Origin of the sequence: Mesorhizobium sp. M0968 (assembly GCF_040319065.1) — a bacterium.
GTDB lineage: Bacteria > Pseudomonadota > Alphaproteobacteria > Rhizobiales > Rhizobiaceae > Mesorhizobium.
Genome location: NZ_JAMYNL010000022.1, coordinates 1 through 55,537 on the forward strand (window position 1 = coordinate 1; position 55,537 = coordinate 55,537).

The following is a 55,537-nucleotide window of genomic DNA, read 5'->3' on the forward strand; positions in this document are numbered from 1 at the left end:
GACGCTCCCTCTCTTACGGTGGCTGTCAAACACCACCATTCTGGCACATCGATGCCGTCGAGGGGGCGTCCACCCCATCACTATCACGTCCCTTCTTCACCGGTTGGAGTAGGACCAACACCCTTGGCACGTGAGGAAGCGTCTTTGACCGAAATAGAGAAGCGCAGCGGCGCAAGCGACAATGGCCGTGACTGATCTTAGCCACTGTGGCGTTCCTTCCGCGTATTCTTTCCAAGCCACGCCCACAGCGTCCTCGAATGGATTGGGTCTGACCGAAGACCGCCTTCGCTGCACTCAGTCTCGATCGTCTTTCCGCAACGACGGCGCTGCGTTTTCTTCCCCTGGCCGCTGCGCGTCCATTCCTCGCGGTTCAAGAAAGCCTCGCGTCGCCGTCTTCCACTTCGTTTCAGCCCTTCGGGGTGCGGACCGATCGTCCCCGGTCTCACGACCACCATGTGAGGCCGCGATGGGCGCGGCCCGAGAAAAACAGAAGGAACACCACAATGGCTACGATCGGCACATTCTCGCGCACCGCGAACGGCTTCTCCGGTTCGGTCAAGACCCTCAACCTCAACGTCAAGACGGTGACGTTCTCTCCGGCCGACGGCGAAAACGAGAAGGGTCCTGACTTCCGCATCTTCGCCGGCGCCACCGAGTTCGGGGCGGCATGGAAGAAGACCTCGCGAGAGGGACGCGACTACCACTCCGTCAAGCTCGACGATCCAACCTTCCGCGCTCCGATCTATGCGAGCCTGGTCGAGACCGACACCGAGGGCGAATTCTCGCTCATCTGGTCCCGCCGCACCGCAGAGTAATCCGACTAAATACGCAGCCCCGCCGCAAGGCGGGGCATTGTCATGTTCAGGTCCTACAGCGTGGCACGTCCGCCAGCTGCAGCGCACTACGCTTTGGCTGGTGCCTTGCGCGCCTTCTTCACTGATGACTTGATGGCTGCCGCGGTCGTCGTCGTGGCTGCGGCCGCACGAGCAGCCCGTTTTATTTTTTCCGCCGTGGCAGGAGTGGGCGCAGCCGCCTTGCGCCCGAGCCCTATTGATTTCGCCAGGGCCGAGCGGGTGGCCGCATAGTTCGGCGCCACCATCGGATAGTCGGAAGGCAGGTTCCATTTCTGCCGGTATTCGTCAGGGCTCAGATTGTAATGCGTTCCGATATGCCGCTTCAAGGATTTGAACTTTTTCCCGTCTTCCAGACATATGATGAAATCAGGTGACACTGACTTCTTGATCGACACTGCCGGCTCCAGTTTGGCTGCGGTCGGAGCCACAGGTGTACCGATCCCCTGCAAAGCGACATAGACATCCCCGATCAGCTTCGACAACTCGCCGACTGGCAGCGGATTGTTCGAAACGTAGGCGGAAACGATGTCGGCGGTGATTGATACGAGATCAGCCTGGTCGCTTGGGTCTGGAGAAACGGTCATCGAACATTCCTCTTGTGCAAAGGGCGTTTTGAAAACGGATGGTCTGTCTATTCGCCAACCAGGCAAATAATTCGTTATCCCGCCAACAAACCTCATTCCGTGCAAATATCAAGCAGGCAATTTTCGTGAGATCGTTCAGTCCGGCGGCAGACAAAGTTGCCGATCGCGTCGGGGAAGCAGGAAGGCTTTCCCGCTCGCTTCTCCGAGCGCCAAGCGTGCAGCCCAACGCGAGCCACCGCCATGAACCATGGCTCCTGCGTCGCAGGGTTGAGCCGTGAACATGCGGCCAACAGTGATCGTCGCGGCATGCTGTGGCGCGGTCCTGGTCGTCGCGCCGGCATGAATTGGCCTCGAGCGCAGTTCATCTGGGACGCATCAGCGAGCGTCTGGCTGCCGTACAGCGTCGAGTCGGTCGGCAGGATGGATGTTGCTGATATGGCCGCCATCATGCGCCCGAACGGCTGTCAGCCTACTGGCTCAACGAATATCTGACGAACTGCGTGCTGCTTGTGAAGCGGTTGCCAGCTCGCAGCGGACTACCCGTTGCCATCGCGGTACCGCCGTCGTCCGGGGTGTGACCTTTGGACTGCGCGCGAATGGGATCGCGCGGCCGAGCACTGCCTGTCTGGCAGGCGTGCGGGGCGGCCGCCAGTGACGAAGTCTTTCTCATGAACCGGGGACACTTTGACGGCCGCTATTTCGGCCCCTCCCGCGGACTTCGATCATCGGCGGCGCGGTGCCGGTCTGAACCAGCAACCGCATCCCGCCAGCGCGAGAGACTTGAAGATCGCGTGCAAGGCGACCTGTGACGGCGCGCGATAGTCATCGTCAAAGCTTATGAAAGGTGCAACGCACTGGAACCATCAACCCTAGTGATAACGGCTTGTGGGGCGGCATCTCAATGCTGACGCTGGACGCGAAGCTCTCGCTGTTCCTGGGGAAAATCGGACGCGAAAAAGCGCCACACCATTGCGTCTTTTTGCGAAAGCATCGAGATCGGCGCGGCGTGGGATCGCATTGGCAAGGCCGACGCCCATCTCGCCGTCTGTATCGACGATCCGTCCTTAAAACGACCGATCCGCGCCAGGGCCGGTCAAACCCTTCGGCCGATGTCCCGTCGGGCGGTCGCCGTGCGTGGCGAAGGATCAAGAGGCGGCAGACACTGCCCATCGTTCCGAAGGCTCATCGCGCCGAATTGCAGGTGAACAAGACGGCCTGCGAAGCCTTGCCCTTGACGGAGACGAGCAGGCTGCTGGTGCGTCGGGGCGATGGTCGTGCGCTACAATCTACAAAGGCACCGCAATGCTATCCGCACGCGTAATGCCCATCCTTTGCAGTGTCGGCAAGCTAGGCCGATTTGCAATCGCGTGGGTGAGCGCACGGGTCCTCTGACACTAGCATCTCCTCCGCCGGTCCATGGCCAGCCTATATCTCGGGAGATTGTTTGCACCGTCAAAGATGTCGAGTGCGTTGACGATGTTCAGTTCATGCCGTGTCGCGAAAGGGCGCGATGGGACTGATGCAGATCATGCCAGCGAGATGGGAAGAACTGCGCATTAAGTAGATCTCGGCATCGATTCTTATCAATCGCGTGACAATATTCTTGCGTACAGCATGTCTTCGCGAGATGCTTGACCGCTTTGGCCCAACGGCTTCCTGCCTGCCTACATTGCCGGTCATGGACGATATCAACAGCACCTCTCCGCTGCCGAGCGAGACAATCGACTACGTCAGAAAACCCGCGCCATTGATTATCGGGACCGTTCTCATCCGACGGGCTTACGGCAGGGAGCTGGCAGAACGAGCGCAATCCCTTCGTCGGTTTTCGCGCACGCCGCGGACATTCAGGATGTCTTCCGATCGCGTGGCGACCGTGACGCCAATGTTGCTGCTGAGATAGTGTTAGCGGCGATTCATCGCTCCAACGTTTAGTCGCCGATGAATGTTGCCGTAACTGACTTAACTGCGGTCGAGCCGCTGCCGGATAGCTTTTGCCACCAACATCACGGTGGCATTCCTGGAGACGTTTTTTCGGTCGGCTACCCTGTGGGAAATGGCTTGGGAGGGTGGTTTAGGGAGACGGAGGACGAGGGACGGGAGGGACGGAGGGACAGCAAGATAAAGCGAGCTGGCGCTCGCCCTCGCTTCGCTCGTAAGTTGTTGTCTGCACATTGTTTTTCCGGGCGCATGCGGACGCCAAGGGGCACGACGTGAGGTGCGGTGGCTCACGGCTATCGGCTATGCTATTGATCTGAAACGCAAGCCTGTGGTGCCGCAGCGATGTGCGATCCGCCGTTTTAGGCCGCAGCAAGTCTTTGCGCGCCCTAGCACGCGTCGCGCTCCGGCCATCTTGAAGCACCAAATGCGACTGCCGATGCTGTCGTCATGGCAGATCGTGACAGCGACAGATTCCAGGTTCGCACCGGCCGGACGCGGGATGGCGGCGCGCCGGTCAATGCGCGCACGCTGCCCTTCGTGCGCCAGGTCGAGATCGCTGTCCGCAAGCAAGGCGGCAATCCCTATCGCATCAGCGGAAGCAGCGGTGCCGGGAAGGGGAGTGGCCGCTTCAACGCCCGCGGCCGAGGCGGCAAGATGGCGGCAGGGTTGCCAAAGAATGGTGGCGGATGGAGGCAGGGCGGCAATGGCGTCCGCTTTCGCTCGCGCCGCGTCGTGGTAAAGGCACGCGTCGTCAAGCTGCCGGCGCGAGGGAAGGCGACCACCGGGCGCGCCCAAAAGTTCGTGACGACCAGCAAGGCCGTCGATGCGCATCTGCGCTATCTCCAGCGCGACGGCGTGACCAGGGACGGCGAGAAGGGCAGGGTGTACTCGGCCTTCGAGGACGAGGCCGACGGCAAGGCCTTCGTCGAGCGCGGACGCGGTGACCGACATCAGTTCCGCTTCATCGTCGCGCCGGAGGGTGCCGCCGAGATGGAAGACCTGCGCTCCTTCACCCGCGATCTCATGCGGCAGATGGAGACCGACCTCAACACGCGACTCGACTGGGTCGCTGTCAACCACCACAACACCGGTCATCCGCATACCCACATCCTGGTGCGCGGCATCACCGGCGACGGCAAGATCCTGAACATCGCCGGCGACTACATCGCCCATGGCATCCGCCATCGGGCAACCGAGCTGGTGGAACGGGAACTCGGGCTGCAAAGCGAGATCGAAGTCGCCCGCAAGCTGGCCAGCGAGGTGGAAGCCGAACGGCTGACAAGACTCGACCGCATGCTGATCGCCGAACAGCAGGAGCACGATCTTGTCGACCTCCGTCCCAATGCCAGCGACAGCTACACCATTTCCAGCAATCGCTATCTGCTGATCGACCGGGCGAAGACACTGGAGCACTTCGGCCTGGCGAGCGAGATCGAGCCCGGCCGGTGGGTGATCTCCGACAGAGCCGAAAGCACGTTGCGAGGACTTGGCGAGCGCAACGACATCATCAAGACCATGCATCGGGCACTCGAGGAGCACGGTCTCGCCGATGAGCGGGGTGCGGCCCAATATGTCATGCACCGGCAGACCATCACCGAACCGGTCGTCGGCCGTGTGCTCGCCAAGGGCCTTGCCGGCGACGAGATGAGCGATCGGCTGTCGCTCGTCATCGATGGCGTCGACGGTCGCACCCATTATGTCGAGACCGCGGATGCGGCAAAGCTCGACGACATCCAGCGCGGCCATATCGTGGCGCTTGATCCGATCCTGCCGAAGGAGGAGCCACGTGCGGCCGACCGCAACATCGGTGTCGTGGCGGGCGACGATGGCATCTATCGGCCGAGCACACACCTGGAGGCGATCCGCGAGACATTTTTGCAGCAGGGCAAGGACCCGGACGCCTTTGTCCGCTTCCATGTCCGCCGTCTCGAAGCGCTGCGCCGGGCCGGCCATGTCGAGCGTATCGACGAAGACCACTGGCGCATTCCAGAAAACTTGCCCGAGCGCGGCATCGCCTACGATGCGCGCAGCCGCGGAAAGGACTTCTCCCTCCGCCTGCTCTCGACGCTCGATCTTGACGCGCAGATCGGCAGCGACGGTGCCACCTGGCTCGATCGGGAACTTACGGCCAGGAACCCTGTGCCGCTGGTCCGGTCAGGCTTTGGTCTCGACGTTGACAACGCTCTCGACAGACGGGCTGCCCAGCTCGTCAGGATGGGCCATGCCGAACGCGATGCGACTACCGGGACTATCACCTTCTCGCGCGATCTTGTTGCCACGCTGGAGCGTCAGGAGGTCACGCGCGTCGGCAAGGAAATGGCCGCCGCGCGCGGCCTCACCTTCGCGCCAGTCCAGCGCGGCAACCGTGTCGGCGGCACGCTCCTCGGCTCGGTCCGCCTTGCCAGCGGGCGCTTCGCCATGCTGGACGATGGCCTCGGGTTTCAGTTGGTGCCATGGCAGCCGATGCTTGAGAAGCGCATTGGTCAACACATCACCGGACTCGTGCAAGACAGCGGCGGTATCGACTGGAGCTTCGGCAGAAAGCGCGGCGTTGGGATCGGGATGTGAGATGGGTCTGGACAACGCAGCAAATGAACTGTGACTTCCTCAACGAGTGAGAGCGCTAGTTCAGGCCTCGCGCGATGAGCGCGTGTCTGACTGCATGTGGACGATAGGAGCGAACGCGGGTCACTCAGGGCTTTGGCGAGCTTTGATAAGTCTCACTCCAGGTCCGTTACCGTTCTCGAGCATGAATTCTGTTCCGGCATCGGTCAATGCCTTGAGAATTTTCGCTGCGGTTCCAGGGCGCCCCCCGAGTGGGCCGTCTTCGGCCTCCAGACGAGCTATGGTTGGCTCAGACACCGAAGAGTGGCGTGCCAGGTCCGCCTGGGACCACCCAAGCAAGGCGCGCGCCGCTTTGATTTGGCGCGTACTAACCGTCTGCCGCAGTTTTGATAGATTTTCTATTGACATTCGGCGTGCCCAATTGATATTTTTTCTATCAATGCCTGATCTCGTAGCGTGCGTATCAACCAGCGCCGCGGGACGGAATTGGCCGCGGCGGCGTTGGTGCACTTTAGCCCCAACACTGCTCTAGCGTGCAAAAAATAGCTGGACAGGATGTCCGCACATCCCACCCAGCTGACCACAACCGAAGCTTCTGAGGAGCTCGGATCATGGGTGATTCCGAGAATACCACGACTCTGCCTTTCGTCACTCGCCGACAAGTGCTTGCCGGAACCATCGCGGCTACCACAGCGTGGCAACTCGAAGGTAACGCGTCCGCAGGCGACGCCGGAAGGACGAATGCGCCTTCTGACCCAGCGCTGGCGCTTTGGCGGGAATGGGAGAAAACCCAGAAGCTGACCGAGCGGCTTTGCCGCAAGCAGCAGCGCCTGGAGACGAGGCTTGTCTCGAACGTCGGCTTTCCTTGCGCAACCGTGTGCCTGCCTGAGGGTGAGGATGTGACGGTCCACTCGATCGAGGCGCTCAATGAAGTGCTCGGCAAGCGCCCGGACACAGCGGATCTCCGGGAAAAGGCCGAAGCTGACCTCGCAGCGCATAAGGCACGCTGGGACACGGCTGCGGAGGAGGGCGGCTATGCTGCGGCCCTTCGAGCTGAGCGCGAGGCTGCCAACCGGGCGCAGGATCTGATGCAAGCGCTCTCAACGACGCCTGCCACGACTGTCGCCGGCGTGGCGGGTAAGCTCGATGCCGTGTTGCGCGAGGGTGAGGCCTGGGTGGAATGCTCCGTGTTTCCCTGGCCGCAAATCCGTTCGGCGCTCAGCGATCTGGTACGGATCGCCCAGCAGACGACGGACGATAAACTGCCCGCACCTGGCGGGCTGGCACCCGTCTCCGCGAGAAACGGCTTAAGAGCCGGTTGGCCTCGTAACGGCGGCTTGCTTGACTGAGATACGCGGCTGATCTCTTCCGGTCGAGTGGCTGCGCGGAAATAAGCCACCCATTTCATGACTTACGTCGTGGCAGGCCATTTTGTTTTGGGACGCAATTCTCGGGGAGCGGCTGTCTTTTGCAGAAGTGGGGATCGGTGAAATCCAACTCTTCGACTGAGCCGGTGATCAAGCCCCAACTCCGCTGCCGATCGATCGGGACTTCATAAAAGTCGTCGCCGCCATGCTTGAAAGCCTCATCCTCCAGCGCGACGGCTACGCCCATTTCCCGGAGATATTGCTTCTTCTCCAGGTGAGCATTGGCTAGAACCTTGGCAACCCTCTTGGCGGATTTTATTTGAGTGAAGGTCCTGTCGCCATTTGAGTACAGGACGGCTTGTCCCTTGTGGACCGCGATAAAGTTGCGGTCGCTGTTGAGCCTTTTGACGCCACCAGCAAGGAACAAGGGGCAGGCAGACAGGCAGTTGGCTTCTTCGAATCGACCTTGGCCGTCAATCTCTGGCATCGTGCGACAGACCGAGGCTTTGTCTTTGCAAACTACGGGTGAAGTCCCAATAGCGATTGTCAGCTTGTTCTTTCTGGCGATCCTGCCGAGTTCCTGGGCGGACTGACGGTCACCACCATTCGATGCCAAGACGATGGGCAGGTGAACTGCGCCGAGGCTCTTCAGCAGCTTGCGCAAAGCCGATGGGGACGAGGTTTCAATCGAACCTGCAGCGTAGATCCACGCAGGGCAGGTTGGTTCACATGCGGGGTCCGAGTTCCGGATCACCTGGAAGGTCATGACAGTATCCGGGGCCCATGCCAGTGCCGGCATCGTCGGCAGTGCTGCAAAAAAGGCCACAATCAAGAGCACAGCACGGCAGAGAGATCGAAAGAAAAGCAAAGCTGCCCCCCGGAAGCATTGTTAGAGAGCAATGAGGTGAACGCTGCACGATGGTTTTGTCAACTCGGTCGATTCATCCGTCGCTCGCGCGCCGTCTTTCCGAGCCAAAGGAAGCTGTGATTGCGACGGCATATGTGCCGGTGCTGACATTCGTGTCGCCCCGCCTCGACCCGTTGCAGGGTCGAGCGCGAGGTAAAGGCGCGCTCGCCACCAGCGCCATTGGGAGCCGCCGCCGGGCATCGTGGATATTCGCTCCCAGCCTGCGCAGGGCGCGTCTGACCGCGGCCGGAGGATTGTAGGGAGTGGGCATTTGCCACCTTTGCACTACTGATTACGCCTTAGGACCCTTGCGATGGAAATTCTCGCAAACGGCTACCGATCCGCGCGTTGTCGATCCTCCGCAGAGCGCAGGCTGCGGCCAGGAGCCACCATTCCGGATACTTCGGCCGCCTCCCTCACCTTGCGCTCCCGCTCCTGCGGCGGCACCCCAGCGATCTTCAGTGCGAAGCCCCCTATCCTCGGCCACGCTCATATGCGGATAGTCCGCATAGGACTGGAACACCATGGCCAGCCCACGCGCGGACGAGTCGATGTCGTTGGCGCGCACGCCGTCGATCATGAGGTCGCCTGCGCTGATTCTTTCCAGCCCGGCGATCATGCGCGGCAGCGTGGACTTCCCTCAACCGGACGGGTCGACGAAGACGATGAATTCGCGGTCCTCGACGTCGAGGTCGATACCCTTGATGATCTCGGCGGCTCCATAGGATTTGCGCGCGCCGCGCAGCTTGAGCTCAGCCTTGGCTTGCCTCCCTGGCGCCGGTTGTCGTCTCCTCGTTCTGCACCATCGCCAGCGCCGTGCCGGGCTCGCCCTCCCATAGGATCAGGCTCGCCGCGCCGACCAGGCCCGCCCGGTCGCCAAGTTCGGCCGGAACGATTGGCACGTCGCGATAGGCTTGCATGGCGCGGTGCTCGACGGTCGCCCTGATGGTCGGTGCCAGGAGGTCGAAGCCGTTGGAAAGGCCGCCGCCCATGACGATCAGGTCGGGCGAGTAGAGATGCAGGAGGTTGGTGAAGCCGATGCCCAGCCACCGCGCCTCGGCCTCGACCAGTGGGCGAGCCGCCACATCACCCGCCCGCGCGGCCTCGACGACATGTCGCGCCGAGACGTCGCCATTGTTGGACAGCCGCCGGAGCAGCGAGCCGTCGCCCGGTGCGGTCAGCCGTGTCGCCCGGCGTCCGAGCGCCGTACCGGAGGCGACCGCCTCGAAGCAGCCGACGGCGCCGCAGAAGCAGCGGTCGCCTTCGCCGGTGATGGTCATGTGGCCGATCTCGGCCGCCAGCCCTCGCCTGCCGTGATAGATGTGGCCGTCGGCGATGACGCCGCCGCCAATGCCGGTCGACACGGTCACGAATACCAGCGATCCGGTGCCGCGGCCGGCGCCGAAGCGCCATTCGCCGAGGGCCGCCGCATTGGCGTCGTTCTCCAGCCGCACCGGCAGGCCGAACTGCCGGCTGAGGATGTCGATCAGCGGCACATTGTGCCAGCCGGCCAGTGTCGGCGGCCCGATGACGATGCCCGCCTTGGGGTCGAGCGGGCCGGGCGCACACATGCCGATACCGGTGACTTTCGCTTGTGGGTGCTCCTTGAGCAACATGTCCGCCAGCGTGATGATTTGCCCGATCACCGCCTCCGATCCTGCGACGGCAAGCGTCGGCGCCGAGACGCGGGCGACGACGCCGCCACCGCGCTCGACCAGCGCGCCGCGCAGCTCCGTGCCGCCGAGATCGAAGGCAAGCGCAAGCGTGCTCATCAGGCGGCTGCTTTCAGCCCGTGCAGCCAGGCGATGCGTTGCGCAAGGTCAGGGTCACCGAAGGCGAGCGAGCCCAGCACCACGGTGTCGGCGCCGGCGGCGCGCAGCAGCGGCACCGTCTCATGGCGGATGCCGCCATCGGCGGCGAGCACGATGTCGGCCTCACGGCCGGCTTTCCTGATCAGCGCGCGCGCCTCGATGAGACGCGGGCAGGCCTGCTCGGACAGGCTCTGGCCCTTGACGCCGATCAAGGTGCCGAGAAGCGTGACGAACGCGACCTCGCGCAGGAAAGGCACGATTGCCGCGACCGGCGTCTCCAGCCTGAGCACGACGCCGGCCTCGGCGCCGAGCTCATGCGCCAGCTTGACGGCGCGCAAGCCCGCCTCGCCATTCTCGGCATGGATGGTGATGAGGTCGGCGCCGGCCTCGATGAACTGCCGCGTCTGCGCCTCGACGATTTCGGCCTCGACCATCAGATGCACATGGATCGGCTTCGCCGTCAGCTTGGCGATGCGCGCCACCAGATCCGGGAAGAACAGCAAGCCGGGGGTGAAGCGGGCGTCGGCGACGTCGACGTGATGCAGATCGGCATGGGCCTCGATGCGCTTCAGGTCGCGCTCCATATTGGCGAGATCGGCCGACCACAGCGAGAATTCGCCGAGCAGCCGGTTGCGCGGCAGAGCGGCTATCGCGGCGGGGCCTGAGAGAGATTTGCTGGTCATGACGGAATGAGGCTCCGGACGTTCGAGTGGGCGTGAAGGAAGGCCGAGATCTCGGCGTGTAATTCGGTGAAATGCCCGGCGCTGTCGAGCGCCTTGGGGGTGATCTCGGCGAAGATCGCATTGGGGATGACTGCGGCCAGCGTATAGGCGGCCGACAGCGGGTGGACCGCGTCGCTGGCGTTGCCAATGGCCAGCGTCGGGATGCGCAGGGCGGCGGCGTCGCGCTCGGAAATCCCGGGGCCGTCGGCGGCGATGTTGGCGAGCACCTGCGCAAAGGCGTGGGCGTCCGGCCGGTCGAAATAGCCGAACAGCGAGGACAGGTTGTCGGGCGCCTCGCGGCAAAGCCGCGTCGCCGTCTCGGATTGCGCGAAGATACTCCGCGCGCTCTCGGCGCCACGGTCGAGGATGAGTTCGGCGACCTCGGTTATAGGCTGCATGTTCACCGGTGCTGCCGTGAACGTCCACGCCGGCCGCACCAGCACCAGCGCGGCGATGCGGTCGGGATGGCGGCAGGCGAGGCGGAGCGCGATCGCGGCACCCATCGAGACGCCGCCGGCAACGAAGCGGTCGAGGCCGGCCTGGTCGGCGGCCGCGAGCACATCGTCGGCGAACATCTCGAACGAAAATGGCCGGCGCTCGCCAAGGCCGGAGCCGCCATGGCCGCGGCATTCGAGCGTGATGCGACGAAAGCCTGTGGGGAAGGTCTGCGCAACCTGCGCCTCGCCGCCACCCAGCCCGTGCTGAAAGACGACCGCCAGCCCGTCGCCCGTATCGGAAACCCGAAGCGCGGCGCCTTCGCGGAGCAGGATCGTCGGGCGCGCCATCACAGCAGCCCCTTGAGGAAACGGGCGACGCCGGGCGCTTCCTCGGCCGAAAGCCCATGCGTCACCAACGGCCCGTCGAAACCTGTCGCCTTCAGCCGGGCGATGAAGTCGGCGAAGTCGACGACGCCTTGCCCGGCGGTGGCAAAGCGGCCGTCGGCGAAACGGTCCTTGGCATGGGCCATGACGACATGGCTTGCCGTGCGCTCGACTGCAGCCGCAACCATGGCGCGCGCCTGCGCGGCATCCGCCTGTTCGAACAGGTTTGCCGGATCGAGCACGATGCGCAGCCGCTTCGAACCCATCTCGGCGATGAGCCGCATCGCGTCAGGGGCGGAGGTGACGATGTTGGCCTGTTCGGGCTCGATCCCAAGATCGACACCGTGACGCTCGGCGAGTTCGAGCGCCTTTTCCATCTCGACCGCCATGTCGGTCCATGCCGAGGGATCGGCATTGTCAGGATGGTGCGCCCATTGGTCGTCACGATTGCGCGTTCCGGTGCAGAGCGTGACGAGCGGCGTGGAAAGCCTTGCGGCGGCTTCGATCACCACAGCCAGCCGACGCAAGCCATCGTCGCGTACCTGCTTGTCCGGATGCGCCATGTTGTAGGTGCCGGAAAGCGCCACGAGACCGACGCCGGAGCTGTCGACTGCGGCATCGATTGCCTGGATCGCCGCTGCGGGAACATCATCCGGCATCGACGGCAGGCCGGCGCATGCAAGATTGAATTGGGTGACCGCAAAACCCGCGTCATGGACCGACGCCAGCACGCCGGCCGGCTCGCTGCCCGGGAAGGTCTTGGCGAACACCCCGATCTGCATCAGACCGCTCCCGTCACGCTGGCGATCTCGACGCGTTCGCCGCTCTCGACCGAGCGCGCGATCGCCACCATGGCGCGGATCGAGGCGAGCCCGTCGTCGACATTGGCGCCGCGCATCGGCTTGCCGTCGAGCACCGTCTCAGCGAGGCTTTCGAGCTGGCGGCGGAAGAAATGGCCGTCAGCGCCGAGCGGCTTTCGCGAGGTGGCGTCCTTCTCGTGAAAAATGTCGACTTCACTCGCCCGGAAGTACCAGGGATTGAAGGTCTTCGCGATCACCGAGCCGTTCTCGCCATAGAGCTGAAAACCCTCGTGCCAGTCCATGCGCACGGCGACGGTGAGGTCGAGATGGCCGAGCGCGCCATTGGCGAACTCGGTCTCGACGAACCAGCAATAGGCGCCGAATTTCTCGTTGAGGCGGGCTCGCACGGCGGTGATCTCGCCGCACAGGAAGCGCGCCGTGTCGACGAGATGCGAGCCATGCGCCAGCATGAAATACTGTCTGGGATCCGCCTTCGGGTTGCCGGCCGGCTTGCGCGCCAGCTTGCTGGTGACGGGCAGCGGCTGCACCGCGTCGGTGTTGGTGTAGCGATGGGTTGAGTCACAGTACCAGGCCTTCAGCGCCAGGATCTCGCCCATCTCGTCGCGCACGAAATCGCGTGCTGCCTCGAGCGCCGGATCGAAGCGCTTCATATGCCCGACCTGCAGCACCTTGCCGGAACGCCTGACCGCATCGGCAAGCTTCTGGCCTTCCTCGACCGAGACGCCGATCGGCTTTTCGCAGAGAACGTGCTTGCCGGCTTCCAGCGCCTTGATCGACATCGGCACGTGATAGGCGTCCGAGGTGGCGACGATCACCGCTTCCAGCGCAGGGTCGGCGAGCATCGCGTCATAGTCGCCATACATCTTCTGCGGTTCGTAGGTCGCGCCCATACGCGCGAGCAGATCGGGTGCTGCGTCGCAGATCGCGTAGAGATCGGCATTGCTCGCCTTCACGCAGGACGCCAGATGCGCGAACTGCGCGATCGGCCCGCAGCCGAGCACACCGACACGAAGACGACGGTCTTTCTTGCGGATCATTGTCTCAGGCTCCGTAGCCGCGCATGGTCTGGCGGTTGGTCTTGACCGCTTCGGCCGGATCGGCGGCGGCGGTTTCGGATTCCTCCTCCAGCACCAGCCAGCCGTTGAAGTTGGGCGCCGCGCAAGTGATCTCTATCACTTTCGCCGTGTCGCAGACGCCCTTGCCGAGCATCGCCCAGGTGCCGCTCGCATCGACATCCTTCAGGTGCACGTAGCGGATGCGATCGCGATAGGTGGTGAGCGTGTCGGCCATGTCCTTGTGGCCGCGCAAAATGTGGCCTGTGTCCGGCACCCAGCCGACCAGCGAGGCATCGAGCAGCCCGAAGATGCGGTCGTAATCGGCGCGGTCGTAGAGCAGCGTGTTGTGGTGCGAGCTCGGATGCACCGCGACCTGGACGCCGGCCTTGCGGCCGAGTTCACCAGCCTTGTTGTAGACCTCGGCCGCAATGGCGAACTTGTCGTCGCGCGTACCGTCCGACACGACGGTGGCCGAGCCCATGGACACCAGCGCGCCCGGAAAGGCGGCGGCGAAATCGATCCAGCGCTTGGCGGTCTCGAGGTCGGCGCCGATCTTCTCCTTGAGTGTGAAGCCGCTGTCCGAACCGAAGGCGAAGGAGACGAGCGTGAGGCCGGATGTCTTCAGCGCTGCAGCGAACTCCGCCGGCTTGCCGGCATAGCGGCCGATCATCGTGTCAGTGATCTCGATGCCGGCATAGCCGCCATCGGCGATCGCTCTGAGCAGGTCGTCGGGGCCGCCGGCAAAACGGTCTCCGAGCATTTCCCAGGTGAAGGTCTGGCAGCCGACTTTGAGGTCTTTCACGTTCATCCTTTCATTCCTTTGATTCCACCTGCGTAGGCCCTTCGATGATGTCGCGCTGGAAGAACAGCATCAGCACGATCAGCGGCGCTGTGACGACGCCCGTGGCCGCGGCGATATCGGCTGCCAGCAGAGAAGGTCCAATCCATCGATTTCGATGCGCGGCCTGCTCCATCAGTTCTCCGTGGGAGGGACATCCTACTTGACCGAGCCCGCGGTCATGCCGGCGAGGAAGAACCTCTGGGCAACGAGGTAGATGAGCAAGAGCGGTAGCGAGCCGAGCACGCTCATCGCCATCATCTGGTTCCATTCGAAGGCGTGCTGCCCCATCAACAGCTGGATGCCGATCGGGACGGTGCGCATGGACGTTGACTTCGTCAGCGTCAGCGCAAAGAGAAATTCGTTCCAGCACAACAGGAAGGTGTAGACCGACGTCGCCACGATACCAGGCAGTGAAATCGGGACGATCACCCGCCAGAGTGCGGTCCAGCTGCTGCCGCCGTCGACAGCCACCGCTTCATCGAGATCGCGGGGCAAGGTGTTCAGATATCCCGTCATCAGCAGGATCGCGTAGGGCAGCGTAAACACCAGGTAAGTCAGGATCAGTGCGACGTAGGTGTCGAAGATGCCATACGAGACGACAAGCCCGAAGAAGGGGATCAAAAGCGTGATCGGCGGGATCGTCTGCGTGCTGATGATGAGTGTGTTGAGGCTGCCCTTGCCGCGGAAATTGAAACGGCTGAAGCCATAGGCCGCCAGCAAGGCGATCAGCACCGTCAGCACGGTCACCGCTGCGGCCACGAAGTAGCTGTTGAAGAAGAAGCGCAGCTTTACCGGGTCGCCAAGGATGGCCGCATACGCTTCCAGCGTGAAGGCCTTCGGCAGGACGGTTGGTGGCAGGGCAAAGATTTCGGTATTCGACTTGAACGAGCTGCTCAGCATCCAGTAGATCGGGAAGGCCGCGAAAAAGAGCCCTGCAGCAAGCGCGACATGCAGCGCGACGGTGATCAGCCTGTCTTTCGGCGTGTGCCTTTTCCTCATGGTGACTACCGAGCCTTTTGATAGCGGATGTAGAACAGCGTCAGGCCGAGGGAGATCAGCAGGATGACCACGGCGCTCGCCGACGCCTGCGACAGGTTGTAGCTCGAAAACGCCAGCTTGTACGTGTAGGTGCTGAGGACCTCGGTCGAGTAAATCGGACCGCCGCCCGTCGTTATCCAGATCAATGGAAAGACCTGCATGGTCCAGATGAAATCCAGCAGCGAGATGCTGATGATGATCGGCATCAGCTGCGGGATAGTGATGAAGATCAGTTTCTGGTAGGCCTTCGCCCCGTCGATATCGGCGGCCTCATAGAAATCCTTGGGAATGCCCTGCAGGCCTGCGAGGAGGCTGACCATGAAAAGCGGATAGCCCGCCCAGATGTTGGCGAAGGTGACGGCGTGCAGCGCGGTCTCGGGCGAGGAAAACCATTCGACCTTGGAACCGATGATGCCGATTTGCATGAGAATGCTATTCACGACACCGTTCGGCTCAAGCAGGAGGCGCCAGATCACGGCGATAATCACTGCGGTGAACAGCCAGGGCAGTATGTAGAGCACGCGTAGAATATTGCGCAGCGTCGGATTGATGCGCTCGCTGTTCAGCATGAGCGCGAAGGCCATGCCGATGGTCATGTGGAAAATGACACTCATGCATGTGAAGTAGAGCGTGTGCCACAGCGAAGCCCAGAACACGGGGTCGTCGAAGATCGCCTGGTAGTGTTTCAGTCCGGCAAAGGACGGGTCACGACGCAGCACCGCGCTGTTCTGGAACGAGTAGGCAATCACCGTCACCATCGGCAGCAGCATCAGAAGCCCGATTATCAGCAGCGAGGGCGACAGATAGAGGTAGGGTGCGACCGCTCGTTTCAGCTTGTGGTGGGAGCGCTTTTGCCGGGTCATGTGCCAACCTTGGGATACGCCTTCAGCGAGAAGGTAAGCTTCGGAAACAGGTCCATCTCAAATTGCCGATCCGTTGTTGCCGGGTGGCCTGCCCGAAGTCAGGCCACCCGGTCGAACATAGCAAACGGGAACAGGCCGATCAGAATTTCGCCATCCAGCCCTTCTGAGCGGTGGCTGCAGCTTGTTCCGGAGACTGCTCGCCGGCGAGCATCTTCTGGGCTTGAACGTCGAACTGGGTCATCAGGTCTTCAGCCACCGGCAGGCCCGTGAACTCATTGGCGAGATAACCGGTCTTGAAGATTTCGAAAGCCTTGCCGAAAGCTTTGTCCGAGGTCACGAAATCGGGTTTGGCGTTGACGTTGCCCGGGAAGGCGTTTGCAAGCGACACGAGCTTGGCGTTCACCTTTTCACTCATCAGATATTGGACGAGTTTCCAGGCTTCCTCCTGATGTTTCGAGGCAGCAGAGATGCCGATGCCCCAGGAGGCATAGGGAAGGCCGCGCTTGCCGGTATAGTTTTCTACGACCGGGACCGGGATGAGGTCGAAGTTCAGCTTGGGGTTGCGTTTGCGGATGAGGTTCACATGCGCGAGCGAGTCGATCATCATCCCGACGCGGTCGTTGACGAATTCCTCGACCTTTTCCTGCTCGGTCTTGGTGGCGATGCCGGGCGAGATGGTGCCGGCGTCGTTGAGTGATTTGACGAAGGTGAGCATATCCACCACCGGCTGGCCCTCGAGAGCGGGCTTGCCGTTCGCCATCATCGACTGACCCGAAGCCCAAACCCAAGACATCATATCGTTCTGGACGCCGGATGGCGTTTGCGGCGACAGGGGCAACACCCAGCCATACTGGTTCTTGTCGGCGTGCGTCATCTTCTTGGCGGCTTCGAGAAACTCCGCGCGGGTCGACGGCAGCTCGGTCACGCCTGCCTGAGCGGCGAGGTCCAAATTCACGAAGACCGGATAAACGAAGGAAGCCACGGGAAACATCACCGCCTTGCCGTCCACCTTGATGATGTCCGCGACCTGGCTCTTGTCGAAACCACTCGCATCCATCATCGGATTCATGTCGGCGAGTGCGTTCTGCGCATTCAGATTGTTCACCCAGGCGCCGTCGAGACCGACGACGTCGCTGAGCGTTCCGGTTGCGGCACCCACCGAGATCTGGTCTCGCGTGGTCGCGTAGGGGCCGCTGACCAATGTCACCTTGATTCCGGGGTTTGCGGCCTCGAAGTCATCCATGATTGCCCTGAGCGAGCCAGCCGGCAATTCAGGCTCCCACCATTGGGTGAATTCCAGCGTCGTGTCCGCCATGGCGCTGGTTGCGCCAAGCAACCATGCGGCCGCGGCTATTTTCAGCATCGCGGGTTGCATCCGAAACATCATTTTCTCCTCCTTCTACAAGATCGACCGCACAATGCGGACGATCGTCTGGTTTATTCAGAAGCCTTCTTGCGAGTATCTTTCGCAGGCGCCTCCCTCTCGCCTGCCGGTCTGCTGCAGATCTTCAGATCGCTAGATGCGTCTCAGGATCGAAGAAGTGGAACTTGGCCTCATCCACGGCCAACCGGATTTCCGAGTCGGAGTGGATGGCGCTGGCCGGTTCGAATCTCGCCACCGCGTTCGATGCCAGGCCAAAATCCTCCGCTGCGTCCGGATCGCCGGAGTCCACCCGGACCGCGTCGATGTTCAGGTGGACGATATGTTCAGAGCCGAGCTCTTCGATCGAAGTCACCTTTGCCGGTATCGTCTGATAATTGCGGCCGGATTCGAGGCTGCTGTCATAAAGATCCTCGGGCCGTATGCCGAACACGATCTTGCGCCCCTCATAGGACCTCAGAGCGGGCCTGCCGATGAAAGCTGCATCCTGCAATCGGATGGCGACGTCGCGAAAACCGAGCTCGCCGCCCTTTAGGGTCGCTTCGAAAAGGTTCATCGACGGAGAACCGATGAAGCCGGCGACGAAGGCATTCACCGGCGACTCATACAGTCTCTTGGGTGTGTCGACCTGCTGCAGCACGCCGCCCTTCAACACCGCGACCCTGTCGCCCATCGTCATCGCTTCGATTTGGTCGTGGGTCACGTATATGGTCGTTACGCCGAGCTGCTTTTGCAGGCTGGTGATTTCGGCGCGCATTTGAACACGCAGTTTCGCATCGAGGTTGGAAAGGGGTTCGTCCATGAGAAAGGCGGCCGGCTCGCGTACCATGGCGCGGCCCATGGCAACCCGTTGGCGCTGTCCGCCTGACAGGTTCGCGGGTTTGCTGTCCAGCAAAGACGTCAGCTGAAGGGTTTTGGCGATCTCGTCCACGCGCTTCTTGCGCTCGGCCTTCGGCTTGCCTGCCAGCCGCATCGAAAAGGCGATGTTTTCGAACACCGTCATATGCGGGTAGAGCGCGTAGCTCTGGAAGACCATCGCGATGTCGCGGTCCTTGGGCGGCATGTCGACGACGTCGACTCCGCCGATCCGAAGGCTGCCGCTGGTGATGTCCTCCAATCCCGCGATCATTCGCAACGCGGTGGATTTGCCGCAGCCGGACGGCCCGACGAGAATCAAGAACTCGCCGTCCTCGACCGATAGGTTCAATTGGTCGACTGCGCGAAAATTGTTCCCGTAAGTTTTGCAGATATTCTCTAGAATGACTTCTGCCATCTTCCTCCCTCCACAAGTATAAGCCAATGATTCTTATAATTTTCCTCGGCTTATGTTCACCTGCGAAATGTCTCCTCGGATAGTTTTCAGGCTATGTTCCAGTATCGACGTACGCATTTTTCAGTTCGACTGCTGACGGCGCGTTCGTCGATGCCAGGAGTTCCGTGACCTGGTCGTCGGTCGGAAGCGCCTCGCGCCCGCCACGCCCCGTTATCGAGAGGGCCGCCGCCGCGGCCGCGAATGCCACCCGGCCTGCGGTGTCGGCTCCGCGCATCAACGCATGCGCGTAGGCGCCATGAAAGCAGTCACCCGCGCCGGTCGAGTCGACGACCACAACCCGGTGCGGGGGCAGATGCCAGAGACCTGTCTCTTCACGCCCGCGATAGTACACGCCCCTGCCGCCATCGGTCAGAACCACGGCGGACCGCGACGGCGACCACAATGCATCGAGCATCTCGGCGGGCGATCGGCGCCCTGTGGCAGTCCGTGCAAAGCCGAGGGGAAGAATGAGATGGTCGCAGAGCGCGATCAGCCGCTCCGTGGCTGGGCCGCAGCTCCATTCGATATCGCCGAGGATGGCAAGGCCGAGATCGCGAGCGCGAGCCACGACATCCAGCGACCGGATCGCGTAGCTATCGACGATCAGGACAGTCGCGCGGCTGAGGACCTCGTCCGGGAAGTCCGACGCGGTGCCCAGCATCGCGTCGTCGTCATACGCGATGAACCGTTCCCCGTCCGAGCCGACGGTAATGTGCGAGCGCACCGGGCGCGCGTCCGGGTGGCGCGGCGCGAATTCGGTTTCAACACCGCTCGCAACGAGATCGCGCAGCACGGCGTCGTCAGCGGCGCTGCCCAGCCATCCGACGAACCCGGCGCTTCCGCCGAGCCGTGCGACGGCGACTAGCGCCGTCGCGACATTTCCCCCGAAAGACCGGGCACTATGCAGAACCTTCCCCTTGCCCGCCGACAACGGCTGATCGACATAGACGATGTCGTCGATCGCAATAGCGCCGAAGCCGAGGATTGAAGGGAAGGTGGGCATCGTTCAGGCACCCGCCTTCGCCAGGGCGTCTTGCGCCGAAAGGCCGTCATGGATGACGCCCCGAAAGGCAAGCGCAGCCTTCTCCGGATCGCCATGCCCCCAAAGATTGCGGCCTACCACGGCACCGCGTGCGCCGGCACGGATGGCGTCCGCCGTCTGCTTAAGCGCGCCGAGCAGCGTATCGGTTTTCGGACCACCCGCGATCACAACCGGCACCGGGCAGGTCCGGACGGTCTCTCGGAACGACTCGAAATCGCCCGTGTAGCCGATCTTGATCACGTCGACGCCGGACTCGTAGCCGATGCGCGCCGCATAGGCGATCTCGTCGGGGGTGAAGACGATTCTTGCTCCGTCGGTGAAATCGCGTGGGTAGATATGCGCCACCACAGGCATGCCGTAGCGCGCCGCCGCATTCACCGAATCGGTGAGCCAGCGTATGTATTTGCCCTCGGTCGCGCCGCGCACCGGAATGGCCACGGCCAACGCATCGGCCCCGGCGCGCACCGCATCCTCGGGCGTTGCGATCAACTCGCTGATGCGATCGTCCGGAGTGAAGCAGCCCGCCTGAATCACCAGGGAAGCCTTGCCCGCATATTGCGGCCACAGATGGCGCGCGGTGCCAGGCTGGATGCTGACGTAATCGGGTCTGCCCGCCATGACGCGTGCAAGCGCACCCGGCAGGTCGGCAAGGCCGCCTTTGCGCACGTCACCATAGCCGACGAAGTGGTCGACGGCGCCGCCAAAAAGGTTCCCCGATGGATGCGAGAAGAGGCGCGCAAGACGCACCTTGGTTCCTAGGCTCATGAGTGCAAAATTCCCCAATCGTTTGATTTCAAAATCCTGGACCCAGTGTTTCCGAAAGAAATAAGAAAAACAATCTTTCGAAAGCTTTCGAATTTGCGTATTTTTGCTAAGGTGAGCCGAGGCCAGAGCGGTTGCTTGGCGCAGGGAGGCAAGGGCAGGGCAATGTTGTCGGAGCAGAGACGCCAATCGATCCTGGGTGAGGTGCAACGCAGCGGACAGGTTCGCACGAAGGACCTGTCAGACGGGTTTGGCGTGTCGGAAGTCACGGTGCGCTCCGACCTCGAGATACTGGACCGAAAGGGACTACTGACCAAGACCCGTGGAGGAGCGGTGACCCGTACCACCGATTCGACTACGGCCGCGTTCGCCCGGCGGATGCAAGCGAACCTCGACGCAAAGAAGCGCATCGCCCGGGCGGCAGTAGACCTCTTCGAGGACAACCAATCGGTCATCTTCGACGGCGGCTCGACATTGATGCAGCTTGCCATGCAGTTACCGCCGCTCAGCAATGTCGTGGTCGCGGCCACGGCCATGAATATCGTGCAGCACCTTATGCATCGTCCCGGGCTCGACGTTCATATGATCGGCGGCCGGGTCTATCCCGACACGGTGAGCACACTGATCACCGATGCCGATACGGCTCTCGGCGGCTTGGTGGCGCATCAGGTCTTTGTTGGAGCGCATGCGATAGACTCGTCACTGGATGTGGTCGACGTGAACGAAGACATGGCGCGAACGAAGCGAAACCTCGTTCGCATGGCCCGGCGCGTTGTCCTCCTCGCCGATTCGAGCAAATGGGGCGTCAGCGGGACCTCCAAGGCATTTTCGCTGTCGGCCGTCGATGTGGTGATCACCGACGATGGCCTGCCCGGTCCAATACGCAGCCAGCTTGATAGGATCAGGGCCAAGGTGATCTATGCCTGAACCCGTCTCGGTTCCTACCGCGACGGAAAGATCCAGTGCGCGCATGACCCACGGGATTCGCATCGGCCGTTGGCCGTTTTTCATGTCAGTCATGTTCTCCTCCTCAAGGCTGGCGGCCTCCAATGCTGCGCCAGCGTTTTCACATGCTCTATAAAAATTTTACGCGCGTCAAGATTTAAAATGTTATATAGCGGCTTTCGACTATGAACCTTGCCGTAGCCAGGCCATGACCGCGTTAGAGGTACGATCTGAAATGCACCGAAAATCAAAGACAAAGCTCGGCGTCGGCGTCATCGGATGCGGCAACATCTCGATGACCTATTTGCGCAATGCGGCTCTGTTCGGCGGGGTAGAGCTCAGCGCCTGCGCCGACATTTCGGCCGATATGGCTGCGCTGCGCGCCAGGGAGCATGGCATCCGCGCACTCGGCGTCGACGCGCTGCTGGCCGACCCGGACATCGATCTTGTTCTCAATTTGACGATACCGGCGGCGCATTTCGACATTTCGCTTTCGGCGCTTTCGGCGGGAAAGCACGTCTTTACCGAAAAGCCTTTGGCGACATCGGCCGCCGACGGCCGCCGCCTGGTCGAGGAGGCGAGGGCGCGCGGGTTGCAGCTCGGCTCGGCTCCCGACACCTTCCTCGGCGCTGCCGGACGGCGGGCGCGCCGGCTGATGGATGAGGGTGCGATCGGCCGCGCTGTGACCGGCACCGCCTTCATGATGGGGCGCGGCATGGAGCACTGGCATCCCAATCCGCAATTCTACTATCAGCCAGGCGGCGGCCCGGTCTTCGACATGGGCCCTTACTACCTGACGATGCTGGTCAACCTGCTCGGCCCGGTCGAGCGCGTCATGGCGATGGCGACGCGCGGTCAGGAGGAACGTCTGATATCAGCCGAAGGTCCTTACAAGAACACCAGCTTCAAGGTCGGCACGCCGACCACCATCCTGTCCCTGCTGGAGTTCCGCTCTGGCGCCACCGTCACATTCGGCGCGTCCTGGGACGTGTTCAAGCACTCCAACCATCCGATCGAACTGCACGGCACCGAAGGCTCGCTGCGATTGCCCGATCCCGACACATTCGGCGGCACAGTTTCGCTCTCGGCGCGCGGCGACGACTGGGCCGATTTCGCCAGCGAGGCCGAACTCTACGGTGCGCGCAACTGGCCCTATGTCGCACCCGACCGCGCCAACTACCGCATGCTAGGCGTCGCCGATCTTGCGCGGGCGCTGGCCGATGGGCGCAAGCCCCGCGCCTCCGGCGATCTGGCGCTGCATGTTCTGGAGATCATGGAGGCGATCCTGGCTTCGGGCGAAAGCCGCGGCTCAATTGCCGTCAATGGGACTGTCGACCAGCCGCCGCTGCTCGGCGAGGACGAGGCGGCAGGTCTGCTTGCCTGACCGGGAGGGAGATCCATGATAACATCGCCTTCAGCGCCGTCCCTGTCCCCACTCGACCCGGAAGCCCGGCATGTGCTCGAGCTCGGCCGGCAGGCCGACGCCTTGCCATTCGAGACCGGTACACCGCAACAGGCACGCCGTGCCTACGAAGAAGGCCTTCCGGACCAGCAGGGTGAGCGCGAGCCGGTGGCTTCGGTCACTGAGCGCGCCATCCTTGGACCCGGCGGTTCGCTGACGCTCAGGATCTATCGCGGGCAGGACGCGCATGATGCAACTGCCCCGGCGCTGCTTTACCTGCATGGCGGCGGCTGGGTGATCGGCAATCTCGATTCCCATGACGAGATCTGCCGCTGGTTCGCCAATATGGCGGCTTGCGTCGTCGTTTCGCCCGCCTACCGGCTGGCGCCGGAGCACAAATTCCCGGCCGCGGTCGAGGATTGCCGCGCCGTGCTCTCCTTCATACAAGAGGCACCTGGCGATCTCGGCATCGACGCTCGGCGCATTGCCGTTGCCGGCGACAGCGCCGGCGGCAATCTCGCCACGGTGCTTAGTCTTCTCGCGCGGGGCGATCCTATTCCGTTGACCGCGCAGCTGCTGTTCTATCCCAACACTGATGCCGCGCAGACGGCGGACAGCTATAGCCGCTTCGCCGAAGGTTTTGGCCTGACCGCCTCGACCATGGCCTGGTTTCGCGATCACTATGTCCGCTATGCCGCCGACATCGACGACTGGCGCGCCTCGCCACTCAGGGCGGAGAGCCTCGCCGGCGCGGCGCCAGCCTTCGTCGCCATCGCCGGTCACGACATCCTCGCTGATGAAGGCGAGGCCTACGCCGGGCGTCTGCAAGATGACGGTGTGCCGGTCGTGCTGCGGCGTTGGCCAGGCCAGATCCATGGTTTTGTTTCCATGGGCCGCCATGGCACGGCAGCGCGACAGGCCGTTGGCGCTGCGGTCGCCGCATGGCGCGGCTTCGATTCGGCTTTTGGGAAAGATCAGGCCGACTGACGCATCACCAGCGTCGCATCGAGACTGACTTTGGGTGCGACCGCCGTGTCGTCCTCCTCAAGCACCGCCAGCAGCATCTCGACGCTGCGCCCGGCCATCGAGGCGAAGTCCTGCGCCATGGTGGTGAGACCGGGGCAGGTGTAGCGGCTGAGTGGATGATCGTCATGGGCGGCTACCCGCAGGTCGCAATCGCCCTTGCGGCCGATCTTGAGTCCGCGCGCATAGGCGGCGGCCATCACGCCAAAGGCCAAGCGGTCGTTGTTGCACAGGATGGTCTTTCCCGCCAGGCCGCCATTGTCGAGCATCGTTTCCGTCTGCTCGTAGCCGATCCGTTCGAAATCCCAAGTGTAGTCCTCGGTGTTGCCGATGACGACCGGCTCATGCCCGAGCCGCTTCATCGAGGCGACATAGCTCTCCAGCCGTTCCGGCGAGTTGTGGTTGACATGCGGGATGTCGAAATAGACCGGGGCGCTGCCGGACCGGCAAAGATAATCGACGATCGTCGAGACGCTCTGTGCGTTGTTGTTGCCGACGAACGGCGTCCCGCCTTCGAGATAGGTGTCGAAATAGACGACCGGGATCGCCTGCGTCAGCTTTTCCAGCGTGCGGTGGTCCGAGCGCACGCCGAGCGGTGCGATCAGCGCGCCGGAGACTTTCAGCGACAGGATCGTTCGCGTTGCCTCCACTTCGAGCTCGCGCGAGCCGTGCGAGGAGATCACGATCGGCCAGTAGCCCTCGTCGCGCAGCCTGAGTTCTATGCGGCTGACCATCTCCGAATAGAAGGGATCGGCCACCGTCGGCACCATGATGCCGATGCTGCGGGTACGCTTGCGATTGAGGTTGCGCGCGAACAAATTGGGCTGGTAGTCGGACGAGCGCAGCGCTTCCTCGATGCGCCTTCGCGTCGCCGGCTTGACGCTGGTCGGATCGTCGAAATATTTCGACAAGGTCGGCCTGGAGACGCCACACGAGCGGGCGAAGTCCTCCATCGTCTTGTGCTTCATCGCCAGCGATTCCCCGCCTTCCGGAAACCTCGTTTCTTGTGCTGTCCGGCAACTACTTACGGTGCGCCGGCGTGCAACCGCAAGGCAAAATTTTACAGAAAACTGTAGCTGTTTTAACGCGTATAATAAAATTATTCCACGCGTAAATTTATTAATTGGCGCAAAAAGTGCAAGCCGTATTGACTCTGGATGTCGGTTGCCGCCAGGCACAATTGTGCGCGACTGAAGTCCAGTCGGACTGGAGCGAAACGCCGGGAGGAATTCCGCGATGAAGAAGCTGGTCTCAGCCGGCGAGATCCTCGTCGAGATCATGGCCGAGCGTATCGGCCAGAGCTTTCTCGAACCGGGCCCGCTGCTGGGGCCTTATCCGTCCGGCGCGCCCGCCATCTTCATCGGCCAGGCCGCAGCGCTCGGCCAACCCGCCGGCCTGATCGGCGCGGTCGGCGAGGACGATTTCGGCCAGTTGAACATCGAGCGGCTGCGGACCTTGGGAGCTGACGTGTCGGCGATCGCGGTTCACAAGGGCCACGCGACGGGCACCGCCTTCGTCACCTACCGGGCGGATGGCAGCCGGCACTTTGTCTTCAACATCCGCAACAGCGCCGCCGGCCTAGTCGGGATCGATGCCGCTGCGACAAGCATGCTGGCCGGCGCCGACCATGTCCATATCATGGGCTCGTCACTGTTCTCCGACCGCGCCACCGATGTCGCGTTGTCGGCGATCCAAACGGTGAAGGCCAAGGGCGGGACGGTGTCCTTCGACCCCAACATTCGCCGCGAGATCATGCAGGCCTCCGGCATGCGCGAAGCTCTCGACCAAGTGCTCAAGCAAACCGATGTCTTCCTGCCGAGCGGCAACGAACTGTTCCTGTTTTCGTCGGCCGGCGACGAAAAGGGCGCGGTCGACGACCTCCTGCAGCGCGGCGTTTCCTGCGTCGTCCTCAAGAAGGGCGCCGACGGCGCCGCCTTCCACGACCGTCACGGCACGGTGGCCTTGCCGGGCTTTGCCATCAACGAGGTCGATCCGACCGGCGCCGGTGACTGTTTCGGCGCTGCCTTCGTCTCATTCTGGCTTCGTGGTGCGGCACCCGCCCAGGCGCTCAGGATCGCCAATGCGTGTGGCGCGCTAGCCGTTACTCGCAAGGGGCCGATGGAAGGTATCTTTCCGCTGGCCGAGGTTGAGGCTTTCGCAACCACCGCCGGGAAGGGCCAGCCGTGAGGGCCGCGATGCAGAGATTTGCCAGCATCGCGGTGAAGCGCGCCGCGGGTGAGAAAGGCGGCATCGCCTCGATCTGTTCGGCGCATCCGCTGGTGATCGAGGCCGCGCTCCGCCACGGCGCGTCGCGCGGTTCCGATGTGCTGATCGAGGCGACCTGCAACCAGGTCAATCACGAAGGCGGCTACACCGGCATGACGCCCGCCGGCTTCCGCAGCTTCGTCGAGGGCCATGCGCAAAGGGCCGGCTTTCCGCTCGATCGCCTGATCCTCGGCGGCGACCATCTCGGTCCCAATCCGTGGAAGCATCTTCCTTCCGCCGAGGCGATGACGAAGGCGAAGGCGATGATCGACGCCTATGCCGGCGCCGGCTTCACCAAGCTGCATCTCGACACCAGCATGGCTTGCGCCGACGATCCAGCCGCGCTTGCCGACGAGACCATCGCTGCACGCGCCGCCGCGCTTGCGGCCGTCGCCGAGGCGGCGGTCGAACGCATTGGCGGCGAGAAACCGGTCTACATCATCGGCACCGAAGTTCCGGTGCCGGGCGGCGCGCTCGAAGCGCTCGACCATATGCATGTCACCGAACCCGATGACGCCCTGCGCACCGTCGAGATCCACCGACTGGCATTTTCGCGCGCCGGCCTCGATGCTGCCTTTGCGCGTGCAGTCGGCGTCGTCGTCCAGCCGGGCGTCGAATTCGGTAATGCCGAGATCATCGCCTACGCGCCGCGGAAGGCGACGCAGCTGGTCGCTGTGCTCGGGCGCATGCCGCAATTCGTCTTCGAGGCGCATTCGACCGACTACCAGCCAAACGAGGCGCTTGGGGCGCTGGTGCGCGACGGCTTCGCCATCCTCAAGGTTGGACCGTGGCTCACCTTCGCGCTGCGCGAGGCGTTGTACGGGCTGAGCCACATCGCCGACGTGCTTGCGCCAGACCCGTCCCGTGAAAGCCTACCGGCGGCGATGGAGCGCGTCATGCTGGCCTCGCCGGACAATTGGCAGAAATACTATCCGGGTACGCCGGACGAGCAGCGCGTGCAGCGGCACTTCTCCTTCAGCGACCGCATCCGTTACTACTGGCCGACGCCCGACGCACAGCACGCGACACAGACGCTGCTGGATTTTCTGGGGGACAGGGACATTCCCCGCTCTTTGATCAGCCAGTATCTGGGGCAACTCGATGCCGAGGTTGCGGCGGGTCGGATCGAGCCCGTCGCGCATGACCTGCTGATTGGCAGCATCACCCGTGTCCTCGATTCCTATGGGCGTGCGACGTTACAGCAGCGCGGATCGTCCTAGATTCGCCGTTGCAGGGCCGAGCCGAGCTCGGAGGCCGCGCGTGATCTAAGATGTGCGCTCAGCCGACACACGCGGAGGCTATGCCGGACCTTCGAAGTTGGGCTGCTGCTGGACTAATATAAGCAGGGCACAGCCAATTCGATGGTGAGAGCATCGCGGAACCTTACGGAACGATACGGGAATACTTCTGATTTTGGCCCACGAAAAACCCAATCAAATCGACGTTTCTAGCACATCCTCCGGGCCCACCATTGTTATTATTTATCAATGACTTAGCGGTATGCTTTGGCTCGCGGCCAAGTAATAACTGGCGAACCGCCGTCCATAGCGTTTGATTTTATTGACTTATGGTGGGCCTGTGGAGGCCGCAGATGTGTTGCCAACCGCCGGTGGAGTGTCAGGATCGTTTATCAAGTGCTTGAACGACGCCGGCACGGTGTTCGGAATAGAAAGCCGCGCATAGTCCCCTACGCAATCGACCTCGAATTACTGTCTGGATGCTACATCGGCCATCGCCGCACCCCACCCTGCGGCGATCTCGTAGCCCATGCGTGAGAAGCCGAATTCGCGATCGAATGTGTTCGGCGCTTTGACACGCCAGTTCTTCATGACCTCGCCCGGGAGGCCGCCAGCAGCGGCGACGACCAAGTCACGCTCGCCGGCACGGAGTTCACGACGGCGATCATTTGGCGTAGCTGGGAACAGGCCGGCTACGTCAGGCAAGACGGTCCGGCTGCAGCTAGGAAGTTAGTCGCGACCCACGGCGGACCGCTCCGTACGCGCGCGCGGCTTACGGCAAGCTGCTAGCCTCAATCTCCGGATGAGATCAGGGTCGCTCAGACCGGGTCTTCAGGATCTGGTACAGCACGTTTCGAATGCGCTGCCAAACGGTTAGCCGGTTGATCACGCCTTCGCCTCCTGTTCATCGCAGATGAATGGGCTGCGGTTCAGATGATCTGTGCCGCCAGCGCCACGCCGACCAACGACGTGCCGACGCCTGCCGTGCGGATGGCTCGCGGCCAGCGCCGAAGTGTCAGGGCGGCTAACGCGCCGGTCGCGTGAAGAGCCGAAGTAGCGACCACGAAGCCGATTGCATAAGCGATGCCGCTGGCCGTCTCGGGAATTTCGAGGCCATGGGCATTGCCGTGGAAGAGGGCGAAGAGAGCAGTCAGCGAGGCGGCCACAGCGAGCGGAAGCGGCTTGGCAAGCCCCATTATCGCGCCGAAGACCACCAGCGACAGCGTTATGCCGGTTTCCAGTGAGGGCAGGCCGATGCCGGCGATACCGAGCAGGGCGCCAGCGAGCATCGCCGAGACAAAGCACGACGGCACGATGATGATCCCCTTGCCGCCGGCGCGAGCGGCAATGATGCCTACAGCCATCATGGCAAGCAGGTGGTCCATACCGGTCAGCGGGTGCTGAAGGCCGTCTACAAACCCGTGGGCATGAAAACCGCCGCTATGGGCGAAGGCCAATGAGGGGATGAGGGTTGTGGCGGCTGCCAGGGCGAGTCTACCGAAGAATGAAAGCGTTCTGTTCATGGTTCTGGACCTGTTTGATAGGGGTGCGATCGGTTCAAGGCCGGTGCTCATTGTCCGGCCCCTGGCATGGTGAATTGTGCGGCGCCGGACCTGTCGGCCAGAAGTCGGGCCTCGCCGAAGTCAAGGGGCGTTTGTGCCTTGCCGTTATGGTAGACGAAGGCCAGGCGGCGCCGGCGCGACGTCAGTTTCGCGGGCAGCGGGTGATAGGTGACGCCGGCGCCGCCAATCAGCGGCATGACGGCGCCGACATCGACCATGTCCTGCGTCTCGACGCGCAGAAGATGCAGCCGCACGCCGTCGGCGGTCTCGCCGACGAACGGAATCCCGGCGAGGCGCAGGAAACTGGACGGGTCGGGCGCCCGCGAAAACCCTTCGAGAAACGCGATCTCGACGAGATCGAGATCGGTCGCCCGCGCGTCGGCGGGTTCGGGCGCATGGTCGTGCGGTAGATGCGGTGTCTGCCATTGCAACGGCTTGCCGGCCGGCCCGTTGTGGCCGACGGGGTGGGGATGGTGATGATGACCGTTCGGCCCGTGATGGTGACCGTCGCCATGATCATGGCTGTGGTGGTGATGATCATCGTGCATGGTCAAAAGCTCGTCGGCTTGTCGATGATGGATTTGTGTTTGCCGAGATTGCCGTGCGCGACCATCGAGCCGAGCGCCTCGACGACAACCCGCACGCCAAACAGCGCCGTGATGTCTGACGTGTCGTAGGGCGGCGACACCTCGACCACTTCCAGTCCGCAGATGCCGGGCGCCGACACTAGCCCGAGCAGCTTCAGTGCCTCGCGCGGCAGGAAGCCACCGGGCTCCGGCCAGCCCGTACCCGGCACGAAACCGCAATCGATGCTGTCGACATCGAAGGAGATGTATACGGCGTCGGTGTCCTTCCATGCGAGCTCGAGCGCGATCTCCGCCGCCTTCTCCAGCCCCATCTGTTCGATATCGGAAATCGTCAGCACGTTGGTGCCGCGCTTCCGCGCCTCGGCGACGCCGTAGCGCGGCACCTGCCAGCCGCCGATGCCGAGCTGCACCAGATTGGTGGCGGAGACGTTCGGCAAGTTGGTTGCCCAGTACCAGGGCGTCGTGTGCATACGTTCGTCGAGATCCTTTTCCTGAATGTCGATGTGGCGGTCGAAATGGATGATGCCGATGCGCTTGGAGGTCACGTCGGCGATGCCGCGCACGCACGGAAACCCGATCGAATGGTCGCCACCGAGCATGATCGGCAGCGCGCCGGACGAGGCGACATGGCTGACGCCCTTGGTGATCTGGTCGAAGCTCTTTTCGAGATTGGCGGGGATAGTGAAGACGTCGCCGGCGTCGCACAATGTCATCTGCTCGCGCAGGTCGACACCGAGCTCGTAATTGTAAGGCGTGTAGAGCGCCGAGATGCGGCGCATGCCTTGCGGCCCGAAGCGGGTTCCGGGCCGGTAAGTGGTGCCGCTGTCGAAAGGAATGCCCATGACGGCAGCGTCATATCTGCCGACATCGCGGACGTTCTCGACATAGGGCGCCTTGAGGAAGGTGTTGATGCCGGCGAAGTGCGGCAACTCGCCTCGCGCGAATGTCGGGATCGACTTGTCGATGATCGAATCCGATCCGGGCAGGCCCATGTCGAGTGCCCATTTCTGTTCCTTGCGCCAGCCGTCCTCGGGCAGCTTTCCTTCCGCCTCGATAGACTTCCAGCCCTGCATGTCGCGGATCTCGAAGTTCGGATGGTGGAAGCGTTGGCGTGGCTGGTGGTCGGTGAGCCCGGCGCGACGATGCCGGCGTTCTGGACTATCTCTGTGCATGAAACCTCCTTCACGACGCCGTCGTCGCGATTGCGCTATCCAGTCGGGTCGTCCCGACCATCGCGGCCACTTCGGCCACGTCTCGTGCGGAAGCCCGGTGCTTGCGGTCGAGCTTCAGATCGTAGGTGATCGTCGCGCCATAGGCCGACGGGAACTGGGGGTCGTGGCGCACCTTGTCGAAGACCAGCACGCGGGTGCCGAGCTTGAATGCCTCGCCGATATCGTGGGTGACCATGACCACGGTCATGCCGTGCTCGGTCCAGAGCTCGATGAGCAGCTCATGCATCTCGATGCGAATACCGGGATCGAGTGCGCCGAACGGCTCGTCGAGAAGCAGGATCTGCGGCCGGCCGAGCAAGGTCTGCGCGATCGCCAGCCGCTGCTGCATGCCGCCAGAAAGCATGGCCGGATAGAGGTCGCGCGCATGGCCAAGCCCGACCCGTTCCAGCATGGTTTCGGCTTCTTGCCTGGCGCTTGTGCGCCTGGCGCCGAAGACGCGGCCGAACGGTCCGCCCGAACGGAAGTCCTCGACCAGCAGCAAGTTCTGCAACGCGGTCAGATGCGGAAACACGGAATAGCGCTGGAAGACGATGCCGCGCTGCGGCGTCGGCTCCGGCACGATCGGCTGGTCGCCGACGACGACCACGCCGCCACTTTGCTGTTCCTGGCCAAGCAGGATGCGCAGGAACGTCGATTTTCCACAACCGCTGGCGCCAACCAGCGACAGGAATTCACCCGCTTCGGCGGAGACGTTGACCCGTTCCAGCACGCGGGCGTCGCCGTAGCTCTTCTCCAGTCCATGGACGAGGATCCGGCTCATCTGCGCCGCACCGGATGAGCCCAGGGCGAGATGACGTGAGAGAGCCGCACGAGCAGCCAGTCGGTCATCACCGCAAGCAGCGTGATCCAGGCGACGTAAGGCAGGATGACGTCCATCGATAGGTAGCGACGAACGAGGAAGATGCGGTAGCCGAGCCCCTCGGTGGAGGCGATGGCTTCTGCCGCGATCAGGAACAGCCAGGCCGGCCCAAGCGCCAGCCGTACGCAAGTGATGAGGCGCGGCATGACCTGTGGCAGCACCAGCCTGAGCACCATGGTCCAGCTGTTGCCGCCGAGCGTCTGTGCCTTGGCGACGAGCTCCGGCGGCAATTCCATCACCCGGTTGGCGATGTCGCGCACCATGACCGGTGCGACGCCCAGAGCGATCAAGGTGATCTTGGCCGTTTCGCCGAGGCCGAGCGCAATGAACAGGATCGGCAGCAGCGCCAGTGGCGGGATGACGCAGACAACTGTGACCAAGGGCAGCAGAAAGGCCCTGACGCGCGGGATGAAACCTATGGCGACGCCGAGGCTGAGCGCCACCAGCGTGGCCATGCCGACTCCGGCGAACAGCCTGATCAGGCTGGCATAGGTGTCGGCCCACAGGATCAGATCGCCGGAGCGCTTATCCGGCACTGTCGCCAGGTCTGAAAAGGCCGACCACATCTGTGCAGGGGAGGGCAGCAGCTTGTCGCTGGGATTGACCGCCAGCCTTTGCGACGAAGCGAAGAGATAGGCAATTGCCACGGCGGCAAACGGCAGCGTCCCAAGCAGCAACGCTCCGCCGCGCGAGACCGTCGCGTTGATGAGGCGAAGCCGCGCCTTCGGCCTGCTAAGTTGCAGGCGCGCGACTTCGGGGCCTGCCGCGGCCTGCACGATGCCGGTTCCTCTGGCTAGCATGTCGCGCTCCCGCGTCAGAGCGTTCCGCCCGCCGCCTCTGCCATAAAGGCCGGATCGAAGCGCAGCTTGACGTTGTTGACATCGCCCAGCGTCGAGCCATCGGGAAAGCTCATGCCGATCACGTCGACGCTCGGCGCGTTGGTACCAAGAATGCCGTGGCTGAACAGGAAGTTGCGCACCAGATCCATGGTCTTCGGCAGTTCGGCGCCGTTGGTGAATGCGACCGCCTTGGCCGGCTCGAAGAACATCGCCGTTGATGCAAGCTGAGCGTCGAAACCGGCAAGATCCGTCCCCGACGCCTTGGCCATCTCTTCCTTGGCCGCCTTGCCTTCGGGCGTGCCCGACGTCATCAGCACCATGGCTTCATACCATGCACCGACAAGCGCCTTGCCCAAGGCCGGATTGTCCTTCAGCGTCGCGGTGTTGACGACCATCATGTCGATGATCTCGCCGGGGATCTCAGTCGAATCGAATACCTTGTGGGCGCCCGGCATGGCAGCGATTTCCGAGACCAGCGGATTCCAGGTGACGACGGAGGTGACGTCGCTGGTGCCGTAGGCAGCGACCATGTCGGCATCGGAGGTGTTCACCACCGTAATGTCCTTTTCGGCCAACCCCACCGTCTCCAGTGCGCGCGCAAGTAGGTAATGTGAGACGGAAAGCTCGACGAGATTGACCTTCTGGCCGGCAATATCCTTGAGCGCGGTCTTGTTCTTGAGGATGACCGCGTCGTTGCCGTTGGAGAAATCGCCGACGATCAAGGCGGTCGTGTCGACACCGCCGCCGGCCGGGATCGAAAGCGCATCCATGTTGGTCATCGAACAGCCGTCAAAGCCGCCGGCCGTGTACTGATTGATGCTCTCGACATAGTCGTTGATGCGGGTGATCTCGACATTGATGCCGTATTTGTCGGCCCACTTCTTCATGATGCCGCTGTCGGAAAGATAGCCCCACGGCATCCAGCCGACGTAGATCGACCAGCAAATCTTGAAGTCTTTCTTGGGCGCCGCTTGCGCGGCTGAGATGAAGGGGAGGCTGAGTGATGCGGCTAGGATGATTGTGGCCAGTTTGCGAAGCATTACATACCCCTGTTTGCGATCCGGATTGCGTCCGAACGTCTGTTGGGGGGTTCACAGAGCGCGCATCCGGGAGAGGTTCGCGCCAGCAAACCCGTGCAGGGTTCTCCCGGGATTTTGGCCCGCCGTGTTCCGCCAGATGCCTCAATGCATCTCAAGCGGTCGCGTCTCTTGGACCAGCACCGTGATCGACACGGCCGGAACCCTAGACGCTCTGCACGTGAATAACGAAGCAAGGGGCGTGCCAGTCCGGAAAGCCGTCCTGAGGCGGCCTTTCCCCGGATTTGCAGGCAATCGCGCTATGCTGATGCCACAAAAGTCATCGCAACGCCGACGGATTAGGCAAGGAAAATCCAGCGTCAACCCATATGAGCAGGCTTGTGCCCTGGGGACCTCCGCTGATCGCACCCTGCTCTATGGTCGCCCACACATACATGCCCAATAGGACACGTTCGGGAAGGGCGTGAGCGCGCGGCGGATCCGGATGCCAATTGGCGCCGACCCATGTGACGAGTGCGCCCGATCGTGCAAGGGCAATTCGTGAAATAAGCGCGACTGCAATGATGCTAGGCAAGCCCGATCGCGTGTCGGGAGGCAGTTGTGAAAGTTGCGATCATCGGACCAGGCTCGCTCGGGAAGGCCTTGGCGAAACGTCTTGGCCTCGCCGGGCACGAAATTCGCCTCAGCTTCAGTCGTGACGAAGGCAAGTTGCGCGCAATCGCGGCAACCCTCCGTGTTGGCTTCGGTGCCCCTGACGAAGTAGCGAGATGGGCCGACGTAATTGCCCTGGCGACGCCATGGCCGGCTCTCGAGTTGGCGATGGACGCGCTTGGCGATTTGTCGGGCAAGGTCGTCTGGGACAATACCAATGCAGTCGCGCCTGACCTTTCCACGATGCTGCTAGGCACTGCGACTTCTGTAGGCGAGGAGGTTCAGAGGCACGCGCCGGGCGCGCTTGTCGTCAAGTGCATTCCGACCTTTGCCGAATTGCTTGACAGGGATGATCCGCGTCTCAACGGCGATCCGGTGACGAGCTATGTCGCCGGCAATGACGCTAATGCCAAGGCGGCGGTTTGCCGGCTTCTCGCCGATCTACCGACAATGCCGGTCGATGTCGGCGATCTCACGGCCTCGCGCCTGATCGAGCCGATGATGCTGCTATTGGTCCAACTCGCCTATCGGCGCGGGATGGGGCCGACAATTTCCTTCAATCTCATTCGACAGGACGGAACCGGTTCATGACTGATTATCTACCCGCGCGGCGCAACGCGATTCCAGTAGGACGTCTGCTGATCGATGGCCAATGGCGCGATGCCGTCAGTGGCGAGACTTCGACGACTTTTGATCCGACCACGGAGGCGGCGATCACCGATATTGCGAAGGCGGACGTCACCGACACGAGCGATGCCGTCGCGGCCGCGCAGCGGGCTTTCGAGCAAGGACCCTGGGCGCGGATGCATCATGAGGAGCGCGCCAAGATCCTGTTTCGCATCGCCGATCTGATGGACGAGCGGGCCGAGGATTTCGCGGTGCGCGAGGCGATGGATATGGGTATGCCCTATCGCGATTTCCGCGATATCATCATGCCGCACTGCTCAGGACTGTTCCGCTTTCATGGCGGGCTCGCCATGAGCGCGATGGACGGCGCCTATCGTACCAGCTACGATCCAAATATCAGGATCCTGACGCGGCGCGAGCCGCTCGGCGTGGTCGCTGCGATCACCCCGTTCAATTTTCCCCTCGCGCTGTCCTGTTCGAAGATCGCGCCGGCACTCGCGGCGGGTAACACGGTCGTTCACAAGCCTGCGACCGACACGCCCCTGACGGCCCTCGCCTTGGCGCAAGTGATCCTCGACGCGGGCGTGCCGCCGGGCGTCTACAATCTCGTCACCGGCCCGGGCGGCACCATAGGCGACGCGCTGGTCAACGATGTCCGCGTCGACAAGATCGCCTTTACCGGGTCGACCGCCGTCGGCCAGGGCATCATGCGCAACGGTGCCGGGACGATGAAACACCTGACCATGGAGCTCGGCGGCAAGAGTCCCAATATCGTTTTCGCCGATGCTGATATCGATGCCGCGATACAGGCAGCCTTCTGGGGCATCTTCTGGAACAAGGGCGAAGTCTGCGTCGCCGGATCGCGCCTGCTGGTCGAACGCGCCTGTTATGACGAGGTCGTCGAGAAGCTGAGCGCCATGGCGAAGTCGGCGACGCTCGGCGATCCCCTGGACCCTGCGACGATGATCGGGCCGATCGCATCGCGCGGCGAGTATGACAAGGTCTTGAGCTATGTCGAAGAGGGCAAGCGCACCGCGCGACTGGCCGCGGGCGGCGGCACCCGCCAGGTCAACGGCAAGGGCCTCTTCATCGAGCCAACCATCTTCGCCGATGCGACCAACGACCTAAGGATATCGCGCGAAGAGATTTTCGGCCCCGTCCTGCCGGTGATTCCATTCGACAGCGAGGAGGACGCGATCCGGATCGCCAACGATACGAGCTACGGGCTCGCCTCGGGCATCCAGACCAGCGATCTCGGCCGCGCCTTGCGGCTCGCCGACCGGATCAAGGCAGGCACGGTCTGGCTGAACTGCTGGCACAAGTACCATCCTAATGCGCCGTTCGGAGGTTTCAAGATGAGCGGCTATGGCCGTGAGCAGGGCCGCGAGGCGTGGGAAAGCTACACCCAATACAAGACGATTTGGGCGAATCTTGGCGAATCAGTCGAGATGGCCCGATGAGCGTGCGCGATTCCAACCCGCTCGACCCGCTGCGTCCAAAGCGCGTCGCGATGGTCCTTTCAAACCCGGCTGTGTCAACCACCACAGGCTGGCCGGTCGGGTTTTGGTGGAGCGAGTTGACCCATCCCTGGCTCGCCTTCACCGAGCGCGGATACGAAGTCGCGATCTTCTCGCCTGAGGGCGGTAAATGCGAGGCGGATGCGTTGAGCGACCCGCGCGATCCGTCCGGCTATTCGGATACGGATCTGATCTCGCTCGGTTTCCTGTCGACGCCGAAACTGGCGGCGCTGGTGGAGACGACCCGGCCCATCGCAGAGCTGTCGGTCGACGCGTTCGACGCGATCGTCGTCGCTGGCGGCCAAGCGCCGATGTTCACGTTCCAAGGTGCGACTGAGTTGCAGCGGCTGTTCGTCGCCTTTTTCGCGGCCGGCAAGGTCGCGGCCGCCTTGTGTCATGGCGTCGCGCTGCTGCGCTACGCGCGCCTCTCAACCGGCGAGCTGCTGGCCAAAGGGCGCACTGTTACGGGGTTCGCCAATGTCGAGGAGGACTTCGCCGACAATGCCGTCTGGGAGATGGGCGCGCTGCCGCACGGTACGCATCTGATGCCATGGCGGATCGAGGATGAAATGCGTGCGCTCGGCGCGAACTATATTCAGGCCGGGCTGTGGCGCGATTTTGCGGTGCGCGACGGCAATCTGATCACCGGCCAGCAGAACTTCTCCGGAGCGGCGACCGCCCGTCTTGTCATCGAGGCGCTCGGTGGCTGAGGACCAAGGACCGCTCCTGTCGGTGAAGTTCGGGAGACAAACTCGCCGTCAGGGCGGGCGATGCCAAACGACATCGGCCCAATAGGATCCGGGGTCCGTCCAAGAACTCCACCTCAAACAACCACTATCAGCAGCGGGGATGAACCATGGCCGTAGTGACGACACTTGATATTGCCGGCCTGACGGCCGAAGATTATAGCCGCATCCTCGATCGGATCGGCGTGGAGAAACGGCCCGCTGGCGGCATCTACCAGCACATCGCGCATGCCACAGACGATGGTTATCGCATCATCGAGATATGGGACGACAAGGCAGGCCTGGAGCTCTTCTTGCAGGACACATTGTTTCCCGCCGCACAGGAACTGCAAGTTCAGCGTGAAATGACCATTATGACCCAGACACTGCACAACATCTTTGTGCCCCGGATTGGTGAACTGACTGCCCTGGCAAGTGATGCGCCTGGTGGACCAGTCAAACGGGCAAGAGTGTAGGCATCAAGGATCGACGATGCGGCGATCGATCATCGAAGTCCTGGAGGAACTTGCGTCCGGACGCCCGGTACAACGATGGTGACCGCGGCAAGTGCAAAGAGGTTGTTCTTTCCTGCCGGCGACTATCGCCACGCGCCGGCCGGAGTCGTTCAGCTGCGAGTGATTCGCAGCGGTTCATCCTATGCAGAGATCGATCTTGGCCGCGGGCTGCGGCGCGTCTTCACCCGCCCCGGCGATCTGCTGCTCAGTCTTCCCGAGCGTGCCACGCGGTTCAAGATCGAGGAGCCGCGCGAGCTGACGATGATCACCGTTGACTCCGCGCTGGCGTCAAGGCTCCTGGTATCGGCAGGCGGGACCCCCGAGGACCTGGTCATCCTGACCGATCGACCGATACGCGATTCGCTGGTGGCCGAGTTGTGCCGACGCCTCGAAGGCGACCCGCCAGCCAACCCGATCGTCCGCGAATGGGCGCTGGGCCTGGTTTTCGCGAACCTGCTCCGTCTCGGGCATGCACGCCAGCGACAGCAGAAGTCTCCGGTCCTAACCTCGCAGCGGTTCGACCGGGTCCTCGCTGCGATTGACGGCGATCTGGAAAAGGGGGTGTCGATCGACCATCTTGCCGGAATCGCGGGAATACCACGACGCGCCTTCACCGCCGCCTTTCGCGAGGCGACGCAATTGCCGGTACATCAATTCATTTTACGCCGCCGCGTTGATCGCGCGGTCGAGCTTTTGGAAAATAGCGATCTGCCGCTGGCCGAGATTGCTCAGCACGCGGGTTTCACTCACCAGGCCCATATGAATCGCGTCGTGACCCGATTGAAAGGGCTGTCGCCAGGCCGGCTGCGGTCTCGCAGGCGCGACGGCTGACTTGTGATCTATTCCGGCATCAGGATTCGAATGGCGGAGACGTAAGTTGCTGAAACGTCCGTTGGCTAAGATGCCCGACAGTTTGCGTGCAGAGCTCGAGGCCGCAAATCTGATGACTGCTTTCGAGCAACGGCCTCCCTATCAGCGCAATGATTACTTGCATTGGATCGAGCGCGCCCGTCACCCGGAAACACGCCGAAAGCGCATAAATCAGATGATTGACGAGCTTACGAAGGGAGGAATCTACATGGGCATGAAAAAAAAGAGCTGAGATCGCCGCGAAGCTAGCAGATCCGTCAACGATCATCTTCCAATCCGTGCTTTCCGCATCGATCTTCATCGATTTCCCCACGTCTTTGCGCAGATTATGCAGGGAGCCAATAGTGACAATCGAACCTATCCTCCATTTTCGTTTGCGGCAGGTGGCCATATGATCGTGACATCGCAAACCAATAACGTGCTCGGCAGCACGTCGGGAAGGTGGCGCGTCTGGTCGCTCTCGGACGGTTACATCGAGATGCCGGCGGACCTTCTGCGGGACCCCCAGGATAATCCGGTGCCGCAAGCTGAGCAGGCAGGGGCGCTTCGCCTGTCTGTCAATTGCTTCGCCCTTGCAGGTCCAGGCGTTGACGGCGTTCTGATCGACAGCGGAGGAGGGGGCTGGGCCCTGACAGTGGGGCGTCTTGAGCAGGCCATGGCGGAAGCCAAGATCGACCCGGCTTCGATCACGGTCTTGGCGCTCACCCACGCCCATCAGGATCATGTGCACGGACTTTTGACCCCCGACGGCCGAGCGCTCTTTCCAAACTTGAAGGCGATCGTAATTCCCGAAGCGGCTGTGCAGAGCTTTTTCGCTTACGCGCACCTTGCGCAGTTCCGGCCCCTGCTGAAGCCTGTCCAGAATGGCGACCAGGTGGGTGAGCGATTGAGGGCGGTCGCCTTGCCCGGTCATGCTGCCGGTCATACTGGCTACACGTTCGACACGGACGAGGACCGTTTCCTATTCTTCGGGGACATCGTTCATGTGCCGGCCTTGCAGTTCGGCAATCCCGCGTTCAGTTGGGGCTATGACGACGATCAGCTGACCGCGCGCGCAACCCGCCTAAAGGTTTTCAGTGACGCGGCCGAGGCGGGGACGTGGATCGCCGGCGCGCACCTTGGCTGGCCGGGCATCGGTCGCGTGGTGCGTAAGGGCGAAGCATACGGCTATGAGCCGGCAGGAGGACGAGTGACCGGATAGGCGGCCCCGTGCTGGTCGGTTTATACCGCTCTCTTCGCCCAAGGCAAGGATCTCGACGAGCAGCGCGCCGCACTCCGGCGTCCTCAACGGCGGCGGTACCATCGTCCGGCCCACCAAAATATCTGATTCTTGATCCACTGGCGGCCGATCTGCCTGAGGCTTACCGGATCGGCGTCTCGCCGCGAAACAGCGGCTGGTGCGCCCGCATCAAGGCGGCAATCCGGTCGGCGACTTTCCGTACCGGCGGGGAGTGACGTTCCTCGTGATGGGTGACGATCCATTGGTCGGTTTCGAGTTCGGGGATAGGCTGAGCAACGCGAACCAGCCGCGGATCGCCGTCACCGACGAAGCACGGAAAGACCGAAAGGCCGGCGCCGGCGGCCACCAGTTCGCGCACCGAGTGGGTGTTGTTGCCGCGTACGGCGATGCGGTCGCCGTGATGGGCTTGCAGCCAGCGCGCCGAGGCAATGTTTGCGCCTTCGCCGGTGACGCCGACGAACAATCCGGCGGCGATGCCGTTGATCAGGTGACGTCCGGAATAAATGGCGTGGGCGACCTTGCCGCTCTGACGGCCGGCCAGCCACTGCTCGGTCGGGCGCTCGCTGCGGATGCCGATGTCGGCGGCACGGCGACCGATGTCGACCCGGTCGGTGGTGGTGACGAGCTCCACCCTTATGCCATCATCGACCGTCCAGATCTCGCCGATATGGGCGGAAACGAAGGCCGAGGTCCATGGCCCGGCCGAGACGCGGACAATGCGGTCGGGCAGGTTTCCCTCGCGCCAGCGGGTCAGCGACTGCATTGCCGCCTCGACGTCTTCGGCGCGCCGCAGCAGTTCCTCGCCGACCGGGGTCAGCCGGTAGCCGGTCTGCTGGCGCACGAATAGAGGTTCGCCGATCTGCTTTTCGAGCGCGGTGACGCGTCGTCCAAGGGTGGCTGCGCTGAGGCGCGTGGTTCCCGTCGCTGCGCTCAAGCCACCCAGCCGCGCAACGTCGAGAAACAACCTCAGATCGTCCCAGCCGATATCCATTTTGCAGAAATGAAAAACTCCTTGCGACCGTGGCTGTAGCGCAAAGCGGGCATCGTGCGCAAGTATGCAGGCATTGGAGGCGTTGGACAATCCTGCCTGGCGGGACAGGGACAAGCGCCTCGGCTGGCCAAGAAGCGAACTGAACCCTTTCGATCGCGCATGCGATTGGCGCAGAGGTTTTGCGCTTCCGACCAACCCAGGCGCGCAGGCATTCTGCGTACCAAAGGAGACGATCATGTTGGATGAACTTCGATACCGTTTCGCCCGCTGGATTGTGTAGCGCGCAAAATCACTTGGCACCTCCGCGCAAGTTCAGTTGGCACCAAAACGCACCTTTCAACAGGGGTTGAACGCTAGGGCAGCCGCGACGTAGCTCTGGCGGCCTATTGAAGGCAGGCGCCGATCTTTGTGTGGGGCAGCAATTTTGAATTGCCGGCCGGACGTTGATGGGCTGCGCGTTATCGCGGTGGTCCCTGTTGTGCTTTTCCAGATCGCCGGTTGGCGGGTGATTGCGGATTTCGAGAGTTTGTGCGAAAGCCTCTGGCGGGCTTGGGGAAGTTCTATGAAAAGATTATCTGCGCGTGCTGGCCACGCAGGTCTGTGGCGCTTGCTATTTGCACGTAGTCACCAAGAAGATCCATTCGCAGCCATCGTCAGAGACCCCAGCCTGCCGAACTTACTCCTAATCGGCGATTCCATATCGATGGCGTACACAGTCCCGGTCCGCAAGCTGCTCTCCGGCCGGTTTAATGTCGAACGGATTCCCGTAAATAGCACCAACTCCGCAAGGCTTCTTGCCGGCCTGGATGAGTGGATCAACCGCGAATACGACGTAATCCACTTCAACGCCGGGCTTCACGATCTTAAGCGCGTTCCCAATCCCGCAGAAGTGATGCTGGAACAGGATAGCATCGAAGGTGGTGAGCGGTGGATCGAACCTGCCGCGTATCGGGAGAACATGCGGAACATCATGCGGCGCCTCAAAATGGGCGGGGCGAGAGTCATTGTCGCCACCACAACTCCAGTGCCACCTGAAGCAAGGCACAGGATGGCCGGAGAGGAACAGACTTACAACGCGATTTTAAGAAGCGAAGCAAAGGGAAACTCTGTTGAGATCAACGATCTCCGCCGCTTCATCCTGCCGTTCTTGAGCGCCGCGCAGCGACCGCGCGATGTGCATTTCAACGAGACCGGCTCGCTCTTGCTGGCGGGTCAAGTCGCTGCTGCGGTGCTTGCTAGAGCTACGCCGGCACGTAGGTCGTGATCGTGCCCGAGTAAGCGACGCCGGTGCGGTTATTGCCTACACTTGTCAGGCCCAGACGTCCTGATCGTCGAGCCCGTGCCAGCCTCAAGGTCGTAGATCGACCCTGACGATGTGCAGCCATCCAGCCACTCAGCCTATTTGGTAGGCTCGCCGGCGGCCGCCATGCTGTCCAAAGCCGCGAACACGGCGGAGGCAGTATCGAAAGTGTCTGTAACACGGGTCCCATCCGATGCAGTCAGCCTGCCGTCCGCGCGGAGCACGACGGTGCGGCCGCCTTCGTCAGTCCACTTCATGATCAGATCGTTATCCAGGACGCGCGACCAGCCGGCGGGACCGAACAACGCATCGCCTTGCTCGATGGCCATCCGGTACCGTAGATCGTCGGGATTTTCCTTGCGGGCCAAGGTGGCGACGAGATCCCCGACTGCAATGCCCTGTTCCGCCGCGACCTGTTGCATCGCCTTGGCGACATGGTGAGCTTCCTCGCCGAAGCTGGTGTCAGAAAGTTTGGCGATCACGGCGGAAAGCGTGTGTCTAGCAATGGTCATAGTCGTTCCTCTTATGCTGGGACGTAGTTTGTGATGGTGCCGGAGAATGCCCCGCCGGAACGGTTGTTGCCGGCGCTGGTCAGGTTGAAAGTTTTTATCGTAGATCCCGTCCCAGCATCGAGATCGAAGGTCGATCCTGACGACGTGCAGCCATCCAAGAACATCAGAGTGCCGGGGACTTCTGTAGCGAGACCGGAGGCGAAGTTGACGCTGTTCACGCCGCTCGTGCTGTCGCGCGCCGTGCAGCCCATGTTCCATGAGAAGGAGTTGCCGATGTCGTGCACGTTGCGGTTCTGGTTGTGATGGTAGAGGCCATTGACGCGGATGATCCAGCCGCCTTCATGCATAGTAGAGCCATTGTTGGTGCCGGCGGTGTCAGTGCCGTTCCAGCGTCCGACGCAACCGACTTCGATGACCTGCGGAGCTGCCGAGCCGAAGATGGCGTGATAGTTGTTGCCGTCCTGGGCGCTCCAAGCAGATATGCAGTTTTGCAGGATGCATAATGTGTCGCCGTTGATGTCGAAGTTGTCCGTTCCACCATATTTGAAGGTGCAATCGCGGGGGTAGACGTTCTGTTTGAAGGCCGGATCCGACAGCCGGTTGAAGAAGGGCGAGAGCCCGCCCTCGAAGTGAATACCCTGTAGATAGATTGTCCCGCCGAGGACCTGGTAATTGCCGTTTGTATCGTTGGCCGTGGTGCTGGCGTGCTTCTTGTAAATCCGCAAATCGGTGTCGCCGACCAGCGACCGGCCGTCGGCCGCGTTCACATAGATGCTTGTCCCGGCGATGAAATAGCTGCCCGGCGTTGCCTCGCAGGCCGCTTGGGACGCGGCGATCGGCAAGCGGCCGTAGTCCCCATCCGCAGTCAGATTGGCGGTCTTGGCATCCCAGACGTTGACGACGCGGCCCGCGAAGGTCGCCACGTAGGTAGTGCCAGCGTCCGGCGCCCACACCAGTCCGGCATCGTGCATGGACGATATGACGGGCACCCCGTCCCATGAGACGACTGCGATGGTGCTGGACGCTGGTGCGACGCTTTTCCAGCAATTGTCGAAGTCGTAGAGCCCGCCCTTGACGTAGACGATCGCCTTTGATCCAGCGAGGCACCGCGCCATGGCGGCGTTGATGGATTTCAGCGGTGAAGTGGACGAGCCGACATTGATGTCACTGCCTGTTGCGATATCGACGTAGATCTTGATGACGTCGGGATCATGCGGCGACAGCACCGAGGCCAACTTCAGGTCGACATTGGCGATGTAGGTTGTGCCCCAAAGGTAGAACAGCCGGTCAGACGGGATTGTTGGTGTCCAGCCGGTCGGCTTGTTCCGCAACATCGCCCGCAGAGCCCAGCCGACCGCCGCCATCAAGCCGAGGTCGCCAGATCCGACGCGTTCGTCCTGGCGGCTACGGCCGAAATCGTCGGCAAGTACGCCGATTGAAGCGAGTTCCGTCAGGCTGTGAATAACCGTCGAGGTGCCGGTGCCGCTGCTTTGCGCGAACGACATGGTGCTGCCGATCGGCACACCGGCCACGCTGAAGGAATAGGGTGCCTGGTTGTTTTTGAACACCTGCACATAGACAGTGCCATCATCATGAACATTGACCAGGAAGTCGATCACGTCGCCATTGGCGAAGGTTGGGCCGCTGGTCGAGATCGTGCTCGCGCCCGTGCCCAGGATGCTAATTATTCCCGCATTAGAGAGCAGAAAGGTCGACTTGTTAACGCCATCGCTCAAGGTGAAACCGACGCGGCAGCTAGTTGGGTACGAAGTGACAGCGGCACGGTACCGAAAGCGCGTATGGCGGCCGCCAATCTTATTGCGGGTCGAGTAGAGGACGACGCGGTTGCCACCTGTCGTCTGCGCAATCTGGGCTCCCGATGCCGTGTGCGTAAGCACATAGGCCACTGCCGCTCCATCAGTGATGTTGGTGGCGACCATGCTGTCGTTGTCGCCAAACAGTTCTTCGTAGTACCCCTTGCCGGCGACGTTCTTTTCCCGGTCGCCGGTGGCATCGAGCCTCTCACCGAGACTGGCCGCGCCTCCGCGTGCAGTGCTTAACTCCGCCGCATAGCCGGGTTCGATGCCGGTCTCGGCGAAAGCAAGCGCCGTGACGCCCAGGTTGATTGCGCCGGCAGCCAGCGGCAGCGTCCAGCGCTCGCCGGTGCCGACAGTGCCGCCCTGGAGCACGAAGCCGATATGCGCAAGTTCGGCCGCGGCGTCCGCCCACACTGCACGGGTCGCGGCGCCGGCGGCAACACCGACATAGAGCCCGTTTTGCGTCGGATCGGTCTGCACCGGCAGGAAATAGAACTTGCCCGTCTGCACCACCAGTCCATTCAGCGCCTGGCCATTCACCAACCCCGTGGCCAGATCGACGTTGGCGGTCGCCCTGCCTTCGACGCGCTGCGTCGTCCAGTTGATGCCAATCGCGGCGATGCCCTCGACAGCGGTGAGCCTGCCGTCGAGGGCGGTATCCGCTGCCGCGCGAGTGGCCAGCTCGGCCGCTAGGCCCGTCGCCGTGGTGGCGAGATCCGCGGCCACCTCGGAGATGCCATCCTCCGCGAGAGCCAGTCGATCGTTTAGCGGACCGTCAGCCGAGAGCTGCAAAGCAAGCTTGTCGACGGCAATGCGTCGCGTTCTTTCGATCCCATCGACAATGACATTGCCGAGTAGCTGGTCGACAGCTTCGGCGATCGTAATATCCGGTGTCCTGGTGCCGTCCATGTAGCTCTCCGTTCCGTCTAAAGTGCCAGCGCGCCCTTTGCGCCCAGATACCAATTGACCCGCGGCCGGGCAGCGCCGGGGTCTGCCAGGAGGATAATCCCGCCGAAAAAGTTCATGCCGTTGCCGATGCCGAGCTGGACGCCGCAGCCAGCGACCGTGTCGCCGGCAACCCACAGGTTCGTCACCGGAGAGGTGCCGCTCGGCACGCCGTTGACGGCCAGATCGGTGAGACCGGAGATGGACAGCGTGTCGGCGACCTTGATCGTCGCGGCAGGAAAGTTGTTGTTGGCGCTGGTCGGCGTGACCGCCGTGAGGTGCGCGGTGCTGCGCAGCGCTCCGGACATCCGGTTGTTGGTCGCCACATTGATGAGCCGCTGATAGTTAGAGGCATCCTTTATGAGCGAGAAGAACGAGGTCGAGTTCTGTGCTGCCTTGGAAAAGCAGGCACCGATGTAGCTCGGCAGCGACAGCGTCATCGTCAGCGCCGACGACATCGTGTCGTCGACGCCATCGAATTCCAGCCATCTGAGCGCGCCGTTTGTCCTGTACAGCGGGCTTGCCGCCAGCGACGCCGTAGTCAGATTATGGCCGTTGCCCGACTTGTCGTTCATGCGCCGCACCGGGTCACCGTCGGCAGCTACCGGGATCGTCGCAGCAGTATCTTGCCAAAGGCTCGACACGTCGGACGGATCGTACCAGGCTCCATCGGCACCGATCGCAAAGAGCGTCAGAGGGTCGAGAACCCGCTTTGGCCTCAGCAGCATGCGTTGAAGGTTGGCCAGCATCAGTCGACCGGCGCGAACTTGGCACGGACGGTCAGAACCTCACCGCTGACCGGCGTGTAGGTGTTCAACACCTTCACTAGGAACCGGAAGTCCCTGCCGCCGACCGCCGTCAGGCCAATGCCGAGGTTTTGAAGGTGGACATGATTGTTGTTCGCCCCCACGGCCATGATGAATGGCACCTTTGCCACCAGCGTCCTGATCTCGGCATCCGTCACACCAAAAGCGCTGTTGTCGTTGACCGCCGTCACCGCGGTGTCGAAGATGTAGAGTTCGCCCTGCAGCGCTGTCGCCGCCGAGCTGCTGGATGCGATGATGATATCGCTCAGGATGCACGACTTGCCCGCCGCCCTGACCGCATTGGCGAAGGTGAAGCCGCCGGCTGTCGGAACTGTGGTGCTGTCTGACAGTGCATCGCCAATTGCGTATTGGATGATGTCGGCTGGCCTGATGATGTCGACCGAACAGGTCACGATGCCGTCATTGCCGCGCACCGGCACGACGGCCAGAGCGGCAAGAATGTTCGCCAGCGTCGCCTCGGTGGCCGGCGCTGCAATGATCTTGGCAAGGATAGCCGCCATGGTGGTCTGAGTGGCGAAATCCTTTCCCGAGATCGTCGCAAGCAGGGCTTCTATGCCGTCAGTGTAGCCGGCAAGCGTCGTCAGCAGGGCGGTCTGCGCGTCCTGCTTGGCAGCCGTGGCAGGGTCGATAAGGGCGCCGAGCGAGTCGACCGACGTCCTCGACGGGTAGTGTTTGCCTCCGATCAGTTCCGTCGCGACCGGCGCCGTTGCGCCTGTGACAGTATCGGTCGTGTTGATCTGGCTGGCTGCCATGGTGTCCTCTAGAGCACGAGCAAAAGCAGGGAATTGACTGGGACCGGCGGCACGAAGTCGTCGGCGCCGATGGTCACGGAAACGATGTCGGTCAGATCGCTATCGACGCCGGCGACGCTGACCGCCCAGGCCTGCAGCTCGACCTCATCCCCGAACAGGTAACCGGTCACATCGAACGCGCCCTCGGCAGGCGAGCAGGACAGTGGCGGCTGCCACAGCAGCGCCCCCGCAAGCCGGGTCTGCAGCTTGAAGGCGGCGACGGCGATCGCGTTCGCGGTGCCGGCGCGCAGCATCACCTTCAGTCCGTTGGCATCGCCGGTTCCGACCGTGCCGGTCTCGATGCCGGTGAACTTCGGGACCGCCGGCGGGACCAGTGAGAGGTCGATCTCGGCGCCGACGCGACCGCTCCACGCCGGCGGCACTTCGGCATCCGTCAGCTCGTCGATGATCGGCGCCGCCGGCAGCATCGACAGCACCGAGGAATTGTTCTTTCCCCGCGTGATGCCGGAGACAATCAGCGGAATGCTGTCTAGCACTGCAGGGCCGAAATGAATGATGTCGCCGGGCTTCGGCTTCTCGCCGGTACCGGTCAGCCGCACGGCCGCGCTCTCGCCGGGAACTGTCGCGATGGTGCGAACCACGCTGGTGCCAATCGTGTCGTCGGCATCGAACTGGCGAAAGCGGATTGCGTAGCTTTCGCCGGCCGCCATCGTGAAGATGCCGTCGGTCTCGACGTGGTCTACGCGCACCGCCTTGACCCTGGCCGAATGCGTCGCTCGCTTCAGCACGTCGCGCGCGGCCATCACCAGGTCGCCGGTGGTCGCGGTGCGCGCCGTGCCTTGCTGGACGGCCGAGTAGCTGACGGCGCGGTTCATGATCTCGTATTGCCGGCGGCGGGCCTCGCGCCAGATCTCGTCCGGATTGGTCTTGCCCGGCAGCTTCAGCTCCTCGGTGATGTCGATCGCGCCGACATGGCCGGGCCACGGCACCAGGCGCTCGGCCTGCTGGTAATCGTTGGTCTCGTCGATGAACGGCACGCGCAGCGCATGCGGCGGCTCGAAATAGGAAGGAGACCAGCGGAAGTCGGAAGAGTTCCGCGGATTGACGTGGTCGGCTACCAGCTCACGCGGCCGATCTATGACGACGGTCCATTTGCGGCCGTTCCATTTGACGGCGGCACGGCCGGCCGCGCCGATCGCCGCCAGCGTCTCGCCCAGCGTGCTTTCGAAATCGTGGATGCGATTGTATTTTAGACCCTTGAGAACGCAGAAGGCGTGCCACTCCTGGAAGGTCGGGAAATCAATCTCCTCGTCCGGAGTAGGCCGGTACAGCCCTGGGCCGCGCAAGGCGAACAGCGCCAGCGACGCCGGCCATTGCGTGGCTCTCTCGATCCATGTGGCGCTTTCGGCATCCCAGTCCGGCGCGATCCGCCTGTCGAGCGTGTTGAAGGTGTCGAGCGTGCCGTTGAGCTGCGCCGTCGCCTTGATGCGAAGCGCGCTTAGCGCCACCGGTTTCCTGAAATTGAATGGGTATTCCGGCCGGAAGCTCTGCAGCACCACCCAGGTGCAGTTCAGGACGAATTGCGAACCGTTGCCCGGTTCGACCTCCGAGTCCGTCAGGCGCTCATATTCGATCTCGTAGGCGCCGCGGACGGGGTAATCGATGCGGTCGGCGCGATAGAAGCCGACCTTTTTTGTGTTGCGGATGGAGAGATCGGGCAGGTCGGTCCAGGCTTCGGTGCCAGCCGGCCGGTAGCGCCGCTTGAACACGACCTCCACGGAAAACTCCTCGCCCTCGTCATCGATCTTGATCAGGCCGGCGGGAAACGACAGGATCGAAATCGACCAGGCGGTATCGCGAGCGGTGAAGCGGCTGACCGGCTTGGCTTCGGACGGCTCACCCTTGATGATCTTGCCGTAGTCGTTGTGCTGCAACGGCCGTTCCAGATCGGTGCCGATGCGCTCCTCGAGCACCTGGTTGGTGTAGAGCGACAGCGGTTCATCGTCGGCATAGCCGAGCCGCGTCTCGATCTCGACCTCGTCGAATTTGGTCAGCAGCGTGTCGCCGAGCTTCTCCTCCGAGATCTCCAGCGGCCCGTAACCGTGCAGGAAGACGGCGCGATCGTAGAGCCAATCGCCGACCACCTCGATATAGGACATCGCACCAAACGGCGGCGCAAACCGGTGGGTACCCATGACCATGGGCACGGGCGCGTCGGGGGTGAACTGGTTCTGCCATCCGGCGATCGCATAGGTCGGTTTTTCCTCCCCCGGGGGTTTGGGCAGCGGCAGCAGCGCATTGATCAGCAAGCCGCCGAGCGCCGTCAGTCCCACCGTCAGGGCGGTCTTCGCCACGTTGGCAAGCAATTCCGAGCCAAACAGCGTGGCGCCGGCAGGGAAGAAAAAACCTGCGACAGCGATCGCAGCCACCGAGACGAGGATCTGCAGCACGGACCGAAACGAGTCACCGCCGGGAACGACGCGGATGACCACATGGACGCCGGCATTGGGCCGCGCCCGGTGCCAAAGCGCGCGCGTCACCACCTGCATGCCGTCGCCCTTGACCAGGGCGACACGGGTGCGTTCCAGCACCGGATCGGTCGCGCCGGGCAGCGCCGTCGCCACCATCTCGGCGATCGTCATGCCTTCGGGCAGCGTCAGTTCGATGCGGGCGCGGTCGGGCTGGAAGGCGATCGGGACGGCCGTGACGTGGACGCTCATGCGCCCCTCCAGCGGTAGATGCCGGTCACCCTGCCCGCCCAGGGCGGGCCGTCGTCGTAGCGCTCGATCTTGGAACAGTCGTGCTCGACCATGTGCAGCATCAGGCCGGGGCGCAGAAACAGACCGCAATGGGCGTCGAGGCGGCCGCGCCGGAGCCAGATGATGTCCAGCTCGCGCGGCTGCTCGCGAAGATGGAATTCCTTGCCGTCGCGTTCGCCGATGATCTGCCACAGCGGCGATTGTGCTTCGTGAGCGACGATGCCGGCGATTTCCCGCTGCTCGGCCGAGCTGACATAGAGGCCGTCATAGGACGGCAGATCGTTGCCGGCATGCTCCTTATGGACAAGCCGATTGAAGCCCCAACAGTCGCAGCCGGTCCAGTCGCGGCCCTTGTCGGCAAAGGGCAGGCCGATAAAGGTCTGCGTCCAGCGGAGGTCTCCTTGGGCCGCGATCAAGGTCATTTGTGCAGCCCCGGAAAGCGTTCCTTGGTCATGCGGTCGGCCGGATAGGGCTCCCCGGTGATCGGCTCCATCGAGAACTTGATCGATACCTGGCCGCTGTCGCCGTCCGCGCCGGTCATCAGCAGGCCGATCCATTCGGCCTCGACATTGTCCGGGCTCGACGCCAGCACGATCGCCATGTGACAGGTTGCCTGCACGGTGGTCGACGTCAGGAGGTCGGCGATGTCGCTGTCGAGGATCTCGAGAACCAGCGAGGCCTGCGCCGGCGCGTCGTCTTCCTCGTCCGGGACGAGCGCGTCAAGCATAATGAACAGGAAGGGGGAGCCATCCTCGGTGCGCCAGGTCGAGCGGGTGCCGTACATAAGCGGCTCGACCGAGATCCGGTCGGCATTGTCGGACGAAAGCCGCACGGGCGTGTCGAGCAGCGGGTGCTCGATGATGACCAGCACAACCTCCAGCTCGTCGGTCGCGACCTGGTCGATGGCGAGACGGGCATTGAGCGAGACGCGCCTCATGGCATCACCGCGATGTCGAAGGAAACGCGCCACTGGACGCTGCTCGGCGAGCTCGGCGCGCGTGCGGGCAGCTGCTGGCCAATCAGGCAGAGCCACGTCTCGGCGATCAGGATAGGCGTGCCGTCCTCGGTGGTGATCGGCGTGCCGTCATCGGTCAGCAGCGGCAGGCCGTCCGTGTCCCAGGCCGGCATCAGGAACGGCTGCGTGCCCTGCTTGATCTCCTCGTTGTACCAGCGATCGAAGCGGGCAAGCTGCGCCCTGGTCAGCACCGTCGAAAATGCAACGGTGTCGGCGACCGCCGAGAAGCGGCGCCGCACATTGGGCGGGCCGGCGTCTTCGGCCCTGCGGGACCGGCCATCGCCGCGCGTCACCTGGTAGGGTGCGCGTTCCGGCCTGGGCAGCTCGGGCGGATACCAGACGAGGCTCATCGGCGTTTCACCGGCTGCCTGGCCCCGCGACCCGCGAGCGTCTTATTGAAGGAGCTGCCGTGCCGGTTTGCGGCGGCGGTCAGCTTTTCTTCGATGATGATGTCCTCGCGGCGGCCGCCCTTGCCGTCGTCCGTTTCCTCCTCGCGCACGCTGACGCCGGCATAGTCGTGATAGTGCCGCTCGATGCGCGCTGGCTGGACGGACTGCGATGACCAGCCGCCCATTGAGAGAGAGCCGGAATTACCGGCGCCGGGCATGGCATAACCGCCCTCGTAGTAGCCGCGGCCCGATTTGGCTGTGCGCCGCAGGCTGTCCAGGAACGGCACGCCGAGCGCTCGCACCACCGGGGCATCCATGACGTACTCCTGCTCATGGACCAAGCCGGCGACCCTGCGCGGGTCGTTGCCGCCGGTCGCGCCGCCCACGTCATAGAGGCCGCCGGCGCCCGACTGGATCGCCGACCAGGCTGCCGGCGACCTGAAGAAGCCACTGATCATCGACCAGATGCTGGAAAATCCAGACAGACCGCCGCCCGCCGGCGCCGCCGGGAACTGGCTGAGCGCATTGCCGAGCTGGCCAAGCCCGCCGCCGAAACTATTGAGGCCCTTTGCGGCAAGGCCGGTGCTCTCGGTGAGCCGGGTAATCGCCGCCGTGGCCTTGTTGCCTGCGCTTTCCACACCGGGGAAAAGGGCGCGCTGATTGTCATTGAGTCCGTTGCGCCAAGAGCCGCCAGCCATCCCAAGCCTGCCGCCGCCGAGATCGAAGTGCATCTCGTCCATGGCGCCGTATTTGCCCCTCTGGCCGCCGAAATACCCGCCCCACCGGAACTGGTCGGTCAGCTCCGGATATTTTTCCAGCTGCACCTGGCGCGCCGTCTGGGCAAACTTTTCGTAGGTCGCGAAGGTGCTTGGGTCCTGATAGTTGCCCAGCTTCTTGCCGGTGAGGAGATCGGTCAGCCTGACATCGGTCGCGAGGCCTTGGCCGTGAAAGCGTGGGTCGCCTGGCCGCAAGCCCGAGATCGCATCGACCTGGTAGCCGTCGAACCGCTTCGCGGCACTGTCGAGAATGTCCATCAGCCGGGCGTCGACGCCCGATTTGAAGTTTCCGACCGTGCGGAGCGCGCTTCCGGCGCCGTCCGAGAAAGTTGAATTCGCCGTCGCCGCGTCACGTATCCCCGACCGCGGATCGGCCGAATTGCTGTTGGCCGGTGAGAAGAACCGCTTGATGCTGTCGAAGATGCCGCCAGTGCCGCCGCTGACGCCCAAGGCACCGCTGATGTTGACGACACCGGCCTGGACATCCATGGCCCCGACCGATTGCCCGCCGGCCGGCTGCGGGCCGCCGAGCAGCGTGCTCAAAAAGCCCGGCAGGCCGCCAATGCTGTCTAGCGTCGGCAGGCCTTTGTTGTAGACGGCATTGGCAATCGGGTTCTTGATGGAGAGCTGGGTCAGCTGCTTCAGCACATCGTCGGCAGCGCTCTTCAGCACGCTGTCGATATCGGCAAAACCGCCGACGGCGCTATCGACGATGCTGCCGATCGCGTCGACGCCGGTCTCGCGCACGTCCTCCCAAATCTGCTTCTGCTGCTTGAGCAGCTCGTTCATGCGGATCATCGCGGCCGCTTCGGAATTGAGGTCGACAGCGAGGCCGGCGCCCTTCAGCCGGTCGGCGACCGTCGCCTCGATCGGAGAGCGGCCGAGCTGGTCGCGCTCGAACTGCAGGTCGCGCACCAGATTGGCGCGGGCCTTGGCCTCGGCCATTGCTGACAATTCCGCCGTGTTGGCGCGCATTGCCTCGGCCTCCTTGCCGTAGAGGTCGATGCCGAGTTGGCGGATCTGCTGCTCTGTCGTCAGGGCGGCGATGACGCGATCATGGGCGGCGGTACTCGCCCCGACCAGTGCAAGCTCGGCGCGCTGGGTCTCGATGTTCTGACCCTGCTCGAAGATGGCGGCGCGAGCCGATTGAATCGCGCTGAGCCGGCCATATTCGGCGGCTTTTTCCCTGATGCGCCGGATCTCGGCCTCGTCGGCAGGAACGTTGTTGCGGGCGGCTTCCTCGCGGACCGCCTGTTCGAGCTGAAAGGCCATGCGCAGCCCCGCCGCCTCGGCGGCCGTCCTGCCGACAAGGCTGATCTCCAGCTGCTGCGCGGCAACCGTCTGGTCGAGCGAGCGCAGACGCTCCTTCTGCGCGTCCACAAGGCTTTTCGTTGCACTGGCCAGTGCAAGCTTGCCGGCGATGTCGATGCGGTCGGCGCGAGCGGCCGCGCTCTCGCTGGCGTTGATCTGGGCGCGCGCCGCGGCCTCGGCGGCGGCCTGTTTCTCCGCCGGCGATCTTGCGTTCATCTCCTGCAATTGCGCCTGGAAGCCGCCTATGCGCTGGTTGTGAGCGGCATCGTCCGCCAGCTTCCATTCGTCATAGGCCTTCATGTCGCGCTGGTTGAATGCGCTGCCGCTCCTGATCAGGCCGCCTGGACCGATATTGCGATCGTACTCTTGGACGGCCCGCTGCGCCTCGGCGAGAGTCGCGGTGAAGCCTAGAATTTCCGCGACGCGTTTCTTGAGCTCGGCGGATGCTCCGGGGGCTTGGCCCAATGCCGCAACGGCATCGTTGAACTTGACGACATCGGGATAGCCGGTCTGGGCCGACTTGATGAACTGATTGACGACCGGCTCAAGGCCGCCGATCTTGTAACGGTCGAAGATCTGGAACTGGTCTTGCGGGAGGCCGGAGCCAGGTATTCCAGTGAAGGCTTCCGAGCCACCGAACTGATTTTGCAGGTTTTGGCCGGTGCCTGCGTCCACCGATTTTCGGAGTTCGTTGACCGCCTGCATCGATTGGAACGACAGAACGGTCTGGGACTCCCGGCCAACGCCACGCACGGCATTTTCAGTGTCTTTCCAACCCTCGCCGACTTTCTTGATGAGATCGACATGGTCCTTCAACGCCCCGTCGAGCGATTTGGTTGCTTCGCGCGACAGGAGCGAATAGGCCGCAAAGGCGGCGCCGGCCACGCCGACACCGGCCGCGATCAGCCCGACCGGCCCGACGAAGCCGATGAAGGACCTTGCCGTTGATACCAGCGATGCCCTGATCGCCGCCAGCGAGCCGCGCAGACCTTTCGGCCCGCTCTCCAGCGCGTCATAGATCTGGCCGGCCTGCGATGCGAATATCTGCATGGGCGGCAGGCCGAGCGCCCACATGGTGATCACGTCGTTGCCTTGGCGCGACAGATTGAGCAACTGGTTCGAGGTGAGCCGCGCCGCGCCGGTAACCGAATTGAGCCCTGTGACCGTCAGTGTCGATTGACGACCGAGCATGGTGTAGCGGTCGTTCAGATGCGCGAGCGCCAGGTCGTATTCCTTGGCGCTGGTGAAGGCGCCGACCTTGTGCGCGTTGTTCAACTCCGTCAGCTCGGCCTCGTACTGCTTCGAGGCCGCGTAGAGTGGGTTGAAGCGCGTCCGCAGCCGGTCCAGTTCATCGCCATAGGCTGCGATATCGGACCCGCGATTGGGCACAATGGAGACCCGGTTCACCATGGATTGCGCGGCATTTTTCTGAGCTGCGGCCAAGCCATTCAAGGCGCTGATCTGGCTATTTAGGGCAACCGTCTCCCGCAACCGGGCGTCGATCGCCAGGGAGCCGCTGATCGCGCCAGTGCGCTCGGCTTGGTTGATGGCCTCAATCGCCGTCCGGTATCGGGTCTGCGCTGCGAACAACGGATCGTAGTTGGCCCTGATCCGGTCGAGCGCCGCGCCGTAGGCTGATATGTCGGCAGCACGCTGCCGATACGTTGCGTCGTCGGTCGGACCCTTCATGCCAGCATAAGCCGCCACGATCCCCTGGATGCGCTTCTGCACCGCCTCTTGGCCGGTCAGCATGTCGGTCACGCGCTTTGACGAGGCGGCCGCCTGATCGTTCGCGGCGGTCAGCGCGGCCGATGAGCGAGCCGCTTCTACAGCGATCGTTCGGACGGCCGCCGTGGTCTGGCCGGCCGCCGCTGTGGCGCGGGCCGCGTCGCCGCTGATGACGAGGGCGAGATTAAGGCTCACTCGCGCACCTCGTTCATGATTGCGCGGGCCTCGATCTCCATGTCGCGCAGATCATCAAGCAGCCGCCGGGCCGGATAGCGCTTCTTTTCGCGCTTTGTCCGTGCCTTCAGCAGCACGTTGGCCGCCGCATAGTCGATGCCGAGCCAGTAGAGCAGGCCCTGCATGCCGCGCGCGACGACGCGCCACTGTGTCTCGCAGCCGAGAAACAGCACCACCGATGGCATGTTGATGTCCCACACTTCGAACACGTCGCTCTCTTCGTCGTCGTCTGCATCATCGGGCAGGTTCTCGGGCGGGACGCCCAACGCCTCGGCATCCTGCCGCGCCTGTTCGTCGGGCCGCGAAGGGCGTGTCGGGTCGGTCAAGCCTTCCCGTGCCAGCGCCCAGGCGCGCGCGGCCTTT

Annotated in this window: 53 protein-coding genes, 3 pseudogenes and 1 riboswitch; of the genes and pseudogenes, 19 read left to right on the forward strand and 37 right to left on the reverse strand. The window is 63.0% G+C overall.

The annotated features are described in order from the left end of the window. Positions 1–503: 503 nt before the first annotated feature. Entirely contained in the window at positions 504–815 is a 312-nt protein-coding gene (locus NKH67_RS26545; RefSeq protein WP_352501427.1) for a DUF736 domain-containing protein, read from the forward strand. Between the two features lie 164 nt (positions 816–979). Here NKH67_RS26545 and NKH67_RS26550 read toward each other — a convergent pair. Beyond that, positions 980–1,438: pseudogene (locus tag NKH67_RS26550) on the reverse strand (Ros/MucR family transcriptional regulator); the annotation flags it as partial. Between the two features lie 240 nt (positions 1,439–1,678). On the opposite strand from NKH67_RS26550, the gene NKH67_RS26555 reads away from it, so the two are divergent. The 4 genes from NKH67_RS26555 (at position 1,679) to NKH67_RS26570 (ending at position 5,944) form a co-directional block, all read left to right on the forward strand. Beyond that, the gene (locus NKH67_RS26555) at positions 1,679–1,930 is read left to right on the forward strand and encodes a hypothetical protein (protein ID WP_352501425.1); all 252 of its coding nucleotides are present in this window, start codon (positions 1,679–1,681) and stop codon (positions 1,928–1,930) included. Between the two features lie 497 nt (positions 1,931–2,427). Then, the gene (locus NKH67_RS26560; RefSeq protein WP_353032145.1) at positions 2,428–2,643 is read left to right on the forward strand and encodes a DUF736 family protein; all 216 of its coding nucleotides are present in this window, start codon (positions 2,428–2,430) and stop codon (positions 2,641–2,643) included. A 305-nt stretch (positions 2,644–2,948) separates the two neighbouring features. Next, on the forward strand, positions 2,949–3,002 hold the full coding sequence (locus tag NKH67_RS26565; protein WP_352501447.1) for a hypothetical protein: 54 nt from the start codon (positions 2,949–2,951) through the stop codon (positions 3,000–3,002). A gap of 821 nt (positions 3,003–3,823) precedes the next feature. Further along, positions 3,824–5,944 (forward strand): DUF3363 domain-containing protein, encoded by a 2,121-nt coding sequence (locus tag NKH67_RS26570; protein WP_353032036.1) that lies wholly within the window; start codon positions 3,824–3,826, stop codon positions 5,942–5,944. A gap of 120 nt (positions 5,945–6,064) precedes the next feature. Here the strand turns inward: NKH67_RS26570 and NKH67_RS26575 are convergent, their stop codons facing one another. Beyond that, a complete protein-coding gene (locus tag NKH67_RS26575) occupies positions 6,065–6,349 on the reverse strand; it encodes a helix-turn-helix transcriptional regulator (RefSeq protein ID WP_352501423.1) in 285 nt (94 codons plus the stop codon). A gap of 203 nt (positions 6,350–6,552) precedes the next feature. Between NKH67_RS26575 and NKH67_RS26580 the strand changes: the two genes are divergently transcribed. Further along, on the forward strand, positions 6,553–7,290 hold the full coding sequence (locus tag NKH67_RS26580; protein ID WP_352501422.1) for a hypothetical protein: 738 nt from the start codon (positions 6,553–6,555) through the stop codon (positions 7,288–7,290). 55 nt (positions 7,291–7,345) lie between these two features. Here NKH67_RS26580 and NKH67_RS26585 read toward each other — a convergent pair whose 3' ends face one another. From NKH67_RS26585 to NKH67_RS26660, 16 genes and pseudogenes are all read right to left on the reverse strand, one after another. Then, positions 7,346–8,074, reverse strand: coding sequence for a hypothetical protein (locus NKH67_RS26585; RefSeq protein WP_352501421.1), 729 nt, complete (start codon positions 8,072–8,074; stop codon positions 7,346–7,348). Between the two features lie 214 nt (positions 8,075–8,288). Beyond that, a pseudogene (locus tag NKH67_RS26590) lies at positions 8,289–8,486 on the reverse strand (hypothetical protein); the annotation flags it as partial. Between the two features lie 128 nt (positions 8,487–8,614). After that, a pseudogene (locus tag NKH67_RS26595) lies at positions 8,615–8,960 on the reverse strand (ATP-binding cassette domain-containing protein); the annotation flags it as partial. 7 nt (positions 8,961–8,967) lie between these two features. Further along, complete coding sequence (locus tag NKH67_RS26600) at positions 8,968–9,987, reverse strand: ROK family protein (protein ID WP_352501420.1); 1,020 nt, start codon at positions 9,985–9,987, stop codon at positions 8,968–8,970. After that, positions 9,987–10,709, reverse strand: a complete 723-nt coding sequence (locus NKH67_RS26605; protein WP_352501419.1) for a ribulose-phosphate 3-epimerase — start codon at positions 10,707–10,709, stop codon at positions 9,987–9,989. Before NKH67_RS26605 ends, NKH67_RS26600 begins: the two co-directional genes overlap by 1 nt. After that, positions 10,706–11,533: an alpha/beta fold hydrolase gene (locus tag NKH67_RS26610; protein ID WP_353032040.1), complete on the reverse strand. Its 828-nt coding sequence runs from the start codon at positions 11,531–11,533 to the stop codon at positions 10,706–10,708. Before NKH67_RS26610 ends, NKH67_RS26605 begins: the two co-directional genes overlap by 4 nt. After that, positions 11,533–12,351 (reverse strand): sugar phosphate isomerase/epimerase family protein, encoded by an 819-nt coding sequence (locus NKH67_RS26615; protein WP_352501417.1) that lies wholly within the window; start codon positions 12,349–12,351, stop codon positions 11,533–11,535. Before NKH67_RS26615 ends, NKH67_RS26610 begins: the two co-directional genes overlap by 1 nt. Beyond that, on the reverse strand, positions 12,351–13,427 hold the full coding sequence (locus NKH67_RS26620) for a Gfo/Idh/MocA family protein (RefSeq protein ID WP_352501416.1): 1,077 nt from the start codon (positions 13,425–13,427) through the stop codon (positions 12,351–12,353). Before NKH67_RS26620 ends, NKH67_RS26615 begins: the two co-directional genes overlap by 1 nt. Positions 13,428–13,431: 4 nt before the next feature. Then, positions 13,432–14,253: a sugar phosphate isomerase/epimerase family protein gene (locus NKH67_RS26625; protein ID WP_352501415.1), complete on the reverse strand. Its 822-nt coding sequence runs from the start codon at positions 14,251–14,253 to the stop codon at positions 13,432–13,434. A gap of 4 nt (positions 14,254–14,257) precedes the next feature. Continuing rightward, positions 14,258–14,419: a hypothetical protein gene (locus NKH67_RS26630; RefSeq protein WP_352501414.1), complete on the reverse strand. Its 162-nt coding sequence runs from the start codon at positions 14,417–14,419 to the stop codon at positions 14,258–14,260. Between the two features lie 23 nt (positions 14,420–14,442). After that, positions 14,443–15,285: a carbohydrate ABC transporter permease gene (locus tag NKH67_RS26635; RefSeq protein WP_352501413.1), complete on the reverse strand. Its 843-nt coding sequence runs from the start codon at positions 15,283–15,285 to the stop codon at positions 14,443–14,445. 5 nt (positions 15,286–15,290) lie between these two features. Continuing rightward, positions 15,291–16,187 (reverse strand): carbohydrate ABC transporter permease, encoded by an 897-nt coding sequence (locus NKH67_RS26640; RefSeq protein WP_352501412.1) that lies wholly within the window; start codon positions 16,185–16,187, stop codon positions 15,291–15,293. A gap of 139 nt (positions 16,188–16,326) precedes the next feature. Further along, a complete protein-coding gene (locus tag NKH67_RS26645; protein WP_353032043.1) occupies positions 16,327–17,574 on the reverse strand; it encodes an ABC transporter substrate-binding protein in 1,248 nt (415 codons plus the stop codon). 121 nt (positions 17,575–17,695) lie between these two features. Next, complete coding sequence (locus NKH67_RS26650; RefSeq protein WP_352501410.1) at positions 17,696–18,841, reverse strand: ABC transporter ATP-binding protein; 1,146 nt, start codon at positions 18,839–18,841, stop codon at positions 17,696–17,698. 91 nt (positions 18,842–18,932) lie between these two features. Further along, the gene (locus tag NKH67_RS26655) at positions 18,933–19,883 is read right to left on the reverse strand and encodes a PfkB family carbohydrate kinase (RefSeq protein WP_352501409.1); all 951 of its coding nucleotides are present in this window, start codon (positions 19,881–19,883) and stop codon (positions 18,933–18,935) included. Between the two features lie 3 nt (positions 19,884–19,886). Further along, positions 19,887–20,687, reverse strand: a complete 801-nt coding sequence (locus tag NKH67_RS26660; RefSeq protein ID WP_352501446.1) for a beta/alpha barrel domain-containing protein — start codon at positions 20,685–20,687, stop codon at positions 19,887–19,889. Between the two features lie 162 nt (positions 20,688–20,849). Between NKH67_RS26660 and NKH67_RS26665 the strand changes: the two genes are divergently transcribed. From NKH67_RS26665 to NKH67_RS26675, 3 genes are all read left to right on the forward strand, one after another. After that, positions 20,850–21,611 carry a DeoR/GlpR family DNA-binding transcription regulator gene (locus NKH67_RS26665; RefSeq protein ID WP_352501408.1) on the forward strand — a complete coding sequence of 254 codons (762 nt, stop codon included), beginning with the start codon at positions 20,850–20,852 and terminating at the stop codon, positions 21,609–21,611. Positions 21,612–21,864: 253 nt separating this feature from the next. Further along, positions 21,865–23,013: a Gfo/Idh/MocA family protein gene (locus NKH67_RS26670; RefSeq protein WP_352501407.1), complete on the forward strand. Its 1,149-nt coding sequence runs from the start codon at positions 21,865–21,867 to the stop codon at positions 23,011–23,013. A 15-nt stretch (positions 23,014–23,028) separates the two neighbouring features. Next, entirely contained in the window at positions 23,029–24,018 is a 990-nt protein-coding gene (locus tag NKH67_RS26675; RefSeq protein ID WP_352501406.1) for an alpha/beta hydrolase, read from the forward strand. Here the strand turns inward: NKH67_RS26675 and NKH67_RS26680 are convergent. After that, positions 24,006–25,028 carry a LacI family DNA-binding transcriptional regulator gene (locus NKH67_RS26680; protein ID WP_352501445.1) on the reverse strand — a complete coding sequence of 341 codons (1,023 nt, stop codon included), beginning with the start codon at positions 25,026–25,028 and terminating at the stop codon, positions 24,006–24,008. The genes NKH67_RS26675 and NKH67_RS26680 overlap by 13 nt on opposite strands. A gap of 262 nt (positions 25,029–25,290) precedes the next feature. On the opposite strand from NKH67_RS26680, the gene NKH67_RS26685 reads away from it, so the two are divergent. Together NKH67_RS26685 and NKH67_RS26690 are read left to right on the forward strand one after the other, a co-directional pair. Next, positions 25,291–26,241 carry a sugar kinase gene (locus NKH67_RS26685; protein WP_352501405.1) on the forward strand — a complete coding sequence of 317 codons (951 nt, stop codon included), beginning with the start codon at positions 25,291–25,293 and terminating at the stop codon, positions 26,239–26,241. An 8-nt stretch (positions 26,242–26,249) separates the two neighbouring features. After that, positions 26,250–27,539: a D-tagatose-bisphosphate aldolase, class II, non-catalytic subunit gene (locus tag NKH67_RS26690; RefSeq protein WP_352501404.1), complete on the forward strand. Its 1,290-nt coding sequence runs from the start codon at positions 26,250–26,252 to the stop codon at positions 27,537–27,539. A 486-nt stretch (positions 27,540–28,025) separates the two neighbouring features. Here the strand turns inward: NKH67_RS26690 and NKH67_RS26695 are convergent, their stop codons facing one another. The 7 genes from NKH67_RS26695 to NKH67_RS26725 all read right to left on the reverse strand — a co-directional run bounded on the left by NKH67_RS26695 (position 28,026) and on the right by NKH67_RS26725 (position 33,676). Beyond that, positions 28,026–28,148 carry a hypothetical protein gene (locus NKH67_RS26695; protein WP_352449789.1) on the reverse strand — a complete coding sequence of 41 codons (123 nt, stop codon included), beginning with the start codon at positions 28,146–28,148 and terminating at the stop codon, positions 28,026–28,028. A 338-nt stretch (positions 28,149–28,486) separates the two neighbouring features. Continuing rightward, positions 28,487–29,080, reverse strand: coding sequence for a HupE/UreJ family protein (locus NKH67_RS26700; RefSeq protein WP_352501403.1), 594 nt, complete (start codon positions 29,078–29,080; stop codon positions 28,487–28,489). A 47-nt stretch (positions 29,081–29,127) separates the two neighbouring features. Beyond that, entirely contained in the window at positions 29,128–29,667 is a 540-nt protein-coding gene (locus tag NKH67_RS26705) for a hypothetical protein (RefSeq protein WP_352474461.1), read from the reverse strand. A 2-nt stretch (positions 29,668–29,669) separates the two neighbouring features. After that, entirely contained in the window at positions 29,670–30,878 is a 1,209-nt protein-coding gene (locus NKH67_RS26710; protein WP_023679464.1) for an agmatinase family protein, read from the reverse strand. A gap of 10 nt (positions 30,879–30,888) precedes the next feature. Beyond that, positions 30,889–31,698: an ATP-binding cassette domain-containing protein gene (locus NKH67_RS26715; RefSeq protein WP_352501402.1), complete on the reverse strand. Its 810-nt coding sequence runs from the start codon at positions 31,696–31,698 to the stop codon at positions 30,889–30,891. Beyond that, positions 31,695–32,597, reverse strand: a complete 903-nt coding sequence (locus NKH67_RS26720) for an ABC transporter permease (RefSeq protein ID WP_352501401.1) — start codon at positions 32,595–32,597, stop codon at positions 31,695–31,697. Before NKH67_RS26720 ends, NKH67_RS26715 begins: the two co-directional genes overlap by 4 nt. A 14-nt stretch (positions 32,598–32,611) precedes the next feature. After that, on the reverse strand, positions 32,612–33,676 hold the full coding sequence (locus tag NKH67_RS26725) for a putative urea ABC transporter substrate-binding protein (RefSeq protein WP_352501400.1): 1,065 nt from the start codon (positions 33,674–33,676) through the stop codon (positions 32,612–32,614). A gap of 101 nt (positions 33,677–33,777) precedes the next feature. Beyond that, positions 33,778–33,893, reverse strand: a riboswitch (guanidine-I (ykkC/yxkD leader). Between the two features lie 380 nt (positions 33,894–34,273). Between NKH67_RS26725 and NKH67_RS26730 the strand changes: the two genes are divergently transcribed. The 7 genes from NKH67_RS26730 (at position 34,274) to NKH67_RS26760 (ending at position 39,779) form a co-directional block, all read left to right on the forward strand. Further along, entirely contained in the window at positions 34,274–34,915 is a 642-nt protein-coding gene (locus NKH67_RS26730; RefSeq protein ID WP_352474465.1) for an NADPH-dependent F420 reductase, read from the forward strand. Continuing rightward, complete coding sequence (locus NKH67_RS26735) at positions 34,912–36,411, forward strand: aldehyde dehydrogenase family protein (RefSeq protein ID WP_352501399.1); 1,500 nt, start codon at positions 34,912–34,914, stop codon at positions 36,409–36,411. The genes NKH67_RS26730 and NKH67_RS26735 overlap by 4 nt, the downstream gene beginning before the upstream one ends. Continuing rightward, on the forward strand, positions 36,408–37,178 hold the full coding sequence (locus NKH67_RS26740; RefSeq protein WP_352501398.1) for a type 1 glutamine amidotransferase domain-containing protein: 771 nt from the start codon (positions 36,408–36,410) through the stop codon (positions 37,176–37,178). The genes NKH67_RS26735 and NKH67_RS26740 overlap by 4 nt, the downstream gene beginning before the upstream one ends. A 146-nt stretch (positions 37,179–37,324) precedes the next feature. After that, complete coding sequence (locus NKH67_RS26745; RefSeq protein WP_352501397.1) at positions 37,325–37,669, forward strand: hypothetical protein; 345 nt, start codon at positions 37,325–37,327, stop codon at positions 37,667–37,669. A 75-nt stretch (positions 37,670–37,744) separates the two neighbouring features. Continuing rightward, positions 37,745–38,539, forward strand: a complete 795-nt coding sequence (locus NKH67_RS26750; RefSeq protein ID WP_352501396.1) for a helix-turn-helix domain-containing protein — start codon at positions 37,745–37,747, stop codon at positions 38,537–38,539. Positions 38,540–38,651: 112 nt separating this feature from the next. Next, positions 38,652–38,810 (forward strand): YdeI/OmpD-associated family protein, encoded by a 159-nt coding sequence (locus tag NKH67_RS26755; protein WP_352616453.1) that lies wholly within the window; start codon positions 38,652–38,654, stop codon positions 38,808–38,810. 159 nt (positions 38,811–38,969) lie between these two features. Next, positions 38,970–39,779, forward strand: a complete 810-nt coding sequence (locus NKH67_RS26760) for an MBL fold metallo-hydrolase (protein WP_352501395.1) — start codon at positions 38,970–38,972, stop codon at positions 39,777–39,779. A 160-nt stretch (positions 39,780–39,939) separates the two neighbouring features. Here NKH67_RS26760 and NKH67_RS26765 read toward each other — a convergent pair whose 3' ends face one another. Continuing rightward, positions 39,940–40,809, reverse strand: a complete 870-nt coding sequence (locus tag NKH67_RS26765; RefSeq protein ID WP_352501394.1) for a LysR family transcriptional regulator — start codon at positions 40,807–40,809, stop codon at positions 39,940–39,942. 478 nt (positions 40,810–41,287) lie between these two features. On the opposite strand from NKH67_RS26765, the gene NKH67_RS26770 reads away from it, so the two are divergent. Further along, a complete protein-coding gene (locus NKH67_RS26770) occupies positions 41,288–42,073 on the forward strand; it encodes an SGNH/GDSL hydrolase family protein (RefSeq protein WP_353032050.1) in 786 nt (261 codons plus the stop codon). 134 nt (positions 42,074–42,207) lie between these two features. Here NKH67_RS26770 and NKH67_RS26775 read toward each other — a convergent pair whose 3' ends face one another. The 10 genes from NKH67_RS26775 to NKH67_RS26820 are packed head-to-tail and all read right to left on the reverse strand — an operon-like array spanning position 42,208 to position 55,500. Continuing rightward, positions 42,208–42,591 (reverse strand): RAD52 family DNA repair protein, encoded by a 384-nt coding sequence (locus NKH67_RS26775; protein WP_353032052.1) that lies wholly within the window; start codon positions 42,589–42,591, stop codon positions 42,208–42,210. 41 nt (positions 42,592–42,632) lie between these two features. Then, entirely contained in the window at positions 42,633–45,347 is a 2,715-nt protein-coding gene (locus tag NKH67_RS26780) for a hypothetical protein (protein WP_353032054.1), read from the reverse strand. 17 nt (positions 45,348–45,364) lie between these two features. Continuing rightward, positions 45,365–46,132: a hypothetical protein gene (locus tag NKH67_RS26785; protein ID WP_353032056.1), complete on the reverse strand. Its 768-nt coding sequence runs from the start codon at positions 46,130–46,132 to the stop codon at positions 45,365–45,367. Then, a complete protein-coding gene (locus NKH67_RS26790) occupies positions 46,132–46,962 on the reverse strand; it encodes a hypothetical protein (RefSeq protein ID WP_353032058.1) in 831 nt (276 codons plus the stop codon). Before NKH67_RS26790 ends, NKH67_RS26785 begins: the two co-directional genes overlap by 1 nt. An 8-nt stretch (positions 46,963–46,970) precedes the next feature. Continuing rightward, positions 46,971–49,682: a TipJ family phage tail tip protein gene (gene gpJ / locus NKH67_RS26795; protein ID WP_353032060.1), complete on the reverse strand. Its 2,712-nt coding sequence runs from the start codon at positions 49,680–49,682 to the stop codon at positions 46,971–46,973. Next, complete coding sequence (locus NKH67_RS26800; RefSeq protein WP_353032062.1) at positions 49,679–50,143, reverse strand: NlpC/P60 family protein; 465 nt, start codon at positions 50,141–50,143, stop codon at positions 49,679–49,681. Before NKH67_RS26800 ends, gpJ begins: the two co-directional genes overlap by 4 nt. Then, complete coding sequence (locus NKH67_RS26805; RefSeq protein ID WP_353032064.1) at positions 50,140–50,658, reverse strand: DUF1833 family protein; 519 nt, start codon at positions 50,656–50,658, stop codon at positions 50,140–50,142. Before NKH67_RS26805 ends, NKH67_RS26800 begins: the two co-directional genes overlap by 4 nt. After that, entirely contained in the window at positions 50,655–51,086 is a 432-nt protein-coding gene (locus NKH67_RS26810) for a hypothetical protein (protein WP_353032066.1), read from the reverse strand. The genes NKH67_RS26805 and NKH67_RS26810 overlap by 4 nt, the downstream gene beginning before the upstream one ends. After that, a complete protein-coding gene (locus NKH67_RS26815) occupies positions 51,083–55,135 on the reverse strand; it encodes a phage tail length tape measure family protein (protein WP_353032068.1) in 4,053 nt (1,350 codons plus the stop codon). Before NKH67_RS26815 ends, NKH67_RS26810 begins: the two co-directional genes overlap by 4 nt. Next, positions 55,132–55,500: a DUF1799 domain-containing protein gene (locus NKH67_RS26820; RefSeq protein ID WP_353032070.1), complete on the reverse strand. Its 369-nt coding sequence runs from the start codon at positions 55,498–55,500 to the stop codon at positions 55,132–55,134. Before NKH67_RS26820 ends, NKH67_RS26815 begins: the two co-directional genes overlap by 4 nt. Between the last annotated feature and the right edge of the window lie 37 nt (positions 55,501–55,537).

What these genes read in the sequence shown, in the direction of transcription:
- NKH67_RS26545 (WP_352501427.1), top strand. Translation starts at nt 504, where the DNA reads ATGGCTACGATCGGCACATTCTCGCGCACCGCGAACGGCTTCTCCGGT.
- NKH67_RS26555 (WP_352501425.1), top strand. Translation starts at nt 1,679, where the DNA reads ATGAACCATGGCTCCTGCGTCGCAGGGTTGAGCCGTGAACATGCGGCC.
- NKH67_RS26570 (WP_353032036.1), top strand. Translation starts at nt 3,824, where the DNA reads ATGGCAGATCGTGACAGCGACAGATTCCAGGTTCGCACCGGCCGGACG.
- NKH67_RS26575 (WP_352501423.1), bottom strand. Translation starts at nt 6,349, where the DNA reads ATGTCAATAGAAAATCTATCAAAACTGCGGCAGACGGTTAGTACGCGC.
- NKH67_RS26580 (WP_352501422.1), top strand. Translation starts at nt 6,553, where the DNA reads ATGGGTGATTCCGAGAATACCACGACTCTGCCTTTCGTCACTCGCCGA.
- NKH67_RS26585 (WP_352501421.1), bottom strand. Translation starts at nt 8,074, where the DNA reads ATGACCTTCCAGGTGATCCGGAACTCGGACCCCGCATGTGAACCAACC.
- NKH67_RS26600 (WP_352501420.1), bottom strand. Translation starts at nt 9,987, where the DNA reads ATGAGCACGCTTGCGCTTGCCTTCGATCTCGGCGGCACGGAGCTGCGC.
- NKH67_RS26605 (WP_352501419.1), bottom strand. Translation starts at nt 10,709, where the DNA reads ATGACCAGCAAATCTCTCTCAGGCCCCGCCGCGATAGCCGCTCTGCCG.
- NKH67_RS26610 (WP_353032040.1), bottom strand. Translation starts at nt 11,533, where the DNA reads ATGGCGCGCCCGACGATCCTGCTCCGCGAAGGCGCCGCGCTTCGGGTT.
- NKH67_RS26615 (WP_352501417.1), bottom strand. Translation starts at nt 12,351, where the DNA reads ATGCAGATCGGGGTGTTCGCCAAGACCTTCCCGGGCAGCGAGCCGGCC.
- NKH67_RS26620 (WP_352501416.1), bottom strand. Translation starts at nt 13,427, where the DNA reads ATGATCCGCAAGAAAGACCGTCGTCTTCGTGTCGGTGTGCTCGGCTGC.
- NKH67_RS26625 (WP_352501415.1), bottom strand. Translation starts at nt 14,253, where the DNA reads ATGAACGTGAAAGACCTCAAAGTCGGCTGCCAGACCTTCACCTGGGAA.
- NKH67_RS26630 (WP_352501414.1), bottom strand. Translation starts at nt 14,419, where the DNA reads ATGGAGCAGGCCGCGCATCGAAATCGATGGATTGGACCTTCTCTGCTG.
- NKH67_RS26635 (WP_352501413.1), bottom strand. Translation starts at nt 15,285, where the DNA reads ATGAGGAAAAGGCACACGCCGAAAGACAGGCTGATCACCGTCGCGCTG.
- NKH67_RS26640 (WP_352501412.1), bottom strand. Translation starts at nt 16,187, where the DNA reads ATGACCCGGCAAAAGCGCTCCCACCACAAGCTGAAACGAGCGGTCGCA.
- NKH67_RS26645 (WP_353032043.1), bottom strand. Translation starts at nt 17,574, where the DNA reads ATGATGTTTCGGATGCAACCCGCGATGCTGAAAATAGCCGCGGCCGCA.
- NKH67_RS26650 (WP_352501410.1), bottom strand. Translation starts at nt 18,841, where the DNA reads ATGGCAGAAGTCATTCTAGAGAATATCTGCAAAACTTACGGGAACAAT.
- NKH67_RS26655 (WP_352501409.1), bottom strand. Translation starts at nt 19,883, where the DNA reads ATGCCCACCTTCCCTTCAATCCTCGGCTTCGGCGCTATTGCGATCGAC.
- NKH67_RS26660 (WP_352501446.1), bottom strand. Translation starts at nt 20,687, where the DNA reads ATGAGCCTAGGAACCAAGGTGCGTCTTGCGCGCCTCTTCTCGCATCCA.
- NKH67_RS26665 (WP_352501408.1), top strand. Translation starts at nt 20,850, where the DNA reads ATGTTGTCGGAGCAGAGACGCCAATCGATCCTGGGTGAGGTGCAACGC.
- NKH67_RS26670 (WP_352501407.1), top strand. Translation starts at nt 21,865, where the DNA reads ATGCACCGAAAATCAAAGACAAAGCTCGGCGTCGGCGTCATCGGATGC.
- NKH67_RS26675 (WP_352501406.1), top strand. Translation starts at nt 23,029, where the DNA reads ATGATAACATCGCCTTCAGCGCCGTCCCTGTCCCCACTCGACCCGGAA.
- NKH67_RS26685 (WP_352501405.1), top strand. Translation starts at nt 25,291, where the DNA reads ATGAAGAAGCTGGTCTCAGCCGGCGAGATCCTCGTCGAGATCATGGCC.
- NKH67_RS26690 (WP_352501404.1), top strand. Translation starts at nt 26,250, where the DNA reads ATGCAGAGATTTGCCAGCATCGCGGTGAAGCGCGCCGCGGGTGAGAAA.
- NKH67_RS26695 (WP_352449789.1), bottom strand. Translation starts at nt 28,148, where the DNA reads ATGAAGAACTGGCGTGTCAAAGCGCCGAACACATTCGATCGCGAATTC.
- NKH67_RS26700 (WP_352501403.1), bottom strand. Translation starts at nt 29,080, where the DNA reads ATGAACAGAACGCTTTCATTCTTCGGTAGACTCGCCCTGGCAGCCGCC.
- NKH67_RS26705 (WP_352474461.1), bottom strand. Translation starts at nt 29,667, where the DNA reads ATGCACGATGATCATCACCACCACAGCCATGATCATGGCGACGGTCAC.
- NKH67_RS26710 (WP_023679464.1), bottom strand. Translation starts at nt 30,878, where the DNA reads ATGCACAGAGATAGTCCAGAACGCCGGCATCGTCGCGCCGGGCTCACC.
- NKH67_RS26715 (WP_352501402.1), bottom strand. Translation starts at nt 31,698, where the DNA reads ATGAGCCGGATCCTCGTCCATGGACTGGAGAAGAGCTACGGCGACGCC.
- NKH67_RS26720 (WP_352501401.1), bottom strand. Translation starts at nt 32,597, where the DNA reads ATGCTAGCCAGAGGAACCGGCATCGTGCAGGCCGCGGCAGGCCCCGAA.
- NKH67_RS26725 (WP_352501400.1), bottom strand. Translation starts at nt 33,676, where the DNA reads ATGCTTCGCAAACTGGCCACAATCATCCTAGCCGCATCACTCAGCCTC.
- NKH67_RS26735 (WP_352501399.1), top strand. Translation starts at nt 34,912, where the DNA reads ATGACTGATTATCTACCCGCGCGGCGCAACGCGATTCCAGTAGGACGT.
- NKH67_RS26740 (WP_352501398.1), top strand. Translation starts at nt 36,408, where the DNA reads ATGAGCGTGCGCGATTCCAACCCGCTCGACCCGCTGCGTCCAAAGCGC.
- NKH67_RS26745 (WP_352501397.1), top strand. Translation starts at nt 37,325, where the DNA reads ATGGCCGTAGTGACGACACTTGATATTGCCGGCCTGACGGCCGAAGAT.
- NKH67_RS26750 (WP_352501396.1), top strand. Translation starts at nt 37,745, where the DNA reads ATGGTGACCGCGGCAAGTGCAAAGAGGTTGTTCTTTCCTGCCGGCGAC.
- NKH67_RS26755 (WP_352616453.1), top strand. Translation starts at nt 38,652, where the DNA reads ATGACTGCTTTCGAGCAACGGCCTCCCTATCAGCGCAATGATTACTTG.
- NKH67_RS26760 (WP_352501395.1), top strand. Translation starts at nt 38,970, where the DNA reads ATGATCGTGACATCGCAAACCAATAACGTGCTCGGCAGCACGTCGGGA.
- NKH67_RS26765 (WP_352501394.1), bottom strand. Translation starts at nt 40,809, where the DNA reads ATGGATATCGGCTGGGACGATCTGAGGTTGTTTCTCGACGTTGCGCGG.
- NKH67_RS26780 (WP_353032054.1), bottom strand. Translation starts at nt 45,347, where the DNA reads ATGGACGGCACCAGGACACCGGATATTACGATCGCCGAAGCTGTCGAC.
- NKH67_RS26785 (WP_353032056.1), bottom strand. Translation starts at nt 46,132, where the DNA reads ATGCTGGCCAACCTTCAACGCATGCTGCTGAGGCCAAAGCGGGTTCTC.
- NKH67_RS26790 (WP_353032058.1), bottom strand. Translation starts at nt 46,962, where the DNA reads ATGGCAGCCAGCCAGATCAACACGACCGATACTGTCACAGGCGCAACG.
- gpJ (WP_353032060.1), bottom strand. Translation starts at nt 49,682, where the DNA reads ATGAGCGTCCACGTCACGGCCGTCCCGATCGCCTTCCAGCCCGACCGC.
- NKH67_RS26800 (WP_353032062.1), bottom strand. Translation starts at nt 50,143, where the DNA reads ATGACCTTGATCGCGGCCCAAGGAGACCTCCGCTGGACGCAGACCTTT.
- NKH67_RS26805 (WP_353032064.1), bottom strand. Translation starts at nt 50,658, where the DNA reads ATGAGGCGCGTCTCGCTCAATGCCCGTCTCGCCATCGACCAGGTCGCG.
- NKH67_RS26810 (WP_353032066.1), bottom strand. Translation starts at nt 51,086, where the DNA reads ATGAGCCTCGTCTGGTATCCGCCCGAGCTGCCCAGGCCGGAACGCGCA.